Source organism: Streptomyces sp. NPDC001156 (assembly GCF_053598275.1).
This window is the reverse complement of the sequence record NZ_JBSFJX010000078.1, coordinates 1-41,407: the sequence shown is the minus strand read 5'-3', so window position 1 is coordinate 41,407 and position 41,407 is coordinate 1. Positions and strand designations below refer to the sequence as shown.

The window sequence follows — 41,407 nt, the reverse complement described above, 5'->3', positions numbered from 1 at the left end:
CCGCCCACTCGTCGTCGATCTTCACGTACAGTGCGGTCACGAGGGTGTTCAGTTCTGTCGTCACAAACGGATCTTGAACACCCTCTCTTCATGCCCGCAGGCATTTGGACAGACTCGTCTAGCTCGCCGCTGACCCGTTCCGGCGGCGTATCCGGCGCCGTCCACCAGGACGCTCCGAGCATCCCCGGGGTACGTACTCGTAGCCGATGCCGAACAGTGGGAGTGCGTACCCGGACCGCCGTCGATCGGGGCTTCCGGGAGCCGGACGGCGTCGACGAATGCCTCCACAGGCCGCCGGGACGGGTCGAGCGTCTGACCTGCTTCTCATTCCGCACAGCCACAGCTGTGAGGGGCGGCCGTGAACCGAGGCCGCCCCGTGGATCGGGGCTCCCACGCACTGCCGAGCTGCCGGCGGTCGTCGATGTCGGCCGACGTCGAGCGCCCTCCCATGGCTCAGGACGGCCCGGCAGGGCGCTCGCGAGCGACTGGGCCCGGCGAGAGGAGCGGCGGCAGATCTGCTGGAGCGCGGGCCCGGCCGCGTGCTCGCGTCTCCCGCCGAGGGGCCGGATCGGCGCGGGGCGGGGCCCGACCACGACCCTGTCCGGTGGCATCCCCGCCCAGGTCGGCGAACCGAGGCGGTGGCCCGCCGGACCGCCTCCGTCCCGGGCCCGGCGTCTACTCCGCAATCGTCGCCGCGAACTGCGCCAGAACCGCGAAGTCGCTCTCCCTGAGCCCGATCCGCGGGTCGACGTGGTACAGCAGGGCCTGGCCCGGGTGATGACCCGTGACGTACGCCTCGTCCGCCGGGCTCTGTTCGTCGTCCACCCAGGCGAACGGGCGGCCGGCGGCGTGGGCGACGATCGCCTCGGTCTTCCAGTGCACCCCGTCGGGCCGCAGTGCGAACAGACCGGCGCCGAAGTCGACGTACGGGAGCTCGGGGAGGCCGATGACCGGTCCGATCCAGCGGTTCGCGGCATCCATCCACGTGCTCGCCCAGCACAGCTCATAGCCGAGGCCGAGCAGCGCCTCGCCGTGGCCGGGGTGGAGCCAGACCCGCAGGGCGCGCCCCTGGAGGGCCACCCGGATCGTCGTGTAGCCCTCGGGGCGGCGCTCCGGCTGCGCGGCCCACGGGTTGAGGGGGCCGTCGACGTCGAGATACAGCAGCGGTCGGCTCATCTGGTCAACGTACGGCAGGGCGGGCGGAGGGGCGACGGTATTGCGCCCGGGCCGGCACCCCTCGTGATCACTTGATGCCGGTCAGCTCGCGGTAGGCCGTCACCAGGTCGTCCAGCGCCGCTGCGTCCGCGGGACGCAGCGGGGGACGCACCGGGCCGGACGGCAGGCCGAGGCGGCCGAGCAGCCCCTTCGCCGTGACCGTACCGGGCAGACCCGAGGCCATCATCAACTCGATCAGGGGAATGGCCCGTTGCTGAAGGCGGGCCGCATCCGCCGTGGCATCGGAGTCGAACGCGTCGAGAATCGCGCGGAACTGACGCGGCGCCACATTCGCGACCGTACTCACGTATCCGGCGCCGCCGACCGCGTACAGCGCGAGTACCTGCTCGTCGCAGCCCGCGTAGTACGCGAGTTCCGTGCGCGCCAGTACCTTCTGGGTGCCGAGGAGGTCGTACGCGCAGTCCTTGACCGCCACGATCCGCGGATGCTCCGCGAGCCGGATCATCGTCCGAGGCTCGATGCGGGTGCCGGTGCGGCCGGGGATGTCGTACAGCACGAGCGGCAGTCCGGATGCGTCGGCGATCTCCCGGAAGTGCGCCTCGACCGCGTCCTGCGGGGGTCGGCTGTAGTACGGCGTGACCACCAACAGCCCGTCCGCACCGGCCTTTTCGGCCGCCAGCGCCAGCGCCACGGTGTGCCGCGTGTCCGAGGTGCCCACGCCCGCCACGATCGACGCCCGTTCACCTACGGCTTCCCGTACCGCCCGTACCAGCGCGGCCTTCTCGGCATCCGTCGTGGTCGGCGACTCGCCCGTGGTGCCGGACAGCACCAGGCCGTCGCAGCCCTCGGTCACGAGCCGGTCGGCGAGCCGCTGCGCCCCGTCGAGGTCGAGGGCGCCGGCCGCGGTGAAGGGCGTGACCATCGCGCACAGAGCGCGGCCGAAGGGCGGGCGGGCGAGGGGAGAAGTCGTCATGGAAACAGTCTCGGCGCGACAATCGTGAAGCTCTACTGAATTCTTCTACACGGTATCGATTAGTGATGCTGTGACGTCTGGCTCGGCCTGTCAGGTTGTGCGTCCGTTGTCGCGAAGACGGCTCTGTCATCTCACCTCGCGGAGTTGAGAGGTCTGGAAACGCGAGGGCGGAGGCGCTCGGGGCGCTGTGAGGGGGCGTGAAGGGTCGGGCACTGGTGCCAAACCGGGATTCATGGGTCACCATGGCCGGGACGGTAACAACAGCGGGAGGCGTCATGAAGCTGGGCAAGGCACTCGCCACCGGGGTCGCGGAGGAGCACCCGGAGCCGTACGAGGAAGAGGCCGGGCTCGAAGCGGTCGAGGCGCTGGAGGAGCTGGAGACGTCCGCTGCCGAAGAGGTACCGGTAGCCCGATGAGACTGCGGCTCCCCGAGGAACGACCGACGGAGCCGCCGACCGGATACAAGATCGCCCACCCGGTCCTGTCCCAGGACGGCACCCGGGCCGGGTTCACCGGTGTGTCGCTGGGCGGCGCCTTGACCTACGGGGTCCGCGACGAGGCGCGGTGTGCCTACGGGCTGCGGCACCGGGCGCCGTACCGTCGCTGCGACTGCGGCTTCCACTGTGTGCACGACCGTGCGGAGGCCGAGGGGCTGCTGTGCACCGCCGAGCACCGGGAAGCCGTGCTGCTCGAGGTTTCCGTCCTCGGCGCCTACATCCGCTTCGAGCGCGGGTTCCGGTACGCGCGCCAGCGGGTGCGAAGCATGACGGTCGGACCGTGCGCGTGCGGGGCGACGGCCGTGGCGCTGACCGACGCCGGCTGGGGCAGGCCGGGCTGGCGCGCACTTCGGGCGACGTGCGCCGGGTGTCCGGCGGGCCGTACGTCGCTGGCGCTGGCGGTGTTCGAGCGGTTGGCGGGGGAAGGGCTGCGGGTATGGGCCGGCCAGAGCGCCGCAGCCGTGTCCGCCGGCCTGGGCGTCCGCGAACTCGTCGCGGAGGCCGCCTTGCTGCAGGCCCGCCTCGACTGGTTCCAGACCCAGTTGGCCCGGTTGGAGGGGTCCAAGGGTTAGCGGCACCACCGCAGCGTCGGCCCGGCCGGGCAGGGCGGTCGCGTCCCAGGCCGCGTCGCTCGGGGGCGTCGTGGTCGTCGACCTCGCGTTCCGGGGGCCGGGTGCGAATCGGCGGCGGGCCTGGGCCGACGCTGCCAGCGAGGTCCAGTGAACTGGACCCGCGCCCAGGTCGCATCACCGCCGTCTTCCCCTTCCCTTCCACTTCGGCACGGACCGCGCACTCCGGTCCACCGCGTCATGCCCCCCAGGAGCGCGCACACGCCCGCCCGGAGGCACACGCCACGGCCGAGACCGAAGACCCTCGCCATGGGTCAGAGCCTCCCCAACAGTCGCTACGACCACCCGCTGCCGCTGCCCGCTGCCCGGATGAGCGCCCCCACGTCCCCGCTCATCCCGCACCACGCTCACCGAAAATTCTGACTGTCTGGACAAGAAAAGTTTTCGGTGAGAGGGTGCAGTCATGTTGGACGTCACCGTGATCGAGGACGCCGAGGCCGCGGCCGTCTCGCTGGATCCGACGAGGGCCCGCCTGCTGGCGGAGCTGGGGGCGGGGCCGGCGTCGGCCGCCATGCTGGCCGGCAAGGTCGGGTTGCCCCGGCAGAAGGTGAACTACCACCTCAAGGCCCTGGAACGGCACGGGCTGGTCGAGCTCGCGGGTGAGCGCCGCAAGGGCAACGTCACCGAGCGCCTGATGCGGGCCACCGCCGCGTCGTACGTCATCAGCCCGCTCGCGCTGGCCTCCGTCCAGCCCGATCCGGACCGCTTCCGCGACCAACTCTCCGCCCGGTGGCTGCTCGCCCTGGGGGCCCGCCTGGTGCGGGACGTGGGCTCGCTGATCACCGGAGCGGCGAAGGCCCGCAAACGGCTCGCGACGTACGCGCTCGACGGCGAGGTGCGGTTCGCCTCGGCGGCCGACCGTGCCGCGTTCATCCAGGAGCTGACGGCGGGCGTCAGCGCCCTGATCCGCAAGTACGACGCTCCGGACGCCGTAGCGGGCCGTGACCACCGGATCGTCCTGGCCGTTCACCCCACGGTGGCACCGCAGCCCCCCGCACCGCAGCCCGAGCCCCCGCGGGCCGTCGAACCCGGCCCCGAGGAACCCGAGTCCCCGACCGTCGAACCCACCGACTGACCCACCTACTTGACGCGCAGGAGCCCACCATGTCCAAGGAATTCGAGATCGCCCGCGAGTTCGAGGTCGACGCCACGCCCGAGCAGGTGTGGGAGTCCTTCACCACCGGCACCGGCGGCTGGCTGTGGCCGATGGACGCCCCCGAGCCGCGGGAGGGCGGCAAGGGACCCTTCGGATCCACGGTCACCGTCTGGGACCCGCCGCGCCGCTACACCAACCGGGTCGCGGACGTCGAGGGCATCGCGCAGCAGACCCTGAACCAGCTCGACTACACCATCGAGCCGCGCGAGGGCGGCCGGCGCTCCTGGGTGCGGTATGTGCACAGCGGCATCTTCGTAGAGGACTGGGACAACCAGTACGACGGCGCCAACAGGCACACCGACTTCTACCTGCACACCCTGCGCGAGTACCTGACCTACTTCGCGCCCCGCCCCGTCTCCTTCGCGACGCTGAACGGCCCCGAGGCGTCCATGGCGGCCGACGCCCTGACCGCCGTGGTCCGGGCGCTCGGGCTCGCGGAGAACACCGCCGAGGGAACCACCGTCGAGGTGCAGGGGCCTGAGCGCCGGCTCTTCCACGCGGTGGTCGACTACCGCAACCCGTACTTCCTCGGGTTGCGCACCGACGACGCGCTCATCCGTTTCTTCGGCCGCAACCACTGGGGCGCGCCGGTCGGTATCAGCGTCCACGACTTCGCGCCCGGCGCCGACGCCAAGGTGAACGAGGCCGCCTGGCAGGAGTGGCTGAACGCGGTGTACGCCTGAGGTCCCTGACAAGCGGCACGAGCCCGGCCCCCTGCGACGGGGGCTGGGCTCGTCCGTACGTGAGCCGGGATCCGCGTACCGGAACTACGGCCGGAACCGCAGCACCTGCGGGTCGTGGTCGCTGATCTGGTCGTGGAACTCCGAGTTGATGTGCACGCTGTCGTAGTCCAGGTCGCAGCCGCGCCGGATCGCCGGGCTGACCAGGATCTGGTCGAGATCCTGGCTGTTGCCCTGGTAGTCGTACGTGTACCGCTCGCTCCTCGGCAGCGACTTGATCGCCGACCACAGCGCGCCGCCACCCTCGAGGATCTTGGTGGTGTCGGAGAACTGGAAGTCGTTCATGTCGCCGAGCGCGATGACGTCCGCGTTCCTCTGCGTGTCGAGGACGTCCTTGACGAAGGTGTTCACCTCGGTCGCCTGCAGGTGGCGCTGGACCTCCGAGCTGCGCGCCGGAGGCTGGTACTGCGCGGTCAGCCCCTGGTCGCCGCCCTTTGAGTTGAGGTGGTTGGCGATCACGAAGACCGTCTTCCCGCGGAAGACGAACTCGCCCACCAGCGGCTTGCGGCTGGTCTTCCAGGCGTCGCTCGCCGGGTCGATCCGGCCGGGAGAGACGGTCAGCTGCGCCTTGCCGTGCACCTTGGTGACGCCCACGGCGGTCGTGGAGTCGCCGCCGGCGCGGTCGGTGAAGGAGACCCGCTTCGGGTTGAAGAGGAAGACCTGGCGGATGTTTCCGCCGGGCTCGCCGCCGTCCTGGTCGTTGACCGGGTCGATCGAGCGCCAGTCGTACTGCGGGCCGCCCGCCGCGACGATCGCGTCGATCAGCTTGCCGACCGTCTGGCTCGCGTCGACCGTGCCGTCGTCCGTGGCGCCGTTGTTGTCCTGGATCTCCTCCAGGGACACGATGTCCGGCGACTGCAGGTTGTGCACGATCGCGGAGGCGTGGGCCTCGAAGCTGCTGTCCGACGGGTCCAGGTTCTCCACGTTGTACGTGGCGACGGCCAGCTCGCCCCGGCCCTGCCTGCGTGTGGTCTCCCGCTGCACACCGCCGCTCTTCAGCGTGCCCATCCGGTCCGCCACGAGGGTGTAGCCGCCGAACTGGTTGTAGTCCAGCGGACCGCTGGTCACACCGGTGAGCGTGTCGCCGACGTTCGCGGCGGGGAAGTCGGCGGTCGAGCCGAGCGACTGGATCTGCAGCCGGCCGGTGTTCTGGGAGTCGTAGGAGCCGTAGACCGTGCCGCCGCGACGGTTGGCGTGCTCATGCGGCTTCACCGTGACCCACAGCTCGGTGTACGGGTCGGTGGCGGTGACCACACGGGCGTCGGCGATCTGGACGTTCATGCCCTCCAGGGACTCGTAGTAGTCCAGGGCGTACGTGGCCGGCTCCAGGGAGAGGCTGTTGATCGAGCCGCTCGCGGCCGTGTCGCCCGCCGGGGTGTACTCGTCCGGCACGGACCTCGCGTCGACGACGACCGGCGCCGGGACGGCGTTGCCGCTGGAGAGCACCGCCACCGTCGGCTTGGTGATCTCGGTCAGCGACTGGTTGCCGGTGGCGGCGCCGCCCGGGACGTACTCGGAGACGGTGCCCGTCACCGTGACCGAGTCGCCGACGGCGACCTTCGGGGTGGAGCTGGTGAAGACGAACACGCCCTCACTGGTCGCCGGGTTGTCGTCCGGGTTCGGGTCCTGGATCCAGAACCCCCTGGAGGAGCCGTACGTGCGCACGCCCGTGACGATTCCGGCCACGTCCGCGACCTGCCGGCCCACGAGCGGCGATATCCGGGTGGTGCCCTGGATGTCGTGAATGCACACTGTGTCCGCCTGTGCCGGTGTGGTGAGGACCACGCCGGAGACGGTCGAGCAGGCGGCGGCGACGGTGAGCGCGGCGAGGCGCGTGGATGACTTGCTCGGCAACGGGATCCCTCCGGGGAGATATAGGGGTGCCGGGACGAAGGTGGAGCGGTTTACCGCGGGGCCGCGGCTGACGGGACGGTGTGACGCGCGTAGAAGGCGGTGGCCCCGGATGAACCGCGAAGGACGTCGGCGAACCTCGGTGAACAACTGTCCGCCGACTTCTACGCGCGTCAATCTCCTTTGTTCTCAGGCCAGTTGTCAAGGTTTCGGCCAGGTGCGGCTCCCGGAAGGGACGTGAACCGGGCGGCATGGGGCGAAACCCGTCTAGGCTGAGCGTGTGTTTCGGGGTGACCTCTCGGTCGCCACGTACGGTTCAAGGAGATCCAGCCGATGTCAGACAGCTCCCTCTTGCCGCCGGTCCGGCTGGCCTCCGAAGCGGAGCTCGCGCGGGACGCGCTCGCCACTCCGCTGCTCTCCCGGGCCGCCCGCCTGGCCCGCTGGGCCGGTCCCGACACCCGTGTCGGTGCCGGGGGCGAACTCGTGGAGGAGCAGCTGCCCGCCGCTGCCGAGGAACTGGGGCTCGTCGGCGAGGACGCCGCCGCCGACGCGAGCGAGGCCTGGCGGGTCGCGGTCGACACCGGACTCGTCGAGATCGTCGACGAGGAGGAGGGAACGGTCGCCACGGGCGCCGACCTCGCACTGCTCACCACCGGAAGCCCCGGCGACGTGCTCGGCGTCTGGCTCGGCGCACTGGAGGCCGTACTCGCCGACGCGAGCGTGCCCGACCTCGACGACTTCGTGGATGCCGTGGACGAGGACGGCCGGATCGACTTCTCGTCCCTCGACTGGGACCCGGAAGCGGAGGCCGAGTTCCTCGACGGGGTGCTGGCCAACCTCTATCTGCTCACGGTCAGCGAGGGCGGACCCGGCGACAGCCCGGTGCCGCTGCCCGCGCTCGCCGCGTCGATGATCGTGCCCGACGACATGGGCGAACCCACCAACGACGTGCTGGAACAGGTGTCGGACGCCATGATGCGGCTCGACGACCAGTTCCGGATCCTCCAGCCCATCGGACTCGTCGAGTTCCAGCCGGTCGACGAGGCGCTGATGGCCGACCCCGACGAGGAGCCCGCGGCGCCCGTCGACGAGACCGACGTCAGCCGGTACGGGATGGTGCGGCTGACCCCGCTCGGCCTCTACGGGATGCGCGCCCGGCTGCTGGAGGCCGGGCTGACCGCGCCGGCGGTGGGGGAGCTGGCGGACAAGGGCGCCGACGCCCTGCTCGACAGCACGTCGGCGTTTCCACCGGCGGCCGCTCAGGCCGAGACGGAGCAGTGGCTGGCGCGCCGTGAATCGCTCGCGGCCGCAAGGGAGTTGCTGGCCGCGGCACGCGGTTCGGACGCCGGTGCGCCACTGCGCCGACTGCGCTGTCAGCAGGCACTGTCCCTGGTCGGTCCGGAGGCGGAACCGGCGCTGCGCGAGGTGCTGGACGACGCGGAACTGGGCGGACTGGCGCGGGTCTGGCTCACCGAGCACGGCGCGGCGGACGTGCCCGCACCGACGGAGTCGCTGGTCTTCTGGCTGACCGTCGACACCGTCGCCGCGCAGTTGGCGGCCGAGGGCAACTCGGCGGAACTGCAGTCGCTGGTGGAGGGCCTGGCGGCGCAGCACAGCGGTTTCTTCGCCACGGCCTGGCGGGTCGACCACCCCGCCACCCCGGAGGTGCTGGAGGCGATGGGACGCCTGCACCCGGACAAGAAGGTGGCGAAGGAAGCCCGGAAGGCCGCGTTCAAGGCGCGGTCGCAGCAAGGGGGTTGAGCGGCACCCGTCTGCCGCGGTGAGAGGGAGGCCCCGCCGCGGCGGACGATGGCGCCGCGCAGGACCCTCCGCACCGGGGGGTGACGAATCCCGCGGCCCGGAGGCCGCCGTAACGGCAGGGACCGCTGTGTCCCTGCTGTTTCTTGGTCTGCGCAAGGCCCCTCCGGGAGAAGGGCTTGGCGGATTCATGGAAGAGCGCTCTCCGGCGTCGGCTCCCGTTCAACCGGTGTTCAGGCGCGGACGGGAGCGTGTGCGCGCAACGAGGTCCGCCAGCAGCCACTCCCCGACCGACTCACTCCCCTCAAAGGAGACAGCATGTCGCTCACCCGCAGGGACTTCGCCAGACGATCCGCGCTCACCGGTGCCGGCGTCGCCCTGGCCGGCACCGTCGGCGCTCTCGCCACCGCCCCGGGCGCCCTCGCGTCCACCGACACCGAGACCGCGGACGGCCATGACGAGGACCGGCACGTCGGCGTCGGCTACGGACCGCTGATCCCCGACCCCAAGGGCCTGCTCGCGCTGCCCGCCGGGTTCTCGTACCGCGTCATCACCTACAGCGGGAAGACCAAGCTGGAGTCGGGCGAGTTCACCCCCTCCAACCACGACGGCACCTCCACCTTCGACGGCCCGCGCGGCGCCACCCTGCTCGTCAACAACCATGAGCTCAAGGGTCCCCGGGCCGACTGGCAGTACCCGGTGCCGCTCACCGAGGGCCTCGTCTACGACCCGGCCGCGTCCGGCGGCTGCACCGTCGTCGAGGTGCGCCACGACAAGGTCGCCGAATGGGTCGGCATCGCCGGCACGTCGACCAACTGCGCAGGCGGCAACACCCCCTGGGGGACCTGGCTCACCTGCGAGGAGACCGAGGACAAGGCCGGCCAGAGCGGCATGACCAAGGACCACGGCTATGTCTTCGAGGTCGACCCCGAGGACCGCCGGGCCAACCGCGACCCCAAGCCCGTCAAGGCGCTGGGCCGCTACGCCCACGAGGCCGTCGTCGTCGACCCCAAGCGCGGTCACCTCTACCTGACCGAGGACGCCTCCGGCCCCAACGGCCTGCTGTACCGCTGGACCCCGCCGGAGGGCTTCTGCCACGGCCGGGGCAAGCTGCGCACCCTGGCGGACGACGCGGGTCGTCTTCAGGCCTTCAAGTGCTTCGACTCCGGCGGCCGGTACGTGGACGACCTCTCCCGCGCCACGAAGATCGGCACGGTGTACGGCGTCGACTGGGTGGACGTCCCGGACCGCGACGCGAAGTCGGTCTCGGTGCGCAAGCAGTTCGCCGCCGGCCAGGTCACCCGCGCCCGCAAGCTGGACGGCATGTGGTGGGGCGACGGTGGCACCTACATCGTCTCCTCCTACGCCCGCGAGGAAAGCCCGGTCCAGCACGACGGCCAGGTCTGGTTCTACGACCCGAAGCGCCGGACGCTGACGCTGAAGGTCCTGCTCGGCGTGAACCCCGACCCGTCGAAGGACGGCAACTTCGGCGGCCCCGACAACATCACCGTCTCGCCGTACGGCGGCCTGGTCATCGCCGAGGACGGCGAGGGCGTCCAGCACCTCTTCGGTGCCACCGACAGCGGCCGGACGTACCCGATCGCGCGCAACGAACTGAACATCGGCACCGAAGCGGAGCCGGAGTACAGCGAGTTCACCGGCGTCACCTTCTCACCCGACGGGAAGACCCTGTTCGCCAACATCCAGGATCCCGGCATCATGCTCGCCATCACCGGGCCCTGGAAGCGTCAGCGGCGCTAGAACCGAGGATCACGCGTACGGGCGAGTTGGTCCGCATACGTCCTCGCCGTGTCTGCGGGGCCCCGGCCGAGGGGCCCCGCAGGTGTCGTACGGCTGCCTACAGCGACTGGGCCGCCGGCTTCACCATGTTCCGCACGGTGCGGGCCTTGACGAACTCGCCCATGGCCGTCATCTCCCACTCACCGGAGAACTGCCGGATGAGCTTGGCCATCATGACGCCCGTCTGCGGCTCGGCGTTCGTGAGGTCGAAGCGGACGAGCTCCTGGTCGGTCGCGGCGTCCACCAGGCGGCAGTAGGCCTTGGCGACCTCCGAGAACTTCTGCCCGGAGAAGGAGTTCACGGTGAAGACCAGGCCGGTGACCTCCTGGGGAATGCGGCCGAGGTCGACCACGATGACCTCGTCGTCGCCTCCGCCCTCACCGGTGAGGTTGTCGCCGGAGTGCTTGATCGCTCCGTTGAGAATGGTCAGTTTGCCGAAGTAGCAGCTGTCGATGTGGTTGCGCTGCGGGCCGTACGCGATGACCGACGCGTCCAGGTCGATGTCCTTGCCCCGGAAGGCGGGCTCCCAGCCCAGGCCCATCTTGACCTGGGAGAGCAGCGGGCGGCCGCCCTTGACGAGGGAGACCGTCTGGTTCTTCTGGAGGCTGACGCGGCCCTTGTCGAGGTTGATCTTCCCTGCGCCGGGGGCCGGTGCGGGCGGGGCCGGGGGAGCGGCGGGCGCCGGGGGAGCGGCGGGCGGCTGCATCGCGGGCATGGGCGGGGCGGCGGGCTGGGCGGGCGCGGCCGGCTCCTCCACCGTGACGCCGAAGTCGGTGGCGATGCCCGCCAGACCGTCGGCGTACCCCTGGCCGACGGCGCGGGCCTTCCAGGCGCCGCCCCGGAGATAGACCTCCACGACGACCAGGGCCGTCTCCGCGCCGAGTTGCGGCGGGGTGAAGGTGCCCAGCACGGAGTTGTCGTCGGCGTTGCGGATGGTGGCCGTCGGCTCGACGCCCTGGAAGGTCTGACCCGCGGCGTCGGGGCTCGCCGTGACGACGATCTTCTCGATGCCCGGGGGCACCGAGGCGGTGTCGACCGTGATCGAGTCGGGGCTGGTGCCGCCGCCGGAGCGGTACATGACGCCCGGGCCCGAAGGCTGGTTGTAGAAGATGAAGTCGTCGTCGGAGCGCACCTTGCCGTCGGCGGTGAGCAGCAGGGCCGACACGTCGAGCCGCACCGGGGCGGCGACGTCGACCGTCACACGGGTGGCTCCGAGCGGGATGTTCGAGCCGGGGGTCATAGCTGTCATGACGGATGAACGAACGAGACCGCTTTACCGTTCCCTTACCCATGGGGCCAAATGGATGACGACCAGGCCCCCGGCCCGGACCGCTACGGCACCACGACGATCTTGCGCCCCACGCCCGCCGCGAACTGCTCCAGCGCCTGCGGGTAGCGCTCCAGCGGAATCCGGTCGCTGATGAACGCCTCCGGATCGAGCACACCGCCCGCGAACAGTTCCGCCGCCCGCTCGAAGCTGTGCAGCACCGCCATGGAACCGGTGATCGTGATCTCCTGGTTGTAGATCCGGTACGGGTCGATCTCGACCCGCGTGGCGTAGTCCGCCACCCCGAACTGCAGGAAGGTGCCGGCCTTCGCCACCCGCCCCAGGCCGTCCTGGATCGCCGCCGCGTTGCCCGTGGCGTCCACGACCAGGTCCCAGCCCTGCGGACGGTCCAGTTCGTCCGGGCTCGCCCCGGACCCCGTCACGCCGAGCCCTCGTGCGGTCTCCAGACGGGTCGGGTTCACGTCCACCACGTCCACGCTCGCCGCGCCCGTCCGCTTGGCCAGCTCCAGCATCATCAGGCCCATCGTTCCGGAGCCGTAGATCAGGACGTGGGCGCCGAGGCGGGACTGCAGGACGTCGTAGCCGCGCACCGCGCACGACAGCGGCTCGATCAGCGCCGCGTCCTCGGTGCGCACGTGCTCGGGGAGCTTCACGCAGTTGGCGACGGGCGCCACCGCGTACTGCGCCGCCCCGCCGGCCGTCGTCACGCCGATGGCCGCCCACCGCTCACACAGGTTGTTGTGGCCCGTACGGCAGTACCGGCACTCGAAGCAGTACAGGGACGGGTCCACGGCCACCCGGTCGCCGACCGACACCTCGGTGACCTGGGTGCCCACCCCGACCACCTCGCCAGCGAACTCGTGGCCGGGCACGATCGGCAGCTTGGGGGCGAACTCGCCCTGGAGGATGTGCAGATCCGTACCGCACAGACCGCAGGCCGCGACCTCGACGACGACCTCGCGGGGCCCTGGCGTCGGGTCCGGGACCTCGGAGACGACGGCGCGGCCCACGGACTCGATGACGGCGGCCTTCATTTCACGGCTCCCAACGACAGGCCCTGGACCAGCTTGTCCTGGGCGGCGAACCCCGCGGCGAGCACCGGCAGGGAGATGACGAGCGACGCGGCGCACACCTTCGCCAGGAACAGGCCCTGGCTGGTGATGAAGCCGGTCAGGAAGACGGGGGCGGTCTCGGCGACCACACCCGTGAGCACCCGGGCGAAAAGCAGCTCGTTCCAGCTGAAGATGAAGCAGATCAGGGCCGTGGCGGCGATGCCGGGCAGGGCGATGGGGGCCACCACGCGCCGGAGGATGGTCGGCAGCCGGGCGCCGTCGATCTGCGCCGCCTCGATGATCGCGACCGGCACCTCGGAGAGGAAGGACTGCATCATCCACACGGCGATCGGCAGATTCATCGCGGTGTAGATGATCACCAGTGCCCAGACGTTGTCGAGCAGGCCGGTGTTCTTGGCGAACAGGTACACGGGCAGCAGACCGGCCACGGCCGGCAGCATCTTGGTGGACAGGAAGAAGAACAGGACGTCGGTCCACTTCTTCACCGGACGGATCGACAGGGCGTAGGCCGCCGGGAGCGCCAGTAGCAGTACGCACACGGTGGAGGCCACCGAGGCGGTGGTCGAGTTGATCAGCGAGGGCCAGGGGCTCGCGCCCCCGTCCAGGCCGAAGAACTCCCGGTAGCTCTGGAAGGTGAGCGACGCGGCCACCGCGGGCGGATTGGTGGCCGCGTCCGCCTCGGAGTGGAAGGAGGTCAGGGCCATCCAGAGGATGGGCAGGGCGAACAGGACACCCGCCAGCCAGGCGACCAGGCCCAGCGCGGCCCCCTTGGTGGAACGCCTGCGCCGGGTGCGCGTCTGCGCCGGGGCGCCGGTCACTGCGGTGGTCATGCGCGGGACACCTCCTCCCGGAAGAGCGACGACACGACGCGCAGCGCGAAGGTCGCGATGATGATCGAGCCGATGACCACGAGCACACCGGCAGCCGAGGCCAGGCCGTTCTCGTGCGCCTGGTAGAAGGTCTGGTAGACGGTGTACGGGAGGTTCGCCGTGCCGAGGCCGCCGGCGGTGATCGTGTACACCGCGTCGAAGTTCTGCACGATGTAGATCGAACCGAGCAGCACGCCCAGCTCCAGATAGCGGCGCAGGTGCGGCAGGGTGATGTGGACGAACACCTGCCAGTCGCTCGCGCCGTCCATCCGTGCCGCCTCCACCAGTTCGGGGTCACGGCTCTGCAGCCCGGCGAGCAGGATCAGCATCATGAACGGCGTCCACTGCCAGATCAGCGACGCCTCGACCGCCGACAGCGGCATGTCCGAGATCCAGTCCGGCTGTGGCGCGCTGTCGCCGCCGATCCAGTGCAGCAGGCCGTTGAACAGGCCGTACTCGGGGTTGTAGAGGACGTGCTTCCACAGCAGGGCGGCCGCGATGGGGACCACCAGGAACGGCGCGATCAGCATGGTGCGCACCGCTCCCCGGCCCGGGAACCTGCGGTCGAGCAGCAGCGCGAGCAGCAGGCCGATCACCAGGCTGATCAGCACCACGGTGACGGTGAGCAGCACGGTCGTCCACACCGATTTGCGCAGCTCCGGAGTGGTGAGGACATCGGAGTAGTTGCCGAGTCCGGCGAAGTGACGGTCCTTCGGATACAGGGCGTTCCAGTCGAAGAACGAGATCACCAGGGTCGCCACGAACGGCAGCTGGGTCACGAGGATCATGAAGATCAGTGCGGGCAGCAGCGGGGCGCGTGTGGCCCAGGCCCGCAGTCGGTTCGACGGCCGGGCCGTCCGCGGCTGAGCCGCGGCGACCCGGGCGGTGGTGGTGGCGGTCATCATCACCGGTACTTCTTCGCGACCGTCTCGGCGAGCGACTGGGACTTCTTCAGGGCGCTGTCGACGGACTCCCGTCCGGCGACGGCCGCGCTGATCTCCTGGGAGACCTTGGTCCCCAGATCGGTGAACTCGGGGATGCCGACGAACTGGATGCCGGGCGCGGGCCGCGGCTGGACTCCCGGGTTGTCGGGCTGCGCCGAGGCGATCGCGTCCCGGGTCACGTCCGCGAAGGCCCCGGCCTCCTTCTGGTACTCCGGGATGTCATAGGTGGAGGTGCGCTTGCCCGCCGGGACGTTGGCCCAGCCGTCGGTCTTGCCGACCAGCTGCTCGTAGTCCTTGCTGGACGCCCAGGAGATGAACTTCCAAGCGTCGTCGGGGTTCTTGGAGGCCTTCTGGATGCCCCAGGCCCAGGTGTACAGCCACCCGGAGCTCTTCGTCTTCTCCACCGGCGCCGGGACATAGCCGATCTTGCCCTTCACCGGCGAGCCGGTCGCCTCCAGGGATCCGGCACCGGAGGTCGCGTCGTACCACATCGCGGACTTGCCCTGCGTCATGTTGTTGAGGCATTCCGCGAAACCGGACTGGGCGGCGCCCGACTCGCCGTGCTTGCGCACCAGGTCGACGTAGAACTGCGTCGCCTGCTTGAACTCCTTCGAGTACAGGCCCGGCGTCCAGTCCTTGTCGAACCAGGTGCCACCGAAGGTGTTGACCACGGTGGTCAGCGGAGCCAGCATCTCGCCCCACCCCGGCAGACCGCGCAGGCAGATGCCCTTCATACCGGGCTCGGCGCCGTCCGCCTTGGCCGCGAGATCCGCCACCTGCTGCCAGGTGGGGTGCGCGGGCATGGTGAGCCCCTTCTTCTGGAAGACGTCCTTGCGGTACATCAGGAACGACGACTCCCCGTAGAAGGGCTCGCCGTAGAGCTTGCCGTCCGCCGCGGTGAGGGACGTCCGCATCGGCGCCAGGATGTCCTCCTGGTCGAAGCCCTTGTCCTTGCCTACGTACGAGTCCAGTGCGTGCAGCCAGTTGTTCTTGGCGTAGATCGGTATCTCGTAGTTGCTCAGGGTGGCGACGTCGTACTGACCCGCCTGGTTGGCGAAGTCCTGGCTGATCTTGTCTCTGACGTCGTTCTCCGGCAGGACGGTGAAGTTGACCTTGATGCCGGTGTCCTTGGTGAAGTTGGCGGCGGTGAGTTTCTGCAGCTCCACCATCTGCGGGTTGTTCACCATCAGGACGTTGATGGAGTGGGCGGAGGATCCGCCCCCGGCACCGCCGGCGCCCGAGCAGCCGGCGAGGAGGGGGGTGATCAGCGTTCCTGCGGCGGCCACGGCAAACACGGTGCGTGGCGTTCGTCGGCTCTGGGTTCGCATGAGGTTGGCTCCTGATCCCTGCTAGATCCTGAAAGCGGAACTCGACTGCTGAACGGCGTGGGGATGTGCGTGGTCCGCCGTGCGGCTCGCCGGGCGACCGGCGGACGGACGGATACCGAAGGGCTGTGCGGTTGTCGGAGGGGCGGCTGCGGATCCGTCAGACCCGGATGACCTGAGGTCCCTGCAGCGAGTAGCGGTGGGCTTCGGAGGCCGGCAGCAGCGTGCTCGTGACGATCGCCTCCAGGTCGCCGACCTCGGCGAACCGGCAGAAGCTCACCGCCCCGAACTTGGTGTGCACGCCCGCGAAGACGGTGCGGCGGGAGGCGCGGAGCGCCTGTGCCTTGACCTCGCTCACGGCCGGGTCGGGCGTGGTCAGCCCGTGCTCCCGGGAGATGCCGTTGGCGCCGATGTAGGCCAGGTCGATGACGAATCCCGCCAGCATCTTCGTCGTCCAGTGGTCGACGGTGGCGAGGGTGCCGGGTCTGACCCGGCCACCCAGCAGCAGGACGGTCGTGTTCTCGGCTTCCGCCAGCGCGCCCGCGGTGGCCAGGGACGCGGTGACCACGGTCAGCGGCCGGTCCCGGGGCAGCGCCTCGGCTATGAGCTGCGGGGTGAACCCCTCGTCCACGAAGACGGTCTCGGCGTCCCCGAGCAGCTCGGCCGCGGCGGCCGCGATCCGGCGTTTCTCCGGCACGTGGCTGGTGGCGCGGAACGCGAGGGTCGTCTCGAAGCCCGCGCTCTCGACGGGATAGGCGCCGCCGTGCGTCCTGCGCACCAGCCCGTGGTCCTCCAGGGCGCGCAGATCGCGTCGTACGGTCTCCTTGGCCACGCCCAGTTCGGCGGCGAGCGTGGTGACGTCGACCGAACCCGTGCGGCGGGCGGCCTTGACGATCTCGCGCTGTCGTTCCTCCGCGGTCTTCACCGTCATCGCCGTCACCTGCCTTCCGTGCCGTGTTTCTGGCTCGTTCCCGTCGGGGCGCACGAACCGGTGGTGCCCGTTCGGGCCCGGTGGGGCCCATGGGGGAAGTTCTACAGCCGGTGCGCGGCGGTGACCAGGCCTGTTGCGGGCCCGAGTGTGCCCGATCCTGCCCGTATGGCCAAGCGGAAGCCCGTCTCGGACCAGCGGTGGAGCGGGGCGTCCGGTGGGAACGGGCAGCCTCCGTGCCCGAAAAGCGGAGCGGGCGGGCCCGTTCGGTGCCCGCCCGCCCTCGGTGCGTGTCGTCAGTGGGGCCAGATCGGCGGGTCCGTGACGAAGTGACCGCCCAGGTATGCATGGGCCGGGTTGTCCGGCTCCAGCTCGCCCTGCTCGGCGACGAGCTTGTCGGCGTAGGGCTCGGAGTCGTCCTGCGGCTCGTAGCCGAGCGCCCTGGCGGTCGTCAGATCCCACCACAGGCGGGTGTTGGCGGAGGAGCCGTAGACGACGGTGTGCCCGACATCTTCGGCGGTCAGGGCGGCGTGGAAGAGGCGGGCGCCGTCCTGCGGGCTCATCCAGATGGAGAGCATGCGGACGCTGGTCGGCTCCGGGAAGCAGGAGCCGATGCGCACGGAGACCGTCTCCAGGCCGTGCTTGTCCCAGTAGAGCTGGGCGAGGTCCTCGCCGAAGGACTTGGACAGTCCGTAGAAGGTGTCGGGCCGGCGCGGGGTGTCGATCGGGATCAACGGGTCGTCGCCCTCGGGGCGCGGGGTGAAGCCGACCGCGTGGTTGGAGGAGGCGAACACGATCCGGCGCACGCCCTCCTCGCGCGCCGCCTCGTACAGGTTGTACGTGCCTTCGATGTTCGCCTTCAGGATCTTGTCGAACGTGGACTCCAGGGAGATGCCCGCGAGGTGGATGATCGCGTCGACCCCGCGCACCGCCTCGCGCAGGGCCTCCCGGTCCGCGAGATCCGCGGTGATCGCGTCCGGTGCCCCCTCGACCGGCCTCATGTCCAGGAGCCGCAGCTCGTAGCCGTACCCGGGCAGCAGCCCTCGCATCAGGGTGCCGAGTCCGCCGGCGGCGCCGGTGAGCAGAACGGTGCGGGGAGCGGGCATCCTCGTCTCTCCTTGTGGAGTCGGCGGCTGCATTCGTGTACAGCATTCACATCCGTGGACACGCTACGGAGCGTCCACGTGACCCGTCAAGTGTGACGCTGCGGGGCGAAATCCGCGCCTGAGTTGCCCGTTTGTGCGCTTGACCGGCCTTGAGGTGGCGGCTTAGCGTGGTCGCGTTCAGAAATATGGACATGGATCAGAAACGTGCACTGTGCGGCACCTGGTCCGCGTGTGAGCGTCTGTTTCAAGGGAGAGCCCGTGACGCCAGCCCCTCTTGCCGCTCGACTCAGCATCCCCAGCGGGCCGCTGTTCTTCCCCGTGACCGCCTACGGGCCCGACGGCTCGATCGCTCTCGACGTCTACCGCGAGCATGTGCGCAAGGGCGTGGAGGCGGGCGCCGCCGCCGTCTTCGCGTGCTGCGGCACGGGCGAGTTCCACGCGCTCACGCCCGAGGAGTTCGAGGCGTGCGTGCGTGCGGCCGTCGAAGCGGTGGACGGACGGGTTCCGGTCCTGGCGGGTGCGGGATACGGGACCGCGCTCGCCGTGCGTTACGCGAGGCTCGCCGAAGAGGCCGGGGCTGACGGACTGCTCGCCATGCCGCCCTACCTGGTGGTCGCCGGGCAGGAGGGACTGCTGAGGCACTACCGGGAGCTGGCCGCGGCGACCTCGCTGCCGACCATCGTCTACCAGCGCGACAACGCCATCTTCACGCCCGGGACGGTGGTCGAACTGGCGCGCACGGACGGGATCATCGGTTTCAAGGACGGGCTCGGCGACCTCGATCTGATGCAGCGCGTCGTCAGCGCGGTACGGACCGAGGTCCCCGGTGACTTCCTGTACTTCAACGGACTGCCGACCGCCGAGCAGACCCAGCTCGCCTACCGGGGCATCGGCATCACGCTGTACTCGTCCGCCGTCTTCTGCTTCGTTCCGGAGCTCGCCCTGGCCTTCCACAAGGCGCTGGGCGCCGGCGACGACGCCACCGTCCACCGGCTCCTGGACGGCTTCTACCGCCCGTTCGTCGAACTGCGCGCCCAGGGCCGCGGCTACGCCGTCTCGCTCGTCAAGGCGGGCGTGCGGCTGCGCGGCCTCGACGTGGGCGAGGTGCGGCCGCCGCTGCACGAACCCTCCGAGGACCACGTCAAACAGCTCGCCGCGCTGATCGACCGCGGGTACGAGTTGCTGCGGGAGGGCGCGTGAGGGCCTCGGCCTTCCTCTACCCCTGGGACGTGAACGGAGATCCCGGGGCGGGGGACCGCATGGCCGCCCTGGGTGTCCGCCACGCCACGCTCGCATCCGCCTACCACTCCACGCGCGCGCTCACGCCCCGGCACCCGCGGCACCGCATCGTGACGGCCCGCCATGCCGCCGTGCTCTACCCGACGGACGCACGCTGGACCGGCCGCGCCCTGCGGCCCTACCCGGCCGGGGACTGGGCCCCGGGCGACGCGTTCGGCGAGGCCGCCGAGGCGCTCGGCGCCGCCGGGCTCGAGGTGCACACCTGGGTCGTGCTCGCGCACAACTCCCGCCTCGGCGAGGAGCATCCGGGGACCTCGGTGGTCAACGCCTATGGCGACCGCTACCCGTGGGCGCCGTGCATCGCACAGCCCGGCACACGCGCCTACCTGGTCGACCTCGCGGCCGAGGCGGCCGTGCGGCCGGGGGCGCACGGCACCGAACTGGAGTCGCTCGGCTGGTACGGCCTGGCCCATCTGCACGCGCACGACAAGACCGGAGGGGTGGGGCTCGGGGACGCCGGGCAGTACCTGATGTCGCTGTGCTTCTGCGCAAGCTGCCGGGCGGGGTACGGGGCGCAGGGCCTGGACGCAGGGGACCTGGCCGCCGCGGTACGGGCCGCGCTGGAGCCGGTGTGGCGTGGCGCGCCCTCGGGCGGAGGCTGGGCGGGCGTCGAGGGACTCCTCGGCGAGACCGAGGCGGCCGCCACCCGCGCGTGGCGCGACGAGACCGCCCGCACGCTCCAGGAGGCGGTGGTGGCCGCGGTCCGCGCGGCCGCACCCGACGGCTTCCGGGTGCTGCTGCACGCCGACCCGGTGTCGTACCACTGCGGGGCGAACGCGGGCGTCGATCCCGCGCACATCCTGTCCGTCGCCGACGGCGTGGTGGTGCCGTGCACGGGCGGCACAGGTCTGCTGAGGCCGTTCGCCGGGCAGGGCCGGGAGCGATCCGTCCTCGCGGCCAACTTCACCGTGGTCTCCGCGATGGGCGGCAGCCCGGGGACGCTGGAGCGGGAAGCGCGGGAGGCGGCGGAGTCGGGCGCGACGGAACTGCGGCTCTATCACGCCGGGCTGGCCTCGGACGAGGACCTGGCGGCCGTACGGGGGGCACTCGCCGCGCTCTGAGCGAGGACGTGGCCGTCACCGGGCGCGGCCGAGGGCGGGACGGAAATCCGTCGGAACGTGTCAGTAATGCCTCTGGGACGTGTGCGTACGTGGTCCTAGCGTGGTGAGCCGTTCCCGCGCCGACCGGTCGCGTCGCCCGTACGACCTCAGGAAGGCATCCCCATGCAGTACCTCGCGCCCGTAGGCATCGGCGTCCTCTACGTGTTCCTCATGTCCCTGCTGCGCGAACCGCACCGGCGGCGCGTCAACGCGGTGATGGTGGCCGGAGCGGGGGCCGCCTACCTCAGCGGCGGCGGCCTGGGCGGCTGGGAGTTCGCGTTCACCGCGCTCGCCACCTACGTCGCCTACCGCGGTCTGGAGTCATGGACGTTCATCGGCATCGGCTGGCTGCTGCACACCGCGTGGGACGTCGTGCACCACCTCAAGGGCAATCCCATCGTGCCCTTCGCCCACAACTCGTCCCTGGGATGCGCGATCTGCGACCCGGTGATCGCCCTGTGGTGCCTCCGGGCAGGGCCCTCGCTGCGTCAGCTAGTGCGTCGGGAGCGGCCGGTCGCGGTCCGGGACCGGACGGCAGCCTGACACGCGTCCCAGTCCAGGTGTGCGGCCGATGAGTTTCGCGGCCGCCGCCGGTCCACCTCATCGAAGGAGAAGAACGAGGAGGACGAGATGATCGACAAGATGTTCGACCTGGGTCCGCAGACCCGGATCGTGGCCCGGCTCGCGGCCGGGGTGCGCGAGGAGCAGCTCGCGGACACCACGCCCTGCCCCGGATGGGCGGTGCGCACTTTGCTGGGCCATCTCCTCGGACTGGCCACCGCCTTCCGGGACGCCGGGCGCAAGGACCTCGGAGCCACCACGGACACGAACCCGGCCGCCTCGCTGCCGGACATCGGGCCCGGCTGGCGCGAGCAACTGCCCGCCGTGCTCGACGAACTGGCCGAGGTGTGGCGCGATCCGGAGGCCTGGACCGGGGCGACCCGGGCGGGCGGAGTGACCCTGCCGGCCGCGGTCGCGGGCGCGGTCGCGGCCGACGAGCTGGTGATCCACGGCTGGGATCTGGCACGGGCCACCGGGCAGGAGTACGAGCCGGACACGACGGCACTACTCGCGTCGTACGGCTTCCTCACCGCCGCGGCCGACGACCCGAGCCGCGGCGGCGGCCTGTTCGGCCCGGTCGTGCACGTCCCGGCCGACACTCCGCTGCTCGACCGGGCGATCGGCCTCAGCGGGCGCGATCCCGCGTGGAAGCCGTAGGTCTCCGCGGCTTCCGGCATTCCGGCCCCTGAACCGGGAGCCTCGACTTTCCTCTGTCCGAAGCGTTGACCAACCCCGTGCGCGCTCCTACCTTCGTCGCGTCGTACTTCGTACGTCATATATGAGACGCGATACGCGAGTTCTGATACGCGAGTTCAGCTGAGGCGATCAGGCGACGCGAGATCCGGGAGGCGCGCATGACCTCTGTGCCCGTACCGATCCCCTCCCGTACGCAGTTCGTGCTGGAGGGGATCAAGCACCGCATCCTCACCGGTCAGCTGACACCCGGTCAGTCACTGGTCGAGGCCGAACTGGCCGCGCAGTTCGGGGTGTCCAAGACCCCCGTGCGTGAGGCGCTCAAGACCCTCGCCGGGACCGGGCTCGTCGTGATGAACCAGTACAAGGGTGTCACGGTGCGCATGGTGGACGCGGACATGGCACGCGAGGTCTACGACGTCCGGCTGCTCCTGGAGCCCGAGGCGCTGCGTCGTTCGGTACGGCGCGGGGCTTCTCTGGACGCCGCGCGCGAGGCGCTGAACCGGGCCGACGAGGCCGCCGACGCCGCCGAACGCTCCCTGGCCAACCGGGAGTTCCACCGCGCCCTGTACACGCCCTGCGGCAACCCGCTGCTCGGCCGGATGCTCGACGAGGTTCGCGACCAAGCCGCCCTCGTCTCCGCCGTCGCCTGGGCCGCCGACCCCTCCTGGGAGCTCGAGGCCGCCGAGCACCGGGAGATCCTGCGGCTCGCCCAGGACGGCGACGCCGAGGGCGCGGCGGGCGCCCTGCACACCCACATCGCGTCGTTCGTCCGGCGGGCGTTCCCCCGGTACGGGGAGGAGGGGCAGGAATGAGCGACGTGACGTTCGAGATACAGCGGGCCGCCCTGGCCGATGTGGTGGCGATCCCGGTGACGCCGTTCGCCGAGGACGGAACCGTCGACCGGGACGCCCATCGGGCGCTGCTGCGCCGGCTGCTCGACGGCGGCGTCAGGACCCTGACGCCCAATGGCAACACCGGCGAGTTCTACGCCCTCACCCCTGAGGAGCGGCGCCTCGTCACGGAGCTGACGATCGAGGAGGCGGGGGAGCGGGCCGCGGTGCTCGCCGGTGTCGGTCACGATGTGCCGACCGCCGTCGCCTCCGCCCGGCACGCCCATGAGCAGGGCGCCGGGATGGTCATGGTCCACCAGCCCGTGCATCCGTATGTCTCGGCTGCCGGCTGGGTCGACTACCACCGGGCCGTCGCCGAGGCCGTGCCCGAACTCGGGGTGGTCCCCTACCTCCGCGACGCCCAGCTGCCGGGCGCCCGGCTCGCCGAACTCGCCGACCACTGCCCGAACGTCATCGGGGTGAAGTACGCCCTCCCGGACGCAGCCCGGTTCGCAGCTTTCGCACGGGACGCGGGGCTCGAGCGCTTCGTTTGGGTGGCGGGGCTCGCCGAACCGTACGCCCCCTCGTACTTCTCCGCGGGGGCCACCGGATTCACCTCAGGGCTTGTGAACGTCGCGCCGGCTGTCTCCCTGAACATGATCGAGGCGCTTCGGTCCGGGGACTACCCGGCCGCCATGAAGGTCTGGGAGCAGATCCGCCGCTTCGAGGAACTGCGCGCGGCGAACGGCTCCGCGGACAACGTCTCCGTCGTCAAGGAGGCCCTCGCCGCGCTGGGCCTGTGCCGTCGTGATGTGCGCCCGCCGAGCAGGGCGCTGGGCGAGGAGGAGCGCGCGGAGGTCGCCGCCGTCGTCGGCAGGTGGTCGATGTGAAGAGGCCCGATGAGCTCAGGAGCCACCAGTGGTACGGCACCGACGGGCTGCGCTCCTTCAGCCACCGGGCACGCACCCGGCAGCTCGGCTATCTCCCCGAGGAGCACCTGGGCAAGCCCGTCATCGCGATCCTCAACACCTGGTCGGACATCAACCCCTGCCACGTCCACCTCAGAGACCGCGCCCAGGCCGTGAAGCGGGGCGTGTGGCAGGCGGGCGGTTTCCCGCTGGAGTTCCCGGTCTCCACGCTCAGCGAGACCTTCCAGAAGCCGACCCCCATGCTCTACCGCAACCTGCTCTCCATGGAGGCCGAGGAGCTGCTGCGCTCCTATCCGGTCGACGGGGCCGTGCTGATGGGCGGCTGCGACAAGTCCACGCCCGCGCTGCTCATGGGGGCCGCCTCCGTCGACCTGCCGACCGTCTTCGTGCCCGCGGGTGCCATGCTTCCGGGCCACTGGCGTGGCGAGGTCCTCGGTTCGGGCACTGACATGTGGAGGTACTGGGACGACAAGCGTGCCGGGCTCATCGGCGACTGCGAGATGTCGGAGCTGGAGAGCGGGCTCGCCCGTTCGCCGGGGCACTGCATGACGATGGGTACGGCTTCCACGCTCACCGCGGCCGCCGAGGCCCTCGGCGTCACGGTGCCCGGCGCGTCGAGCATCCCCGCTGTCGACTCAGCGCACGAGCGCATGGCCGCGGCGTCCGGCCGCCGGATCGTCGAACTCGTCCACGAGGACCGGAAACTGCGCGACATCCTCTCGCGTGAGGCCTTCGAGGACGCGGTCACGACCGTGCTGGGGCTCGGCGGTTCCACCAACGCCGTCATCCATCTGATCGCCATGGCCGGACGGGCCGGGGTGCGGCTCACGCTGGACGACTTCGACCGCATCGCCCGCACAACCCCCGTGCTCGCCAACGTCCGCCCCGGCGGCGAGCGGTACCTCATGGAGGACTTCCACTTCGCGGGAGGCCTGCCCGGGTTCCTGTCCCGGATCACGGATCTGCTGCACCTGGACCGGCCGACGGTCTCGTACGACACCCTGCGCGAGCAGATCGCGGGTGCCCGGGTCCACGACGACGACGTCATCCGGCCCCGCGACAACCCGGTCGCGACGGAGGGCGGGGTCGCCGTCCTGCGCGGCAACCTGTGCCCGGCCGGTGCCGTCATCAAGCACATCGCCGCCGAGCCGCACCTGCTCAGGCACACCGGGCCCGCGGTGGTGTTCGACGACTACAGGACGATGCAGCGGACCATCAACGACCCGTCGCTCGGCATCACGGCGGACAGTGTGCTGGTGCTGCGCAACGCCGGACCCAAGGGCGGACCGGGCATGCCCGAGTACGGGATGCTGCCCATCCCCGACCACCTGCTGAAGCAGGGCGTACGGGACATGGTGCGGATCTCCGACGCCCGGATGAGCGGCACGAGTTACGGCGCGTGCGTGCTGCACGTGGCGCCGGAGTCGTACATCGGTGGGCCGCTGGCGCTCGTACGGACCGGGGACAGCATCACACTCGACGTCGAGGCCCGCAGCCTCCGGCTCCACGTGGACGACGCCGAACTGGAACGCCGCCGGACACGGTGGACCCCGCCCCCGGCACGCTACGAGCGCGGCTACGGCGTGCTCTACAACGGACAGATCACCCAGGCGGACACCGGCTGCGACTTCGAGTTCCTGTCCCGACCGGGGAAGGTCGCGGACCCGTACGCGGGGTGAGCTCCCTCTCCGAAATGCCTCCGGGGCGGCCGCGCAGCCGGATGCGGTCGGCGCTCCCGGTGGAAGTGATAGTCCCGGCCGCCGGGACGATCGAGATCCAGTAGCAGGAGGAGCACATCCCCGTCGGCCCCGTCGGTGGGGGCGTTCCCGTGCCCGCGGGCCGAACTCGATTTCCGTAACGCGGAGAAAACCTGAAACCGGCTCACCGGGGGAACAATCCAGCCAGCATCCCGCACCGGTTCACCAGGCAACGAGGAGTATCCGCATGTCCGACACACAGAGAGTGGCCGACCGGTCAAGTGCCCCACCTCCCGCGGCGAACGGCGTCGACAGGTTCTTCAAGATCTCCGAACGAGGCTCCACCTTGGGTCGGGAGATACGCGGCGGCTTCGCCACGTTCTTCACCATGGCCTACATCCTTGTCCTGAATCCCATCATCCTGGGCAGCGCCAAGGACAAGTTCGGCCACCAGCTCGACACCGGGCAACTGGTCACCGCCACCGCCCTGGTGGCGTGTGTGATGACCGTCATCATGGGCGTCGGCGGCAATCTGCCGCTCGCCATCGCCGCCGGTCTCGGCCTCAACGCCGTCGTCGCCTTCCAGCTCGCCCCGCTGATGAGCTGGCCCGACGCGATGGGCCTCGTCGTCCTCGAGGGCATCCTCATCTGTGTTCTGGTCCTCACCGGACTGCGGGAGGCGATCATGAACGCCATCCCCCAGCCGCTGAAACAGGCCATCGGCGTCGGGATCGGTCTCTTCATCGCGTTCATCGGCTTCGTCGACGCCGGGTTCGTCAGCCGCATCCCGGACGCCGCGAACACCACCGTGCCGGTGCAACTGGGCGCCGTCGGCCGGCTGACCGGCTGGCCCGTGCTGGTGTTCTGCCTCGGTGTGCTGCTGACCATCGCCCTGCTCGCACGCAAGGTGAAAGGCGCGATCCTGATCAGCATCGTGACCATGACGATCGTCGCGATCGTCGTCAACGCCGCGGCGGACATCAAGAGCTGGGGGCTGACCACCCCGAAGGTGCCCGAGAAGATCGTGGCGAACCCGGACTTCGGACTCATCGGTCACTTCAGCCTGTTCGGCGGCTTCGCCAAGGCCGGCGTGCTCACCGCCGTCCTGCTGATCTTCACCCTGGTCCTGTCGGACTTCTTCGACGCCATGGGCACCATCGTCGGCATCAGCGCCGAGGCGGGGCTGCTCGACGACAAGGGCCAGGTGCCGGGCATCGGCCGCGTCCTGTTCATCGACGGCGCCGCGGCGGTCGCCGGCGGTGTGGGCTCCGCCTCCTCCAACACCGCCTACATCGAGTCCGCGGCCGGGGTCGGCGAGGGCGCCCGCACCGGCTTCGCCAACCTGGTCACCGGCGGCCTGTTCGGACTCGCGCTCTTCCTCACCCCGCTGCTGACCATCGTGCCGCTCCAGGCCGCGGCACCCGCCCTGATCGCCGTCGGTTTCCTGATGATGACCCATGTCAAGCACATCGACTGGGACCGGTACGAGATCGCCATTCCGGCGTTCCTCACCATCGCCGCGATGCCGTTCACGTACTCGATCACCGATGGCATCGGCGCGGGCTTCCTCGCGTACGTCGTCATCAAGGCGGTCCTCGGCAAGGCCAAGGACGTCCACTGGCTGCTGTGGGGCGTGTCGGCGCTGTTCCTGGTGTACTTCGCGATCGACCCGGTGGAGCAGATCCTGAGCGTGAAGTGAGCGGCGGGGCCGTCCCGCGCGGGCTCGTCCCCGCACGCGACGGCCCCGAACCGCCTAGCCTTTGAGCGCCGCCCGCATCATCGCCCGGGCGACCGGGGCCGCCAGCCCGTTCCCGCTGACCTCCGAGCGGGCCGCATCCGACTGCTCGACCATCACCGCGACGGCAACCTCCTTGCCGTCGGAATCGGACTTCGCGTACGACGTGAACCATGCGTACGGCGTCTTGCTGTTGTTCTCGCCGTGCTGGGCCGTACCCGTCTTGCCGCCCACGGTCGCTCCGGCGATCTGCGCGTTGGTGCCGGTGCCCTGCTCGACCACCGTCTGCATCGCGGACCGCAACTGCCGGGCCGTGGACGAGCTGACGATCCGCTTGGTCCCGGCACTGTCGTCGTAGTTGCTCAGCACGTCGCCGCCGCCGTCGGTGATCTGCGACACCATATGCGGCGAGACCAGCCGACCGTCATTGGCTATGGCCGCCGACACCATGGCCATCTGCAGCGGGGTCGCCGTGACGTCGAACTGGCCGATGCCGGACAGCGCCGTCTGCGCCTTGTCCATGCCCGACGGGTACACACTCGCGTACGCCCGCACCGGCACGTCCTGTCGGCTGTCGTTGAAGCCGAACTCCTCAGCCATCGCCCGGACCTTGTCCTGGCCGAGGTCGACGGCCATCTTCCCGAAGACGTTGTTGCAGGAGTAGCGCAGCGCGACGCGGATCGAGGCGTTCTCGCACGGCGCGTTCGGGTTCTCGTTCGACAGCGTCCGGGTCGTGCCGGGCAGCGGGTACGGGTCGGGGCTGTCGGTCCTCTGGTCCACGGACGAGTACAGTCCGTCCTCCAGCGCGGCGGCCGCCACCACCAGCTTGAACGTCGAACCGGGCGGCAGGGGCTGGCGCAGCGCGCGGTTGGTCAGGGGCTTGTCGGGATCGCTGTTCAGCTGCTTCCAGGCCGTCCCCGCGGTGTTCGCGTCGGTGAGCGACGACGGGTCGTACGAAGGGGTCGACACGACCGCCAGGATCCTGCCGGTCGCCGGGTCGATGGCGACGGCCGCACCCTTCTTGCCGCCGAGTGCCTGGTACGCGGCCTTCTGCACGCCCGGGTCGATCGTGGTGACCACGTCGCCCGGATCGGCCCGCTTGCCGGTGACCGTGTCCATCACGCCCTTGAGGCGGGTGTCCGTGCCGTTGAGCAGGTCCTGGTAGATGCCCTCGAGCTGGGTCGGCGCGTAGCTCTGCGAGGCGTAGCCCGTCACCGCGGCGTACAGCCTGCCGTCCGTGTAGGTGCGCTTGTACGCGAGGTCGCCGCCGTTCGTCCGCGCCGAGCCGGTGACCGAGTCACCGGCCACGATGATGTTCCCGAGCGGCCGCGAGTACGTCTCGATCGCGTTCCGCCGGTTGTCCTTGTCGTCCGCGAGCGCCTTGCCGTCGTAGAACTGCACCCAGGTCGCCCTGACCAGCAGAGCCAACACCAGGAGCAGTGCGAAGACCGATGCGCGTCTGATCGTCTTGTTCATCCCGTCCCGAAGACGCAGGGATCGGGCGGATCGTTCCCATGCGCCTCGTTTTCTCATCGGGGCCTCATGAAAGGGCCGGCCCGCCGATGTGCGGCGGCGGGCCGGGCGATCAGGCCTTCAGGACGAGGACGACTTCCTCGATCTCCTCGCTGCGGGCGTGCGCGAAGCCCCTGGCCCGGGCCGTCTGCGCGAAGCCGCACTTCTCCAGGACCCGGCGCGAGCCCGTGTTGTCGGCGGCGGCCCGAGCGTACAGCGGACGTTCCGGGACCTCCTCCAGCAGGAGCCGCAGCGCGGCCGTCGCAATGCCGCGGCCCCAGTGCGGGCGGTCGATCCAGTACGTGACCTCGCGCTCGCCCGGCTCGCCGTACACCGCCGCGCTGCCCACCACGTCGTCGTCGACCAGCACGGTGCGGACGTCGACGTCGGACGAGGTGCGCAGCCGGGCCCAGTGGGCGTCGAAGCCGGCCCGGTCCGCGGGGTCCTCGGGGGTGAACGCGGCCATGCGAAGTGCGACGGGGTCGTTCAGCTGGCGAAAGAAGACCGGCAGGTCGCTGTCGTGAACCTCGCGCAGGGCGACCTCCATGTCACAGCCTCCGTGTCGCCAGGGTCAGACGGTCCCGCGCGTCGAACAGCGCGTCCTTGATCATCTGTTCGTGGGCCGGGGTCAGCCGGGCCACCGGGACCGAGCAGCTGATCGCGTCGCGGGCCGGGGTGCGGTAGGGGATCGCGACGCCGAAGCAGCGCAGGCCCAGTGTGTTCTCCTCGCGGTCGACGGCGAAGCCCTGCTCGCGGACCTGATGGAGTTCCTCGATGAGTCTCTCGCGGTCGGTGATGGTGTGCTCGGTCAGCGCCGGCAGCGTCTCGGGCAGTATCTTGCGGACCTGCTCGTCGGTGTACGTGCTCAGCAGCGCCTTGCCCAGCGAGGTGGAGTGCGCGGGCAGCCGGCGGCCCACGCGCGTGAACGGGCGCAGGTAGTGCTGGGACTGGCGGGTCGCCAGGTAGACGACGTTCGTGCCGTCCAGGCGTGCCAGGTGGATGGTCTCCGTCGTGTCGTCCGAGAGCCGGTCCAAGGTGGGGCGGGCCGCGGCCACCACCTCGTCGCCGTCGATGTACGAGGTGCCGACCAGCAGCGCCCGCACCCCGATGCCGTACCGGGTGCCCGTCGCGTCGGTCTCCACCCAGCCCAGTTCCACGAGCGTGCGCAGCAGCATGTACAGGCTCGACTTGGGGTAGCCCACCGCCTCCTGGACGGCGGCCAGGGAGTGCATACCGGGGCGGCCGGCGAAGTACTCGAGCAACTCAACGGTCCGCACCGCGGACTTGACCTGCGCCCCGCCGCCTGTCTCGCCAGCCGACATCGCCCTTGACCCCTTCGTTCGACGGGAAATAGTCTCCGAACAGATCATTCATCATCGGAGACGGCGTTCAGTATATCGAACGACTCTGGTGAGTGACGGACGAACTGCGGCATGACATCTGGAGGGACCCGCGGTGGCAGCAGCACCAGTCTGGAGTGTCGACCCCCGTACCGGGAAGCCGCGTGAACAGGTTGCGGTGGAGGCCACGGCCCAGGAGGTGGACGCCGCCGTCCGCGCGGCCCACGCCGCGCGTGGAGCCCTCGCCGACCGCACGGTCCGCTCGGCCTTTCTGCGCACCGCCGCCGACCGGCTGGAGGCCGCGAAGGACCAGCTCGTCGAGGCGGCCGACGCGGAGACCGCGCTCGGCCCGGTCCGGCTGACGGGCGAACTCGCCCGGACCTGCTACCAGCTGCGTGCCTTCGCGGGGATCGTCGACGAGGGTGCCTTCCTCGACGTCGCGATCAACCACCCGGACGACACCGCGACCCCGCCGATCCCGGACCTGCGCCGCTACAAGGTCCCGCTGGGCGTCGTCGCCGTCTACTCGGCCTCCAACTTCCCCTTCGCCTTCTCGGTGGCCGGCGGGGACACCGCGAGCGCGCTCGCCGCGGGCTGCCCCGTCGTCGTCAAGGCCCACCCCGACCATCCGGCGCTCTCCGAGCTGGTCGCCGCGACGCTCCGCCGGGCCGCCGAGCAGCACGACATCCCCAAGGGCGTCATCGGGCTCGTCCACGGCTTCCAGGCGGGCATCGAACTCATCGAGCATCCGCTGATCGCCGCCGCCGGGTTCACGGGCTCCATCCGCGGCGGCCGTGCCCTCTTCGACGCGGCGGCGGCCCGTCCCGCGCCCATCCCCTTCCACGGCGAGCTCGGCTCGCTCAACCCGGTGCTCGTCACGGAGGCCGCCGCCGCCGAGCGCGCCGAGGCCATCGGGACCGGGCTCGCGGGCTCCATGACCCTGGGCGTCGGCCAGTTCTGCGTGAAGCCGGGCCTGGTCCTGGCCCCCACGGGCGCGGGCGGGGACCGCCTGGTGAAGTCCCTGACGGACGCCGTGAGTGACACCGAGGCGGGCGTTCTGCTCGACCACCGGATGCGCGACAACTTCGTCGCGGGGGTCGCCGAGCGTGCCGCGCTGCCCGGAGTGGAGTCCCCGGTCACCGCCGGCGCGGGCAGCGAGCACACGGTCAGCGCCGGATTCCTCACCGTCCCGGCCGAGAAGCTCACCCGCGACGGGGAGTACGACCTCCTGCTGGAGGAGTGCTTCGGCCCGCTCACCGTGGTGGCGCGCTACGAGGACGAGGACGAGGCCAAGCGTGTCCTCGGCCGGCTCCCCGGCAACCTCACGGCAACGGTGCACCTGTCCACGGAGGAGACGGCGGGCGAGGGCCGGGGGGCGGAGATCCTCACGGAGCTGACCCCGCTCGCGGGCCGCGTCCTCGTCAACGGCTGGCCGACGGGTGTGGCGGTGGCGCCCGCCCAGCACCACGGCGGCCCCTACCCGGCGACGACGTCCACGTCCACGTCCGTGGGTGGCACGGCCATCGAGCGCTGGCTGCGGCCCGTGGTGTACCAGGGCGCCCCCGAGGCGCTCCTCCCGCCGGAGCTGCGCGACGACAACCCGCTCGGGTTGCCGCGGCGCTTCGACGGGCGTCTGGAGAGGTGACTGCTGCGCGGTCCGCGGGTGCTTTTGTGGTTGAACGCGTAGTTCCCCGCGCCTGTCGCGGGCGCGCCTGAGAGACTTCCCCAATGGACGTTGAACTTCCCGAACTCCCGTTCTCCCTGCGCACGTACGGGCCGGGCGGCCACTGGTCGTACGAGGACGGGGTGCTCACCGGCTGGGCGGGCGCCCGGCAGGATCGTTTCGTTCCGCCCACCGGCGAGGCTCTGGAGCCGGCCTCCGACGCGCCCCGGCTCCTCGGCGCGCCCGAGGGCGACTTCCAGTTGATCGCCCGGGTCACCGTCGGCTTCAACGCGTCCTTCGACGCCGGTGTGCTCTACGTCCATGTCGGCGAGCGGGCCTGGGCCAAGCTCTGCCTGGAGTACTCGCCGGATGTGCCCACCGTCTGCACGGTGGTCACCCGCGGCCACTCCGACGACGCCAACTCCTTCACCGTGGAGGGCAGTTCGGTCTGGCTACGGGTCAGTCGCACGGGCCGGGCCTTCGCCTTCCACGCCTCTCGCGACGGCAAGCGCTGGACGTTCGTCCGTCTGTTCACCCTGGGCGGTGAGAAGGAGACGGACGCGGCGCTGGTGGGCTTCATGACCCAGTCGCCGATGGGGGAGGGCTGCGTGGTGACGTACGACGGGATCGAGTACCGCCCGCACTGGCCGCAGGACCTCAGGGACGGCAGCTGACCCGGCGGCGCGTCCATGCGCACCACCCGGAACCACTGCGGCCGCGGCGACGTCCTTCCCTGCATGATCGACGACCGAATGACCGGAAACCGACTGATTCGTACCGCTCTGCCCGCCGAGGTGCGGGCCGTCGCCGAACTCCAGGCCCGGGCCCGGGCGACCTACTACCCGGACGGGCCGCCGCAGGACGGCACCGACTGGCTCGCCGCCTGGCGGACCGCCCTGGAGCGGCCCGACGCCCATGTGCTGTGCGCCGTCGAGCGGGGCCGTATCGTCGCCGTCGCCTCTTTCCGTACGCCGGACGGTGTATCGGCCGACACGGTGAAACTCTTCCAGTTCCACGTCGACCCCGGGCACTGGCGCCGGGGCATCGGCGCCGCACTGCACGCGGCCTGCGTCGAGGAGTGGCAGGCCGACGGCAGGCGGACCGCCGTCCTCGACGTCCATGTCGACAACCGCCGCGCCCAGGCCTTCTACACCCGCCTCGGCTGGGTCCCCGACCCGCAGAACCCGCCCGCGGAGGGAGACCACCACCTCTTCCTCCGGTACATGGTCCCCGGGGAATGAAGGCAACCGTTTGAACGTTCCCGCACATCGGCGGAGGGAGGCTCCGCACCCGTACCGACTGGAGAGAAGCCGAAGACATGCGCGTGGAGATCTGGAGCGACATCGCCTGTCCCTGGTGCTACGTGGGCAAGGCCCGTTTCGAGAAGGCGCTCGGGGCCTTCCCGCACCGGGACGAGGTCGAGGTGGTGCACCGCTCCTTCGAACTGGACCCGCACCGGGCCAAGGGCGACGTCCAGCCGGTCCTCACGATGCTCGCCAAGAAGTACGGGATGAGCGAGCCGCAGGCGCAGGCCGGCGAGAACAACCTGGCAGCGCAGGCCGCGGCCGAGGGCCTGGACTACCGCACCTCGGGCCGCGACCACGGCAACACCTTCGACATGCACCGCCTGCTCCACCTCGCCAAGGAGCGGGGCCGGCAGGACGAGCTGATCCAGATCCTCTACCGGGCGAACTTCGCCGAGGAGCGGTCCGTCTTCACCGAGGGCGTCGAGCGGCTGGTGGAACTGGCCGTGGAGTCGGGGCTCGACGCCGAGGAGGTCCGCGGGGTGCTCGCCGACCCCACCGCGTACGCCGACGCGGTGCGCGCCGACGAGCGGGAGGCGGCCGAGCTCGGCGCCAACGGCGTGCCGTTCTTCGTCCTCGACCGCAAGTACGGCGTCTCCGGCGCCCAGCCCGCGGAGGTCTTCACCCAGGCCCTGACTCAGGCGTGGGGCGAGCGTCCGCAGCTGAGGCTGATCGAGGACGGCGGCGCGGACGCGTGCGGTCCGGACGGCTGCGCGGTGCCGGGCCACTGAGCGAGGGCCCGCTCCGGGGTGGACATATAAGCGTTCCTTAGTGGAACCACGTAAGAGTTCGCAATGGACTACGACTTCACTGGGCCCCAGAGTGGTCCCATGGAGACCTTCGAGAGCCTTGTCCGTGCTGAGTTCGCCCCGAAGAACACCTACCTCAACACGGCGAGCAGCGGGCTGCTTCCCGCGCGCACCGTGGAGGCCATGCGGACGGCCGTCGAGTCGGCGGCCGCCGGCCGGCCGACCGATATGTTCGCCGACGTGGAGGCCGCCCGCGCCTCGTTCGCCCGGCTGGCCGGGATCCCTGTCAGCCGGGTGGCGGCCGGGGCTTCGGTCGCCGTCTACACCGGGCTGATCGCCGCCTCGCTGCCCGAGGGCGCCGAAGTCCTCACCGCCGAGGCCGACTTCAGTTCCGTGGTGAACCCCTTTCACATGCGCGAGGACCTGAAGGTGCGCGCCGTGCCGCTGGAGGGCATCGCCGAGTCGGTGCGGCCCGGCACCGCGCTCGTCGCGGTCAGCGCCGCGCAGTCCGCCGACGGACGGGTGGCCGACCTGCCCGCGATCCGGGCCGCGGCGCGCGAGCACGGGGCACGGACGTACATCGACGCGTCCCAGGCCGCCGGCTGGCTGGACCTCGACGCGGACGCCCACGACTACGTCTGCGCCGTCGCCTTCAAGTGGCTGTTCTGTCCGCGAGGCGTGGCGTTCCTGGCCGTGCCGGAGGACCTCGGCGGCCTCACCCCGCTGTTCGCCGGCTGGGTCGCGGGGGAACGGCCCTGGGACAGCTGCTACGGCCCCGTCACGGAACTCGCCCATTCGGCACGGCGGTTCGACGAGAGCCCCGCGCTCTTCTCGTACGCAGGCGCGCGCCGCTCCCTCGAACTGCTGGAGTATCTCGGGGTGGACGCCGTACGCACGCACGACCTCGCCCTCGCGGACCGCTTCCGCGCGGGGCTCGACGCCCTCGGTCACGAGGCCGTCCCCGCGCCGGGCTCGCCGATCGTGTCCGTGCCCGGACTCGGCCACCGGCAGGAGGAGCTGAGCGGTGCGGGGATCGAGGTCTCCGACCGGGCGGGCAACCTGCGGGCCGCCTTCCATCTGTACAACACGCCCGCCGACGTCGGCCGCCTGCTGGACGTCCTGTCGCGCTGACTGCGGCGGACACGAGCCTGCCGCCCGTCCGTGACGGGCGGCAGGCTCGAAGGGCCGGCGGGAATCCGCTCAGTGCACCGGCGTGAAGTCCCGCGCCCCGATGAACTCGGGCCGCCGGACCGGCGCCGCGAACGGCTCGACCGCCTCGTTCTCCACGCTGTTGAACACGATGAAGACATTGCTGCGCGGGAACGGGGTGATGTTGTCCCCCGAGCCGTGCATGCAGTTGCAGTCGAACCAGGTCGCCGAACCGGCCTTGCCGGTGAACAGCCGGATGCCGTACTGGCTCGCCATCGCGGTCAGCGCCTCGTCGGACGGCGTGCCGGCGTCCTGCATCTGAAGCGACTTCTTGTAGTTGTCCTTTGGGGTGGCCCCGGCGCAGCCGAGGAACGTCCGGTGCGAGCCCGGCATGATCATCAGGCCGCCGTTGGTGTCGTAGTTCTCGGTCAGCGCGATCGAGACGGACACCGTCCGCATGTTCGGCAGACCGTCCTCGGCGTGCCAGGTCTCGAAGTCGGAGTGCCAGTAGAAGCCGCTGGCCCCGAAACCGGGCTTGACGTTGATCCGCGACTGGTGGACGTACACGTCCGAGCCGAGGATCTGCCGCGCCCGCCCGACGACACGCTCGTCGCGGACGAGGCGCGCGAACACCTCGCTGATCCGGTGGACCTCGAAGACGGAGCGGATCTCCTTGGACTGCGGCTCGATGATCGACCGCTCGTCTGCGCGGATCTCCGGGTCGGTGACGATTCGCTGCAACTCCCGCTGGTACTCAGCGACTTCGTCCTGGCCGATCAGCTCGTCGACGGCGAGGAAGCCGTCGCGCTCGTACCCCTGGAGGTCGGCGACGGAGATCGGCCCGGGTGTGCCGGGCGCGCCCCAGACGACCGGGTCCTGACGGGGAACGGACACCTCGGTGGCGGCGCGGCTGGGGTACAGATCGGTGACGGTGGTGGTCATGTGCGGTCAGACCTCCTCGGTCAGCAGCGGGTAGACGCCGTTCTCGTCGTGGTCCTCCCGGCCCGTCACGGGTGGGTTGAACACGCAGATGCAGCGGAAGTCGTCCTTGACCCGGAGCGTGTGCCGCTCGTGCCCGTCGAGCAGGTACATGGTCCCGGGCGTGATCGTGTAGGTCTTCCCGGTCTCGTTGTCGGTGAGGTGCGCCTCGCCCTCCACGCACACGACGGCCTCGATGTGGTTCGCGTACCACATCGACGTCTCCGTGCCCGCGTACAGGATCGTCTCGTGGACGGAGAAGCCGACCTTCTCCTTCGCGAGGACGATGCGCTTGCTCTCCCAGGTGCCGGACGCCGACTTGATGTGCCGGTCGGTGCCTTCGATCTCCTTGAACGAACGGACGATCACGGTGGTGCGTGCCTCCTTCTCGGCGGTGTTCAGACGGTTTCGCGGACGGCGCGGGCCAGGGTGCTCAGGCCCTCGTCGAGTTCGTCCGCGGTGATGGTGAGGGCGGGGAGCAGTTTGACGACCTCGCTCTCGGGGCCCGAGGTCTCGACCAGCAGCCCCAGGTCGAAGGCGCGTCGTGCGACGCGTCCGGCGCGGGCCTTGTCGTGGAACTCCAGGCCCCACACCAGCCCGCGTCCGCGGTACTCCTTGACGTCGGTCAGGTTCTCCTCGGTGATCGAGATCAGCTCCTGCTCGACCTGCTCGCCGCGCGCCCGGGTCTGTTTCTCCATGGCGGAGCCGTCCCTCCAGTAGCTCTCCAGGGCGGCCGTCGCGGTCACGAACGCGGGGTTGTTGCCGCGGAAGGTGCCGTTGTGCTCGCCCGGCTCCCAGATGTCCAGCTCGGGCTTGAACAGGCAGAGCGACATGGGTAGTCCGTAGCCGCTGATGGACTTGGACACCGTGACGATGTCCGGCACGATCCCGGCCTCCTCGAAGGAGAAGAACGCGCCGGTACGCCCGCAGCCCATCTGGATGTCGTCCACGATCAGCAGCATGTCGCGGCGCGCGCACAGATCGGCGAGGCGGCGCAGCCACTCGGCCCGGGCGATGTTGATGCCGCCCTCGCCCTGCACGGTCTCGACGATGACGGCGGCGGGCTGGTTGAGCCCGGAGCCCTGGTCCTCCAGGAGCCGCTCGAACCACAGGAAGTCCGGGACCCTGCCGTCCAGATAGTGGTCGAAGGGCATGGGCGTCCCGTGCACGAGTGGGATCCCGGCGCCGGCGCGCTTGAAGGCGTTGCCGGTGACGGCGAGGGAGCCCAGGGACATGCCGTGGAAGGCGTTGGTGAAGGACACGATGGCCTCGCGGCCCTTCACCTTGCGGGCCAGTTTGAGGGCCGACTCGACGGCGTTGGTGCCGGTGGGCCCGGGGAACATGACCTTGTACGGCAGGTCACGCGGCCGCAGGACGAGATCCTGGAAGGTCTGGAGGAAGGAACGTTTCGCGGTGGTCGACATGTCGAGCCCGTGGGTGACGCCGTCCCGCTCCAGATAGTCGATCAGCGCTCGTTTCAGTACGGGGTTGTTGTGGCCGTAGTTGAGGGATCCGGCGCCGGCGAAGAAGTCGAGGTACTCGTGCCCGTCCTCGTCGTACATGCGGCTGCCCTGCGCGCGGTCGAAGACGGTGGGCCAGCCGCGGCAGTAGCTGCGCACCTCGGACTCCAGGGTCTCGAAGACGCTGAGGTCGGGCTGGGTGATGGTCACGGCGAAAACGCTCCTCGGGGGTGGGGGAGAGGGAGTGCGTGCGTGGGACTCAGTCGGACAGCGGGCCGATGCGGTACAGGACTTCGGGATCGTGCGGGCCGTCGGGGAACTGGGGAGTCTCGAAGAGGACCTCACGTTCCAGGGCCGCCCCGTGCCGCCGGGCGAACGAGGTGAACAGGCGCTCGGATGCGGTGTTGCCGGGGGTGATCGTGGTCTCGAGACCGGTCACCCCGTGCTCCTCGACCACCCGCGCCGTGAGCGCGTCGAGCAGCCGTGCCGCGAGCCCGCGCCCGCGCTGGGCGGAGTCGACGGCCACCTGCCACACCAGGAGGGTGCGCGGACGGTCGGGCCGCAGGTACGCGGTGACGAACCCGACGGCCCGGCCGTCGGACCCGTCGCGCACCACCGCCGAGGTGCCGGCGAAGTCGCGGCACCACAGCAGATAGCTGTAGGAGGAGTTCAGATCGAGGGTTCCGGAGTCCCTGGCCAGGCGCCAGAGAGCGGCCCCGTCCGCCACCTCCGGACGGTCGATCCGCAGTCCTTCCGGCATTTCCAGGAATTCCGCTTGCAGGTCTGCTTGTGCGGCGGTCATGTCGATCGAATTTACCCAGGGAAATGTGAAAATGCATCGCCGGCGAGGGTTACGGAACCGCGGTCCATGTGTTATCACGCGGGCGTGTGCGATCGTGCGGGCGCGGGGTAATTGGCGTACGAATGCCCGAAAAATATGGGGCAAAGTGGGTGTCGTGTGGGGTCGGTCACATCCTCGTCACCCATACGAGATCTGCCCGAATTACTCCGGTTGGCGTTCGCAGAATCTTTGCGTTTAAGCCAGGAAAGAGCGGGCAGAAGAATACGGGTAGCCACCCTGGAAGGAATTTCCATAATTGCGCGAAAAGGGCCTGGAAGGCAATGTCGAATTTCAGATTTCGGTCAGTCGGCCGGAACGGCTTCGGCGTAGCTGCGCGCGGCCTCGTGTGCAGAGGGCTCCGGAACGATCGTCCAGGGCTGGCTCAAGGACAAGGCCAACGCCGACGCCTTCAGTGTGGTCGGCAACCTCAACACGGGTGAGCAGTACGGCTTCACGGTGAAGAAGGGCAACACGAAGCTCCTCGCCGCGATCAACAAGGCGCTCAAGGACGCCAAGGCCAACGGCACGTACAAGAAGCTGTACGAGAAGTGGATCGGCCCGTACGACGCGACCGCCGCCTCGCCCTCCGCCTCATGAGCAAGGCGACCGGTACGGCCGACGCCGGGGTCCAGCCGCGGAAGAAGGGGCTGCCCCGGCGTCAGCGACGCAGACTGTCGCGCGGCGCCCAGTACGTCCTCTTCGTCGCCGCCGTGATCGTCTTCGCGGTCACGGCGGACTGGGGGCGGCTGCAGAACCAGTTCGCGCAGGCGGACATCGCCGGGCAGATGTTCCCCGACGTCATCACGCTGGCGCTGAGGAACACCGTGCTCTACACCGTGTCCGGCTTTGCCGTCGGCCTGGTGCTGGGCATCGTCCTCGCCCTGATGCGGCTGTCGTCCGTCGGCCCGTACCGCTGGGTCGCCGGCGTCACCCACGAGATGAGCTTCGCCCGCGAGGTCGCCGACCGGGTCGTCTTCATGGACGGCGGGGTCGTCGTCGAGGACGGCACACCGGACCAGGTCATCGGCCACCCCCGCCACGAACGCACCCGCCACTTCCTCTCCCGGCTCCTCGACCCCGCGAGGGCCGAGGTGGAGGAGGAGACCTCCGACCGGGTGTCCGGGACCGCGTAGCGGGCGAACTAAGGTGCAGTGCATGAGCGATCACGCGGTGCTGCACGTGAAGGGTCGGGTGCTCGTCGGACCGGAGGAGGTCCGCGACGAGCTGTGGGTGGTCGGCGGCCGGATCTCGTACGACCGCCCCGCCGGCGCCCGCGACGTCCGTACGGTCGAGGGCTGGGCGCTGCCCGGCCTGGTCGACGCGCACTGCCATGTCGGCCTCGACGCCCACGGCCCGGTATCCGACGACGTCTCCGAGAAGCAGGCGCTGACCGACCGCGACGCGGGAACCCTGCTGATCCGTGACGCGGGCTCGCCGTCCGACACGCGGTGGCTGGATGACCGCGACGATCTGCCGAAGATCATCCGGGCCGGCCGGCACATCGCGCGCACCCGCCGCTACATCCGCAACTACGCCTGGGAGATCGAGCCCGAGGACCTGGTCGCGTACGTCGCCCAGGAGGCCCGGCGCGGCGACGGCTGGGTCAAGCTGGTCGGCGACTGGATCGACCGGGAGAGCGGGGACCTGTCCGCCTGCTGGCCCCGTGAGGCGGTCGAGGCGGCCATTGCGGAGGCGCACCGCCTCGGCGCGCGGGTCACCGCGCACTGCTTCGACGAGGACTCGCTGCGGGATCTGGTCGAGGCGGGTATCGACTGCGTCGAACACGCCACGGGCCTGACGGAGGAGACGATCCCGCTGTTCGCGGAGCGGGGTGTCGCCATCGTCCCGACGCTGGTGAACATCGCGACCTTCCCGAAGCTCGCCGACGGTGGCCAGGCGAAGTTCCCGCGCTGGTCCGATCACATGCGACGGCTGTACGAGCGGCGGTACGACACCGTACGCGCCGCGTACGACGCAGGCATACCGGTGTACGTCGGCACCGACGCGGGCGGCGGGCTCGCCCACGGACTGGTCGCGGGCGAGGTGGCGGAACTGGTCACCGCCGGGATCCCGGCCGTCGACGCGCTCGCGGCGACCGCATGGAGCGCCCGCCGGTGGCTCGGCCGGCCCGGGCTCGAGGAAGGGGCGCCCGCCGACCTCGTGGTGTACGAGGCGGATCCGCGCGCGGACGTACGGGTGCTGGCGGCGCCGCAGCGGGTGGTGCTGAACGGCCTCGTGTTCGGGTAGGCGCCGCGCCCGTGCGCCGGCCGCTTCCCCGTTGTGGGGGATACGGGGGTGACATCCGGGAACGGGTGTGCCCTGATTTTCGAAAGGCTCTGCGAGAAAGCCACGATGGAGTGAAGTGACTTGGTGTCGCTGACGGCTCACTCCCGGTACGTAATTCTGTCCGGGTCCCGAGCTTGTCTTATCTGGGGGTCCCACCACCATGAACGGCACCACCTTCCGCATGCCCGCACGCCGCCTGACCAACGTCGCGCTGGCCACAGCCCTGGCCGCAGGGCCCGCCGCACTGGCCTGCGCGGGCTCCGCGCAGGCCGATGAGGACCACGGCCGCGCCGCCGCCGTCGTGCTGCGCACCGAACTCGATGTGTCCCTGCTCAACAAGACCCTGAACGTCCCGCTGGCGGTCTCGCTCGACGAGGTACGGGCGCCGGGGAGCGCCAAGGAGACCGCGCTGTCGGCCCGGCTCGACGGAGTCGCCGGCGGCCGTCCCTTCGACGTGGTGCGGGCGGACGCCGCCACCGCCGAGGCGACGGTCTCGGCGTCGGGCGCGGAGGCCTCCACGAACCTCGCGCACGCGCGCATCCATCTGCCGGGGCTGCCCATGCTGTCCCTGATCGAGGTGGACGGCGTCACGTCGAAGGCGGTGTGCGAAGTCGGGAAGAAGCCGGTCGCCACGGCGAACGTGCTCGGCGCGGTGACCGTGCTCGGGCGGAAGGTCACGGCGACGGCCGGCGGGCCGACACAGGTGAAGGTGCCGGGTGTCGGCGAGGTCCGGCTCGAGGTGTCACCGACGCGGACGACGTCCCGGACGGCGGCGGCCGCCGCACTGGTGCTGACGGTCTCGGTGAATCCCCTGCACCTGAACGTGGCCGAGGTGAAGGGCACGGTGACGCTCGGAGGCGCCACCTGCGAGACCCCGGCGTCCGCCCCGAGCGCGTCTCCCTCACCGGTGACGTCGTCCACCCCCACGGCGGCGCCCGCCGAGGATGTGAAGCCCCAGGGCACGCACGCGAAGGCCAACCTCGCGGAGACGGGCGGAAGTGCGGCGACGCCGTATGTCGTGGGCGGCGCAGTCGCTCTGCTGGTCGTGGGCGCGGGAGCGATCGGACTGGCGCGCCGGCGACGCGGTTAGCCCCATGGCTCGCGGGCGTGGGGGGGGGGGGGGGGGGGCCGGGCGCCCCCGCCCCCGGCCCGCGCCGCCCCCCCC

At 70.5% G+C, this 41,407-nt stretch carries 39 protein-coding genes and 1 pseudogene; 23 read left to right on the top strand and 17 right to left on the bottom strand.

Translation table 11 applies throughout. The features are described 5' to 3' along the window. Nucleotides 1–675: 675 nt before the first annotated feature. Complete coding sequence (locus ACWDA7_RS29625; RefSeq protein ID WP_359392487.1) at nucleotides 676–1,176, bottom strand: HAD domain-containing protein; 501 nt, start codon at nucleotides 1,174–1,176, stop codon at nucleotides 676–678. Nucleotides 1,177–1,243: 67 nt separating this feature from the next. Further along, on the bottom strand, nucleotides 1,244–2,149 hold the full coding sequence (gene dapA, locus ACWDA7_RS29620) for a 4-hydroxy-tetrahydrodipicolinate synthase (RefSeq protein ID WP_450607890.1): 906 nt from the start codon (nucleotides 2,147–2,149) through the stop codon (nucleotides 1,244–1,246). A 275-nt stretch (nucleotides 2,150–2,424) separates the two neighbouring features. Here dapA and ACWDA7_RS29615 point away from each other — a divergent pair, with 275 nt between their 5' ends. The 4 genes from ACWDA7_RS29615 (at nucleotide 2,425) to ACWDA7_RS29600 (ending at nucleotide 5,114) form a co-directional block, all read left to right on the top strand. Further along, nucleotides 2,425–2,565, top strand: a complete 141-nt coding sequence (locus ACWDA7_RS29615) for a hypothetical protein (RefSeq protein ID WP_360996843.1) — start codon at nucleotides 2,425–2,427, stop codon at nucleotides 2,563–2,565. Beyond that, complete coding sequence (locus ACWDA7_RS29610) at nucleotides 2,562–3,218, top strand: hypothetical protein (RefSeq protein WP_450607888.1); 657 nt, start codon at nucleotides 2,562–2,564, stop codon at nucleotides 3,216–3,218. The genes ACWDA7_RS29615 and ACWDA7_RS29610 overlap by 4 nt, the downstream gene beginning before the upstream one ends. Nucleotides 3,219–3,678: 460 nt before the next feature. Further along, complete coding sequence (locus ACWDA7_RS29605) at nucleotides 3,679–4,350, top strand: ArsR/SmtB family transcription factor (RefSeq protein WP_450607886.1); 672 nt, start codon at nucleotides 3,679–3,681, stop codon at nucleotides 4,348–4,350. Nucleotides 4,351–4,379: 29 nt separating this feature from the next. Next, the gene (locus ACWDA7_RS29600; RefSeq protein ID WP_450607884.1) at nucleotides 4,380–5,114 is read left to right on the top strand and encodes an SRPBCC family protein; all 735 of its coding nucleotides are present in this window, start codon (nucleotides 4,380–4,382) and stop codon (nucleotides 5,112–5,114) included. 84 nt (nucleotides 5,115–5,198) lie between these two features. Here ACWDA7_RS29600 and ACWDA7_RS29595 read toward each other — a convergent pair whose 3' ends face one another. Then, on the bottom strand, nucleotides 5,199–7,025 hold the full coding sequence (locus tag ACWDA7_RS29595; protein WP_450607882.1) for an endonuclease/exonuclease/phosphatase family protein: 1,827 nt from the start codon (nucleotides 7,023–7,025) through the stop codon (nucleotides 5,199–5,201). A 330-nt stretch (nucleotides 7,026–7,355) separates the two neighbouring features. Here ACWDA7_RS29595 and ACWDA7_RS29590 point away from each other — a divergent pair, with 330 nt between their 5' ends. Beyond that, entirely contained in the window at nucleotides 7,356–8,783 is a 1,428-nt protein-coding gene (locus ACWDA7_RS29590; protein ID WP_450607880.1) for a hypothetical protein, read from the top strand. A gap of 315 nt (nucleotides 8,784–9,098) precedes the next feature. Beyond that, nucleotides 9,099–10,541 (top strand): alkaline phosphatase PhoX, encoded by a 1,443-nt coding sequence (locus tag ACWDA7_RS29585; RefSeq protein ID WP_450607878.1) that lies wholly within the window; start codon nucleotides 9,099–9,101, stop codon nucleotides 10,539–10,541. A gap of 97 nt (nucleotides 10,542–10,638) precedes the next feature. Here the strand turns inward: ACWDA7_RS29585 and ACWDA7_RS29580 are convergent, their stop codons facing one another. The 7 genes from ACWDA7_RS29580 to ACWDA7_RS29550 all read right to left on the bottom strand — a co-directional run bounded on the left by ACWDA7_RS29580 (nucleotide 10,639) and on the right by ACWDA7_RS29550 (nucleotide 18,113). Beyond that, a complete protein-coding gene (locus ACWDA7_RS29580; protein ID WP_450607893.1) occupies nucleotides 10,639–11,820 on the bottom strand; it encodes a TerD family protein in 1,182 nt (393 codons plus the stop codon). Between the two features lie 92 nt (nucleotides 11,821–11,912). Continuing rightward, nucleotides 11,913–12,902, bottom strand: coding sequence for a zinc-dependent alcohol dehydrogenase family protein (locus ACWDA7_RS29575; protein WP_450607876.1), 990 nt, complete (start codon nucleotides 12,900–12,902; stop codon nucleotides 11,913–11,915). After that, nucleotides 12,899–13,771 (bottom strand): carbohydrate ABC transporter permease, encoded by an 873-nt coding sequence (locus ACWDA7_RS29570; protein WP_450607874.1) that lies wholly within the window; start codon nucleotides 13,769–13,771, stop codon nucleotides 12,899–12,901. Before ACWDA7_RS29570 ends, ACWDA7_RS29575 begins: the two co-directional genes overlap by 4 nt. Continuing rightward, the gene (locus ACWDA7_RS29565) at nucleotides 13,768–14,712 is read right to left on the bottom strand and encodes an ABC transporter permease subunit (protein ID WP_432939053.1); all 945 of its coding nucleotides are present in this window, start codon (nucleotides 14,710–14,712) and stop codon (nucleotides 13,768–13,770) included. The genes ACWDA7_RS29570 and ACWDA7_RS29565 overlap by 4 nt, the downstream gene beginning before the upstream one ends. A gap of 2 nt (nucleotides 14,713–14,714) precedes the next feature. Continuing rightward, entirely contained in the window at nucleotides 14,715–16,082 is a 1,368-nt protein-coding gene (locus ACWDA7_RS29560; protein WP_450607872.1) for an ABC transporter substrate-binding protein, read from the bottom strand. 157 nt (nucleotides 16,083–16,239) lie between these two features. Continuing rightward, complete coding sequence (locus tag ACWDA7_RS29555; RefSeq protein WP_359392511.1) at nucleotides 16,240–17,010, bottom strand: DeoR/GlpR family DNA-binding transcription regulator; 771 nt, start codon at nucleotides 17,008–17,010, stop codon at nucleotides 16,240–16,242. A 293-nt stretch (nucleotides 17,011–17,303) separates the two neighbouring features. Further along, the gene (locus tag ACWDA7_RS29550) at nucleotides 17,304–18,113 is read right to left on the bottom strand and encodes an NAD-dependent epimerase/dehydratase family protein (protein WP_450607870.1); all 810 of its coding nucleotides are present in this window, start codon (nucleotides 18,111–18,113) and stop codon (nucleotides 17,304–17,306) included. Between the two features lie 258 nt (nucleotides 18,114–18,371). On the opposite strand from ACWDA7_RS29550, the gene ACWDA7_RS29545 reads away from it, so the two are divergent. From ACWDA7_RS29545 to ACWDA7_RS29510, 8 genes are all read left to right on the top strand, one after another. Then, nucleotides 18,372–19,313, top strand: a complete 942-nt coding sequence (locus ACWDA7_RS29545; protein WP_450607869.1) for a 5-dehydro-4-deoxyglucarate dehydratase — start codon at nucleotides 18,372–18,374, stop codon at nucleotides 19,311–19,313. Beyond that, entirely contained in the window at nucleotides 19,310–20,473 is a 1,164-nt protein-coding gene (locus ACWDA7_RS29540; protein WP_450607867.1) for a hypothetical protein, read from the top strand. The genes ACWDA7_RS29545 and ACWDA7_RS29540 overlap by 4 nt, the downstream gene beginning before the upstream one ends. Nucleotides 20,474–20,635: 162 nt before the next feature. Continuing rightward, nucleotides 20,636–21,055 (top strand): DUF6010 family protein, encoded by a 420-nt coding sequence (locus ACWDA7_RS29535; protein WP_450607865.1) that lies wholly within the window; start codon nucleotides 20,636–20,638, stop codon nucleotides 21,053–21,055. 87 nt (nucleotides 21,056–21,142) lie between these two features. Beyond that, nucleotides 21,143–21,730, top strand: coding sequence for a TIGR03086 family metal-binding protein (locus ACWDA7_RS29530; RefSeq protein WP_450607863.1), 588 nt, complete (start codon nucleotides 21,143–21,145; stop codon nucleotides 21,728–21,730). A gap of 197 nt (nucleotides 21,731–21,927) precedes the next feature. Beyond that, nucleotides 21,928–22,581 carry a GntR family transcriptional regulator gene (locus ACWDA7_RS29525; protein WP_450607861.1) on the top strand — a complete coding sequence of 218 codons (654 nt, stop codon included), beginning with the start codon at nucleotides 21,928–21,930 and terminating at the stop codon, nucleotides 22,579–22,581. Continuing rightward, the gene (locus ACWDA7_RS29520; protein WP_450607859.1) at nucleotides 22,578–23,489 is read left to right on the top strand and encodes a dihydrodipicolinate synthase family protein; all 912 of its coding nucleotides are present in this window, start codon (nucleotides 22,578–22,580) and stop codon (nucleotides 23,487–23,489) included. Before ACWDA7_RS29525 ends, ACWDA7_RS29520 begins: the two co-directional genes overlap by 4 nt. Then, a complete protein-coding gene (araD, locus tag ACWDA7_RS29515) occupies nucleotides 23,477–25,207 on the top strand; it encodes an L-arabinonate dehydratase (protein ID WP_450607857.1) in 1,731 nt (576 codons plus the stop codon). Before ACWDA7_RS29520 ends, araD begins: the two co-directional genes overlap by 13 nt. Nucleotides 25,208–25,472: 265 nt before the next feature. Then, entirely contained in the window at nucleotides 25,473–26,924 is a 1,452-nt protein-coding gene (locus tag ACWDA7_RS29510) for an NCS2 family permease (RefSeq protein ID WP_450607855.1), read from the top strand. A 54-nt stretch (nucleotides 26,925–26,978) separates the two neighbouring features. Here the strand turns inward: ACWDA7_RS29510 and ACWDA7_RS29505 are convergent, their stop codons facing one another. The 3 genes from ACWDA7_RS29505 to ACWDA7_RS29495 all read right to left on the bottom strand — a co-directional run bounded on the left by ACWDA7_RS29505 (nucleotide 26,979) and on the right by ACWDA7_RS29495 (nucleotide 29,794). Next, the gene (locus tag ACWDA7_RS29505; protein ID WP_450607853.1) at nucleotides 26,979–28,436 is read right to left on the bottom strand and encodes a peptidoglycan D,D-transpeptidase FtsI family protein; all 1,458 of its coding nucleotides are present in this window, start codon (nucleotides 28,434–28,436) and stop codon (nucleotides 26,979–26,981) included. A 109-nt stretch (nucleotides 28,437–28,545) separates the two neighbouring features. Continuing rightward, nucleotides 28,546–29,019 carry a GNAT family N-acetyltransferase gene (locus ACWDA7_RS29500; protein WP_450607851.1) on the bottom strand — a complete coding sequence of 158 codons (474 nt, stop codon included), beginning with the start codon at nucleotides 29,017–29,019 and terminating at the stop codon, nucleotides 28,546–28,548. A 1-nt stretch (nucleotide 29,020) separates the two neighbouring features. Beyond that, nucleotides 29,021–29,794, bottom strand: a complete 774-nt coding sequence (locus tag ACWDA7_RS29495; RefSeq protein ID WP_432926286.1) for an IclR family transcriptional regulator domain-containing protein — start codon at nucleotides 29,792–29,794, stop codon at nucleotides 29,021–29,023. Nucleotides 29,795–29,927: 133 nt separating this feature from the next. On the opposite strand from ACWDA7_RS29495, the gene ACWDA7_RS29490 reads away from it, so the two are divergent. The 5 genes from ACWDA7_RS29490 (at nucleotide 29,928) to ACWDA7_RS29470 (ending at nucleotide 34,659) form a co-directional block, all read left to right on the top strand. Continuing rightward, nucleotides 29,928–31,457: an aldehyde dehydrogenase (NADP(+)) gene (locus tag ACWDA7_RS29490; protein WP_450607849.1), complete on the top strand. Its 1,530-nt coding sequence runs from the start codon at nucleotides 29,928–29,930 to the stop codon at nucleotides 31,455–31,457. 83 nt (nucleotides 31,458–31,540) lie between these two features. After that, nucleotides 31,541–32,149, top strand: coding sequence for a DUF1349 domain-containing protein (locus ACWDA7_RS29485; protein WP_432926282.1), 609 nt, complete (start codon nucleotides 31,541–31,543; stop codon nucleotides 32,147–32,149). 63 nt (nucleotides 32,150–32,212) lie between these two features. Beyond that, complete coding sequence (locus tag ACWDA7_RS29480; RefSeq protein WP_450607847.1) at nucleotides 32,213–32,716, top strand: N-acetyltransferase family protein; 504 nt, start codon at nucleotides 32,213–32,215, stop codon at nucleotides 32,714–32,716. 77 nt (nucleotides 32,717–32,793) lie between these two features. Then, nucleotides 32,794–33,510, top strand: a complete 717-nt coding sequence (locus ACWDA7_RS29475) for a DsbA family oxidoreductase (protein ID WP_450607845.1) — start codon at nucleotides 32,794–32,796, stop codon at nucleotides 33,508–33,510. A gap of 99 nt (nucleotides 33,511–33,609) precedes the next feature. After that, a complete protein-coding gene (locus ACWDA7_RS29470; protein ID WP_450607844.1) occupies nucleotides 33,610–34,659 on the top strand; it encodes an aminotransferase class V-fold PLP-dependent enzyme in 1,050 nt (349 codons plus the stop codon). 69 nt (nucleotides 34,660–34,728) lie between these two features. On the opposite strand, the gene thpD is transcribed toward ACWDA7_RS29470, so the two are convergent. The 4 genes from thpD to ectA are packed head-to-tail and all read right to left on the bottom strand — an operon-like array spanning nucleotide 34,729 to nucleotide 37,917. Beyond that, nucleotides 34,729–35,619, bottom strand: a complete 891-nt coding sequence (thpD, locus tag ACWDA7_RS29465; RefSeq protein WP_450607842.1) for an ectoine hydroxylase — start codon at nucleotides 35,617–35,619, stop codon at nucleotides 34,729–34,731. Between the two features lie 6 nt (nucleotides 35,620–35,625). Then, nucleotides 35,626–36,024, bottom strand: a complete 399-nt coding sequence (locus ACWDA7_RS29460; RefSeq protein WP_359392548.1) for an ectoine synthase — start codon at nucleotides 36,022–36,024, stop codon at nucleotides 35,626–35,628. 29 nt (nucleotides 36,025–36,053) lie between these two features. Continuing rightward, nucleotides 36,054–37,325 carry a diaminobutyrate--2-oxoglutarate transaminase gene (gene ectB / locus ACWDA7_RS29455; protein ID WP_359392550.1) on the bottom strand — a complete coding sequence of 424 codons (1,272 nt, stop codon included), beginning with the start codon at nucleotides 37,323–37,325 and terminating at the stop codon, nucleotides 36,054–36,056. A 49-nt stretch (nucleotides 37,326–37,374) separates the two neighbouring features. After that, on the bottom strand, nucleotides 37,375–37,917 hold the full coding sequence (ectA, locus tag ACWDA7_RS29450; RefSeq protein WP_450607839.1) for a diaminobutyrate acetyltransferase: 543 nt from the start codon (nucleotides 37,915–37,917) through the stop codon (nucleotides 37,375–37,377). Nucleotides 37,918–38,322: 405 nt separating this feature from the next. On the opposite strand from ectA, the pseudogene ACWDA7_RS29445 reads away from it, so the two are divergent. The 4 genes and pseudogenes from ACWDA7_RS29445 to ACWDA7_RS29430 form a co-directional block, all read left to right on the top strand. Further along, a pseudogene (locus ACWDA7_RS29445) lies at nucleotides 38,323–38,553 on the top strand (transporter substrate-binding domain-containing protein); the annotation flags it as partial. Beyond that, entirely contained in the window at nucleotides 38,550–39,089 is a 540-nt protein-coding gene (locus ACWDA7_RS29440; RefSeq protein ID WP_450607837.1) for a hypothetical protein, read from the top strand. The pseudogene ACWDA7_RS29445 and the gene ACWDA7_RS29440, both read left to right, overlap by 4 nt. A gap of 22 nt (nucleotides 39,090–39,111) precedes the next feature. After that, entirely contained in the window at nucleotides 39,112–40,203 is a 1,092-nt protein-coding gene (locus ACWDA7_RS29435) for an amidohydrolase family protein (RefSeq protein ID WP_450607836.1), read from the top strand. Between the two features lie 199 nt (nucleotides 40,204–40,402). Next, the gene (locus ACWDA7_RS29430; RefSeq protein ID WP_450607834.1) at nucleotides 40,403–41,332 is read left to right on the top strand and encodes an SCO1860 family LAETG-anchored protein; all 930 of its coding nucleotides are present in this window, start codon (nucleotides 40,403–40,405) and stop codon (nucleotides 41,330–41,332) included. Nucleotides 41,333–41,407 lie beyond the last annotated feature (75 nt).

Coding starts and splice junctions, on each gene's coding strand:
- ACWDA7_RS29575 (WP_450607876.1), bottom strand. CDS start 12,902: ATGAAGGCCGCCGTCATCGAGTCCGTGGGCCGCGCCGTCGTCTCCGAG.
- ACWDA7_RS29550 (WP_450607870.1), bottom strand. CDS start 18,113: ATGCCCGCTCCCCGCACCGTTCTGCTCACCGGCGCCGCCGGCGGACTC.
- ACWDA7_RS29560 (WP_450607872.1), bottom strand. CDS start 16,082: ATGCGAACCCAGAGCCGACGAACGCCACGCACCGTGTTTGCCGTGGCC.
- ACWDA7_RS29600 (WP_450607884.1), top strand. CDS start 4,380: ATGTCCAAGGAATTCGAGATCGCCCGCGAGTTCGAGGTCGACGCCACG.
- ACWDA7_RS29565 (WP_432939053.1), bottom strand. CDS start 14,712: ATGACCGCCACCACCACCGCCCGGGTCGCCGCGGCTCAGCCGCGGACG.
- ACWDA7_RS29605 (WP_450607886.1), top strand. CDS start 3,679: ATGTTGGACGTCACCGTGATCGAGGACGCCGAGGCCGCGGCCGTCTCG.
- ACWDA7_RS29440 (WP_450607837.1), top strand. CDS start 38,550: ATGAGCAAGGCGACCGGTACGGCCGACGCCGGGGTCCAGCCGCGGAAG.
- ACWDA7_RS29525 (WP_450607861.1), top strand. CDS start 21,928: ATGACCTCTGTGCCCGTACCGATCCCCTCCCGTACGCAGTTCGTGCTG.
- ACWDA7_RS29585 (WP_450607878.1), top strand. CDS start 9,099: ATGTCGCTCACCCGCAGGGACTTCGCCAGACGATCCGCGCTCACCGGT.
- ACWDA7_RS29615 (WP_360996843.1), top strand. CDS start 2,425: ATGAAGCTGGGCAAGGCACTCGCCACCGGGGTCGCGGAGGAGCACCCG.
- ACWDA7_RS29430 (WP_450607834.1), top strand. CDS start 40,403: ATGAACGGCACCACCTTCCGCATGCCCGCACGCCGCCTGACCAACGTC.
- ACWDA7_RS29485 (WP_432926282.1), top strand. CDS start 31,541: ATGGACGTTGAACTTCCCGAACTCCCGTTCTCCCTGCGCACGTACGGG.
- dapA (WP_450607890.1), bottom strand. CDS start 2,149: ATGACGACTTCTCCCCTCGCCCGCCCGCCCTTCGGCCGCGCTCTGTGC.
- ACWDA7_RS29610 (WP_450607888.1), top strand. CDS start 2,562: ATGAGACTGCGGCTCCCCGAGGAACGACCGACGGAGCCGCCGACCGGA.
- ACWDA7_RS29475 (WP_450607845.1), top strand. CDS start 32,794: ATGCGCGTGGAGATCTGGAGCGACATCGCCTGTCCCTGGTGCTACGTG.
- ACWDA7_RS29505 (WP_450607853.1), bottom strand. CDS start 28,436: ATGAACAAGACGATCAGACGCGCATCGGTCTTCGCACTGCTCCTGGTG.
- ACWDA7_RS29480 (WP_450607847.1), top strand. CDS start 32,213: ATGATCGACGACCGAATGACCGGAAACCGACTGATTCGTACCGCTCTG.
- ACWDA7_RS29535 (WP_450607865.1), top strand. CDS start 20,636: ATGCAGTACCTCGCGCCCGTAGGCATCGGCGTCCTCTACGTGTTCCTC.
- ACWDA7_RS29590 (WP_450607880.1), top strand. CDS start 7,356: ATGTCAGACAGCTCCCTCTTGCCGCCGGTCCGGCTGGCCTCCGAAGCG.
- ACWDA7_RS29555 (WP_359392511.1), bottom strand. CDS start 17,010: ATGACGGTGAAGACCGCGGAGGAACGACAGCGCGAGATCGTCAAGGCC.
- ACWDA7_RS29530 (WP_450607863.1), top strand. CDS start 21,143: ATGATCGACAAGATGTTCGACCTGGGTCCGCAGACCCGGATCGTGGCC.
- ACWDA7_RS29580 (WP_450607893.1), bottom strand. CDS start 11,820: ATGACCCCCGGCTCGAACATCCCGCTCGGAGCCACCCGTGTGACGGTC.
- ACWDA7_RS29520 (WP_450607859.1), top strand. CDS start 22,578: ATGAGCGACGTGACGTTCGAGATACAGCGGGCCGCCCTGGCCGATGTG.
- ACWDA7_RS29470 (WP_450607844.1), top strand. CDS start 33,610: ATGGAGACCTTCGAGAGCCTTGTCCGTGCTGAGTTCGCCCCGAAGAAC.
- ACWDA7_RS29500 (WP_450607851.1), bottom strand. CDS start 29,019: ATGGAGGTCGCCCTGCGCGAGGTTCACGACAGCGACCTGCCGGTCTTC.
- ACWDA7_RS29435 (WP_450607836.1), top strand. CDS start 39,112: ATGAGCGATCACGCGGTGCTGCACGTGAAGGGTCGGGTGCTCGTCGGA.
- ACWDA7_RS29510 (WP_450607855.1), top strand. CDS start 25,473: ATGTCCGACACACAGAGAGTGGCCGACCGGTCAAGTGCCCCACCTCCC.
- ACWDA7_RS29495 (WP_432926286.1), bottom strand. CDS start 29,794: ATGTCGGCTGGCGAGACAGGCGGCGGGGCGCAGGTCAAGTCCGCGGTG.
- thpD (WP_450607842.1), bottom strand. CDS start 35,619: ATGACCACCACCGTCACCGATCTGTACCCCAGCCGCGCCGCCACCGAG.
- ACWDA7_RS29570 (WP_450607874.1), bottom strand. CDS start 13,771: ATGACCACCGCAGTGACCGGCGCCCCGGCGCAGACGCGCACCCGGCGC.
- ectA (WP_450607839.1), bottom strand. CDS start 37,917: ATGACCGCCGCACAAGCAGACCTGCAAGCGGAATTCCTGGAAATGCCG.
- ACWDA7_RS29625 (WP_359392487.1), bottom strand. CDS start 1,176: ATGAGCCGACCGCTGCTGTATCTCGACGTCGACGGCCCCCTCAACCCG.